This is a genomic window from Nonomuraea sp. NPDC052129 (genome assembly GCF_040680095.1).
In the GTDB taxonomy this organism is placed as follows: domain Bacteria; phylum Actinomycetota; class Actinomycetes; order Streptosporangiales; family Streptosporangiaceae; genus Nonomuraea.
The window spans coordinates 56,949-111,976 of sequence record NZ_JBFAVX010000023.1 but is presented as its reverse complement, the minus strand read 5'-3'; the positions used below and the strand labels follow the sequence as shown (position 1 = coordinate 111,976).

Annotated in this window: 60 protein-coding genes (2 of these 60 cut by a window edge); 34 read left to right on the top strand and 26 right to left on the bottom strand. The window is 69.0% G+C overall.

The genetic code is table 11. The features are described from left to right. Positions 1–251 carry the 5' portion of a SigE family RNA polymerase sigma factor gene (locus AB0L53_RS38410; protein WP_357944289.1) on the bottom strand. 235 nt of this gene lie to the left of the window's left edge, so the window shows 251 of its 486 coding nt (coding positions 1–251); its start codon is at positions 249–251; its stop codon lies off the left edge, out of view. 105 nt (positions 252–356) lie between these two features. Continuing rightward, positions 357–1,493: an Mrp/NBP35 family ATP-binding protein gene (locus tag AB0L53_RS38405; RefSeq protein ID WP_364005012.1), complete on the bottom strand. Its 1,137-nt coding sequence runs from the start codon at positions 1,491–1,493 to the stop codon at positions 357–359. 158 nt (positions 1,494–1,651) lie between these two features. Here AB0L53_RS38405 and AB0L53_RS38400 point away from each other — a divergent pair, with 158 nt between their 5' ends. Beyond that, a complete protein-coding gene (locus tag AB0L53_RS38400) occupies positions 1,652–2,155 on the top strand; it encodes a MarR family transcriptional regulator (RefSeq protein ID WP_364005009.1) in 504 nt (167 codons plus the stop codon). 13 nt (positions 2,156–2,168) lie between these two features. On the opposite strand, the gene AB0L53_RS38395 is transcribed toward AB0L53_RS38400, so the two are convergent. Together AB0L53_RS38395 and AB0L53_RS38390 are read right to left on the bottom strand one after the other, a co-directional pair. Then, the gene (locus AB0L53_RS38395) at positions 2,169–2,657 is read right to left on the bottom strand and encodes a DUF1003 domain-containing protein (protein WP_364005006.1); all 489 of its coding nucleotides are present in this window, start codon (positions 2,655–2,657) and stop codon (positions 2,169–2,171) included. Continuing rightward, positions 2,647–3,858: a CBS domain-containing protein gene (locus tag AB0L53_RS38390; protein ID WP_364005003.1), complete on the bottom strand. Its 1,212-nt coding sequence runs from the start codon at positions 3,856–3,858 to the stop codon at positions 2,647–2,649. Before AB0L53_RS38390 ends, AB0L53_RS38395 begins: the two co-directional genes overlap by 11 nt. Positions 3,859–3,929: 71 nt before the next feature. On the opposite strand from AB0L53_RS38390, the gene AB0L53_RS38385 reads away from it, so the two are divergent. Beyond that, positions 3,930–4,916, top strand: a complete 987-nt coding sequence (locus AB0L53_RS38385; protein ID WP_358179341.1) for an EamA family transporter — start codon at positions 3,930–3,932, stop codon at positions 4,914–4,916. Positions 4,917–4,942: 26 nt separating this feature from the next. On the opposite strand, the gene AB0L53_RS38380 is transcribed toward AB0L53_RS38385, so the two are convergent. Together AB0L53_RS38380 and AB0L53_RS38375 are read right to left on the bottom strand one after the other, a co-directional pair. Continuing rightward, positions 4,943–5,299, bottom strand: a complete 357-nt coding sequence (locus AB0L53_RS38380) for a hypothetical protein (protein WP_364005207.1) — start codon at positions 5,297–5,299, stop codon at positions 4,943–4,945. A gap of 29 nt (positions 5,300–5,328) precedes the next feature. Beyond that, positions 5,329–5,736 carry a RidA family protein gene (locus AB0L53_RS38375; RefSeq protein ID WP_364004998.1) on the bottom strand — a complete coding sequence of 136 codons (408 nt, stop codon included), beginning with the start codon at positions 5,734–5,736 and terminating at the stop codon, positions 5,329–5,331. A 271-nt stretch (positions 5,737–6,007) separates the two neighbouring features. On the opposite strand from AB0L53_RS38375, the gene AB0L53_RS38370 reads away from it, so the two are divergent. Further along, entirely contained in the window at positions 6,008–7,273 is a 1,266-nt protein-coding gene (locus tag AB0L53_RS38370; RefSeq protein ID WP_364004995.1) for an ATP-binding protein, read from the top strand. A 133-nt stretch (positions 7,274–7,406) separates the two neighbouring features. Here the strand turns inward: AB0L53_RS38370 and AB0L53_RS38365 are convergent, their stop codons facing one another. From AB0L53_RS38365 to AB0L53_RS38350, 4 genes are all read right to left on the bottom strand, one after another. Continuing rightward, positions 7,407–7,898 carry a hypothetical protein gene (locus AB0L53_RS38365; RefSeq protein WP_364004991.1) on the bottom strand — a complete coding sequence of 164 codons (492 nt, stop codon included), beginning with the start codon at positions 7,896–7,898 and terminating at the stop codon, positions 7,407–7,409. A 258-nt stretch (positions 7,899–8,156) separates the two neighbouring features. Then, positions 8,157–8,447 (bottom strand): DUF6247 family protein, encoded by a 291-nt coding sequence (locus AB0L53_RS38360; protein ID WP_364004988.1) that lies wholly within the window; start codon positions 8,445–8,447, stop codon positions 8,157–8,159. Continuing rightward, entirely contained in the window at positions 8,444–8,980 is a 537-nt protein-coding gene (locus tag AB0L53_RS38355) for an NUDIX hydrolase (protein WP_364004985.1), read from the bottom strand. The genes AB0L53_RS38360 and AB0L53_RS38355 overlap by 4 nt, the downstream gene beginning before the upstream one ends. Continuing rightward, a complete protein-coding gene (locus AB0L53_RS38350; RefSeq protein WP_364004982.1) occupies positions 8,977–10,413 on the bottom strand; it encodes a helix-turn-helix transcriptional regulator in 1,437 nt (478 codons plus the stop codon). The genes AB0L53_RS38355 and AB0L53_RS38350 overlap by 4 nt, the downstream gene beginning before the upstream one ends. 338 nt (positions 10,414–10,751) lie before the next feature. On the opposite strand from AB0L53_RS38350, the gene AB0L53_RS38345 reads away from it, so the two are divergent. The 3 genes from AB0L53_RS38345 to AB0L53_RS38335 all read left to right on the top strand — a co-directional run bounded on the left by AB0L53_RS38345 (position 10,752) and on the right by AB0L53_RS38335 (position 12,779). Next, positions 10,752–11,057, top strand: coding sequence for a hypothetical protein (locus AB0L53_RS38345; RefSeq protein WP_364004979.1), 306 nt, complete (start codon positions 10,752–10,754; stop codon positions 11,055–11,057). Further along, on the top strand, positions 11,054–11,656 hold the full coding sequence (locus AB0L53_RS38340) for a hypothetical protein (RefSeq protein WP_364004976.1): 603 nt from the start codon (positions 11,054–11,056) through the stop codon (positions 11,654–11,656). The genes AB0L53_RS38345 and AB0L53_RS38340 overlap by 4 nt, the downstream gene beginning before the upstream one ends. Before the next feature lie 184 nt (positions 11,657–11,840). Next, a complete protein-coding gene (locus tag AB0L53_RS38335) occupies positions 11,841–12,779 on the top strand; it encodes a CoA ester lyase (protein WP_364004973.1) in 939 nt (312 codons plus the stop codon). Positions 12,780–12,845: 66 nt separating this feature from the next. Here the strand turns inward: AB0L53_RS38335 and AB0L53_RS38330 are convergent, their stop codons facing one another. Next, positions 12,846–13,388, bottom strand: coding sequence for a DUF6529 family protein (locus AB0L53_RS38330; protein ID WP_364004970.1), 543 nt, complete (start codon positions 13,386–13,388; stop codon positions 12,846–12,848). After that, on the bottom strand, positions 13,385–14,116 hold the full coding sequence (locus AB0L53_RS38325) for a hypothetical protein (RefSeq protein ID WP_364004967.1): 732 nt from the start codon (positions 14,114–14,116) through the stop codon (positions 13,385–13,387). The genes AB0L53_RS38330 and AB0L53_RS38325 overlap by 4 nt, the downstream gene beginning before the upstream one ends. A 99-nt stretch (positions 14,117–14,215) precedes the next feature. Between AB0L53_RS38325 and AB0L53_RS38320 the strand changes: the two genes are divergently transcribed. The 4 genes from AB0L53_RS38320 to AB0L53_RS38305 all read left to right on the top strand — a co-directional run bounded on the left by AB0L53_RS38320 (position 14,216) and on the right by AB0L53_RS38305 (position 21,132). Further along, positions 14,216–15,217 (top strand): CPBP family intramembrane glutamic endopeptidase, encoded by a 1,002-nt coding sequence (locus AB0L53_RS38320; protein ID WP_364004964.1) that lies wholly within the window; start codon positions 14,216–14,218, stop codon positions 15,215–15,217. Between the two features lie 275 nt (positions 15,218–15,492). Next, positions 15,493–18,369: a hypothetical protein gene (locus tag AB0L53_RS38315; RefSeq protein WP_364004961.1), complete on the top strand. Its 2,877-nt coding sequence runs from the start codon at positions 15,493–15,495 to the stop codon at positions 18,367–18,369. A gap of 350 nt (positions 18,370–18,719) precedes the next feature. Further along, positions 18,720–20,042 (top strand): aspartyl protease family protein, encoded by a 1,323-nt coding sequence (locus AB0L53_RS38310; RefSeq protein WP_364004958.1) that lies wholly within the window; start codon positions 18,720–18,722, stop codon positions 20,040–20,042. 358 nt (positions 20,043–20,400) lie between these two features. Continuing rightward, entirely contained in the window at positions 20,401–21,132 is a 732-nt protein-coding gene (locus AB0L53_RS38305; RefSeq protein ID WP_364004955.1) for a class I SAM-dependent methyltransferase, read from the top strand. Positions 21,133–21,169: 37 nt separating this feature from the next. Here AB0L53_RS38305 and AB0L53_RS38300 read toward each other — a convergent pair whose 3' ends face one another. Further along, the gene (locus AB0L53_RS38300) at positions 21,170–22,012 is read right to left on the bottom strand and encodes an SMP-30/gluconolactonase/LRE family protein (RefSeq protein ID WP_364004952.1); all 843 of its coding nucleotides are present in this window, start codon (positions 22,010–22,012) and stop codon (positions 21,170–21,172) included. A gap of 333 nt (positions 22,013–22,345) precedes the next feature. Between AB0L53_RS38300 and AB0L53_RS38295 the strand changes: the two genes are divergently transcribed. Next, complete coding sequence (locus AB0L53_RS38295; RefSeq protein WP_364004949.1) at positions 22,346–22,861, top strand: GNAT family N-acetyltransferase; 516 nt, start codon at positions 22,346–22,348, stop codon at positions 22,859–22,861. A 198-nt stretch (positions 22,862–23,059) separates the two neighbouring features. Here the strand turns inward: AB0L53_RS38295 and AB0L53_RS38290 are convergent, their stop codons facing one another. After that, the gene (locus AB0L53_RS38290) at positions 23,060–23,461 is read right to left on the bottom strand and encodes a PPOX class F420-dependent oxidoreductase (protein ID WP_364004946.1); all 402 of its coding nucleotides are present in this window, start codon (positions 23,459–23,461) and stop codon (positions 23,060–23,062) included. Then, positions 23,458–24,858, bottom strand: coding sequence for an MFS transporter (locus AB0L53_RS38285; protein WP_364004943.1), 1,401 nt, complete (start codon positions 24,856–24,858; stop codon positions 23,458–23,460). Before AB0L53_RS38285 ends, AB0L53_RS38290 begins: the two co-directional genes overlap by 4 nt. Positions 24,859–24,923: 65 nt before the next feature. On the opposite strand from AB0L53_RS38285, the gene AB0L53_RS38280 reads away from it, so the two are divergent. Then, complete coding sequence (locus AB0L53_RS38280) at positions 24,924–25,349, top strand: MarR family transcriptional regulator (protein ID WP_364004940.1); 426 nt, start codon at positions 24,924–24,926, stop codon at positions 25,347–25,349. A gap of 110 nt (positions 25,350–25,459) precedes the next feature. On the opposite strand, the gene AB0L53_RS38275 is transcribed toward AB0L53_RS38280, so the two are convergent. Continuing rightward, entirely contained in the window at positions 25,460–25,972 is a 513-nt protein-coding gene (locus AB0L53_RS38275) for a GNAT family N-acetyltransferase (RefSeq protein ID WP_364004937.1), read from the bottom strand. Positions 25,973–26,097: 125 nt separating this feature from the next. On the opposite strand from AB0L53_RS38275, the gene AB0L53_RS38270 reads away from it, so the two are divergent. Together AB0L53_RS38270 and AB0L53_RS38265 are read left to right on the top strand one after the other, a co-directional pair. Next, positions 26,098–27,402, top strand: a complete 1,305-nt coding sequence (locus AB0L53_RS38270) for an MFS transporter (protein WP_364004934.1) — start codon at positions 26,098–26,100, stop codon at positions 27,400–27,402. Positions 27,403–27,558: 156 nt separating this feature from the next. Further along, positions 27,559–28,830, top strand: a complete 1,272-nt coding sequence (locus tag AB0L53_RS38265) for an ATP-binding protein (RefSeq protein WP_364004931.1) — start codon at positions 27,559–27,561, stop codon at positions 28,828–28,830. Here AB0L53_RS38265 and AB0L53_RS38260 read toward each other — a convergent pair. Beyond that, entirely contained in the window at positions 28,751–29,173 is a 423-nt protein-coding gene (locus AB0L53_RS38260; protein WP_364004928.1) for an NUDIX domain-containing protein, read from the bottom strand. The two genes, AB0L53_RS38265 and AB0L53_RS38260, sit on opposite strands and share 80 nt — an antisense overlap. 74 nt (positions 29,174–29,247) lie before the next feature. Between AB0L53_RS38260 and AB0L53_RS38255 the strand changes: the two genes are divergently transcribed. From AB0L53_RS38255 to pqqE, 9 genes are all read left to right on the top strand, one after another. After that, positions 29,248–29,871 carry a DUF6758 family protein gene (locus AB0L53_RS38255; protein WP_364004925.1) on the top strand — a complete coding sequence of 208 codons (624 nt, stop codon included), beginning with the start codon at positions 29,248–29,250 and terminating at the stop codon, positions 29,869–29,871. Between the two features lie 77 nt (positions 29,872–29,948). Then, positions 29,949–30,659: an MBL fold metallo-hydrolase gene (locus AB0L53_RS38250; protein WP_364004922.1), complete on the top strand. Its 711-nt coding sequence runs from the start codon at positions 29,949–29,951 to the stop codon at positions 30,657–30,659. Further along, positions 30,640–31,626: a PD-(D/E)XK nuclease family protein gene (locus tag AB0L53_RS38245; RefSeq protein ID WP_364004919.1), complete on the top strand. Its 987-nt coding sequence runs from the start codon at positions 30,640–30,642 to the stop codon at positions 31,624–31,626. The genes AB0L53_RS38250 and AB0L53_RS38245 overlap by 20 nt, the downstream gene beginning before the upstream one ends. Before the next feature lie 101 nt (positions 31,627–31,727). Continuing rightward, positions 31,728–32,885 carry an MFS transporter gene (locus AB0L53_RS38240; RefSeq protein ID WP_364004916.1) on the top strand — a complete coding sequence of 386 codons (1,158 nt, stop codon included), beginning with the start codon at positions 31,728–31,730 and terminating at the stop codon, positions 32,883–32,885. Positions 32,886–32,993: 108 nt separating this feature from the next. Beyond that, the gene (pqqA, locus tag AB0L53_RS38235) at positions 32,994–33,149 is read left to right on the top strand and encodes a pyrroloquinoline quinone precursor peptide PqqA (RefSeq protein ID WP_357651976.1); all 156 of its coding nucleotides are present in this window, start codon (positions 32,994–32,996) and stop codon (positions 33,147–33,149) included. Between the two features lie 12 nt (positions 33,150–33,161). Then, positions 33,162–33,962, top strand: coding sequence for an MBL fold metallo-hydrolase (locus AB0L53_RS38230; RefSeq protein WP_364004912.1), 801 nt, complete (start codon positions 33,162–33,164; stop codon positions 33,960–33,962). Continuing rightward, on the top strand, positions 33,959–34,630 hold the full coding sequence (pqqC, locus tag AB0L53_RS38225) for a pyrroloquinoline-quinone synthase PqqC (RefSeq protein WP_364004909.1): 672 nt from the start codon (positions 33,959–33,961) through the stop codon (positions 34,628–34,630). The genes AB0L53_RS38230 and pqqC overlap by 4 nt, the downstream gene beginning before the upstream one ends. After that, complete coding sequence (gene pqqD, locus AB0L53_RS38220; RefSeq protein WP_364004906.1) at positions 34,627–34,926, top strand: pyrroloquinoline quinone biosynthesis peptide chaperone PqqD; 300 nt, start codon at positions 34,627–34,629, stop codon at positions 34,924–34,926. Before pqqC ends, pqqD begins: the two co-directional genes overlap by 4 nt. Next, positions 34,923–36,002, top strand: a complete 1,080-nt coding sequence (pqqE, locus tag AB0L53_RS38215) for a pyrroloquinoline quinone biosynthesis protein PqqE (RefSeq protein ID WP_364004903.1) — start codon at positions 34,923–34,925, stop codon at positions 36,000–36,002. Before pqqD ends, pqqE begins: the two co-directional genes overlap by 4 nt. Here pqqE and AB0L53_RS38210 read toward each other — a convergent pair. The 3 genes from AB0L53_RS38210 to AB0L53_RS38200 form a co-directional block, all read right to left on the bottom strand. Then, the gene (locus AB0L53_RS38210) at positions 35,953–36,864 is read right to left on the bottom strand and encodes an oxygenase MpaB family protein (protein WP_357944371.1); all 912 of its coding nucleotides are present in this window, start codon (positions 36,862–36,864) and stop codon (positions 35,953–35,955) included. The genes pqqE and AB0L53_RS38210 overlap by 50 nt on opposite strands. A 13-nt stretch (positions 36,865–36,877) precedes the next feature. Next, positions 36,878–37,774 (bottom strand): alpha/beta hydrolase, encoded by an 897-nt coding sequence (locus AB0L53_RS38205; RefSeq protein ID WP_364004899.1) that lies wholly within the window; start codon positions 37,772–37,774, stop codon positions 36,878–36,880. A gap of 182 nt (positions 37,775–37,956) precedes the next feature. Further along, positions 37,957–39,954: a DEAD/DEAH box helicase gene (locus AB0L53_RS38200; protein WP_364004896.1), complete on the bottom strand. Its 1,998-nt coding sequence runs from the start codon at positions 39,952–39,954 to the stop codon at positions 37,957–37,959. Between the two features lie 337 nt (positions 39,955–40,291). Here AB0L53_RS38200 and AB0L53_RS38195 point away from each other — a divergent pair, with 337 nt between their 5' ends. Then, positions 40,292–40,936: a ferritin-like fold-containing protein gene (locus AB0L53_RS38195; RefSeq protein ID WP_364004895.1), complete on the top strand. Its 645-nt coding sequence runs from the start codon at positions 40,292–40,294 to the stop codon at positions 40,934–40,936. A 113-nt stretch (positions 40,937–41,049) separates the two neighbouring features. On the opposite strand, the gene AB0L53_RS38190 is transcribed toward AB0L53_RS38195, so the two are convergent. From AB0L53_RS38190 to ligD (AB0L53_RS38170), 5 genes are all read right to left on the bottom strand, one after another. Next, entirely contained in the window at positions 41,050–41,283 is a 234-nt protein-coding gene (locus AB0L53_RS38190) for a DUF3107 domain-containing protein (protein ID WP_357651993.1), read from the bottom strand. An 83-nt stretch (positions 41,284–41,366) separates the two neighbouring features. Beyond that, complete coding sequence (locus AB0L53_RS38185) at positions 41,367–41,987, bottom strand: TetR/AcrR family transcriptional regulator (RefSeq protein ID WP_225300629.1); 621 nt, start codon at positions 41,985–41,987, stop codon at positions 41,367–41,369. 78 nt (positions 41,988–42,065) lie between these two features. After that, the gene (locus AB0L53_RS38180) at positions 42,066–42,266 is read right to left on the bottom strand and encodes a hypothetical protein (RefSeq protein ID WP_358551579.1); all 201 of its coding nucleotides are present in this window, start codon (positions 42,264–42,266) and stop codon (positions 42,066–42,068) included. A 33-nt stretch (positions 42,267–42,299) separates the two neighbouring features. Further along, positions 42,300–43,181 carry a non-homologous end-joining DNA ligase gene (gene ligD / locus AB0L53_RS38175; RefSeq protein WP_358551577.1) on the bottom strand — a complete coding sequence of 294 codons (882 nt, stop codon included), beginning with the start codon at positions 43,179–43,181 and terminating at the stop codon, positions 42,300–42,302. Then, the gene (gene ligD, locus AB0L53_RS38170) at positions 43,178–44,080 is read right to left on the bottom strand and encodes a non-homologous end-joining DNA ligase (protein WP_364004892.1); all 903 of its coding nucleotides are present in this window, start codon (positions 44,078–44,080) and stop codon (positions 43,178–43,180) included. Before ligD (AB0L53_RS38170) ends, ligD (AB0L53_RS38175) begins: the two co-directional genes overlap by 4 nt. Before the next feature lie 60 nt (positions 44,081–44,140). Between ligD (AB0L53_RS38170) and AB0L53_RS38165 the strand changes: the two genes are divergently transcribed. Beyond that, the gene (locus AB0L53_RS38165; protein WP_364004889.1) at positions 44,141–45,028 is read left to right on the top strand and encodes a Ku protein; all 888 of its coding nucleotides are present in this window, start codon (positions 44,141–44,143) and stop codon (positions 45,026–45,028) included. A 287-nt stretch (positions 45,029–45,315) separates the two neighbouring features. Here the strand turns inward: AB0L53_RS38165 and AB0L53_RS38160 are convergent, their stop codons facing one another. Further along, positions 45,316–45,672, bottom strand: a complete 357-nt coding sequence (locus tag AB0L53_RS38160) for a hypothetical protein (RefSeq protein WP_357652003.1) — start codon at positions 45,670–45,672, stop codon at positions 45,316–45,318. A 405-nt stretch (positions 45,673–46,077) separates the two neighbouring features. On the opposite strand from AB0L53_RS38160, the gene AB0L53_RS38155 reads away from it, so the two are divergent. The 9 genes from AB0L53_RS38155 to AB0L53_RS38115 form a co-directional block, all read left to right on the top strand. Next, positions 46,078–46,977, top strand: coding sequence for an alpha/beta hydrolase (locus AB0L53_RS38155; protein ID WP_364004885.1), 900 nt, complete (start codon positions 46,078–46,080; stop codon positions 46,975–46,977). A 47-nt stretch (positions 46,978–47,024) separates the two neighbouring features. Beyond that, entirely contained in the window at positions 47,025–48,206 is a 1,182-nt protein-coding gene (gene moeZ, locus AB0L53_RS38150) for an adenylyltransferase/sulfurtransferase MoeZ (RefSeq protein ID WP_357944403.1), read from the top strand. 77 nt (positions 48,207–48,283) lie between these two features. Then, positions 48,284–49,003: a hypothetical protein gene (locus tag AB0L53_RS38145; RefSeq protein WP_364004882.1), complete on the top strand. Its 720-nt coding sequence runs from the start codon at positions 48,284–48,286 to the stop codon at positions 49,001–49,003. After that, complete coding sequence (locus tag AB0L53_RS38140) at positions 48,997–50,259, top strand: S8 family serine peptidase (RefSeq protein WP_364004879.1); 1,263 nt, start codon at positions 48,997–48,999, stop codon at positions 50,257–50,259. Before AB0L53_RS38145 ends, AB0L53_RS38140 begins: the two co-directional genes overlap by 7 nt. A gap of 155 nt (positions 50,260–50,414) precedes the next feature. Continuing rightward, entirely contained in the window at positions 50,415–51,215 is an 801-nt protein-coding gene (locus tag AB0L53_RS38135; protein ID WP_357944410.1) for a hypothetical protein, read from the top strand. After that, positions 51,209–52,366 (top strand): S8 family serine peptidase, encoded by a 1,158-nt coding sequence (locus AB0L53_RS38130; RefSeq protein WP_364004876.1) that lies wholly within the window; start codon positions 51,209–51,211, stop codon positions 52,364–52,366. The genes AB0L53_RS38135 and AB0L53_RS38130 overlap by 7 nt, the downstream gene beginning before the upstream one ends. A 22-nt stretch (positions 52,367–52,388) precedes the next feature. Continuing rightward, positions 52,389–52,748 carry a hypothetical protein gene (locus tag AB0L53_RS38125; RefSeq protein ID WP_364004874.1) on the top strand — a complete coding sequence of 120 codons (360 nt, stop codon included), beginning with the start codon at positions 52,389–52,391 and terminating at the stop codon, positions 52,746–52,748. Continuing rightward, positions 52,736–53,059, top strand: coding sequence for an MGMT family protein (locus tag AB0L53_RS38120; RefSeq protein WP_357944419.1), 324 nt, complete (start codon positions 52,736–52,738; stop codon positions 53,057–53,059). Before AB0L53_RS38125 ends, AB0L53_RS38120 begins: the two co-directional genes overlap by 13 nt. Before the next feature lie 95 nt (positions 53,060–53,154). Continuing rightward, positions 53,155–55,028: the 5' portion of a CDP-glycerol glycerophosphotransferase family protein gene (locus AB0L53_RS38115; protein ID WP_364004871.1), read on the top strand. It continues 979 nt past the right edge of the window; only the first 1,874 of its 2,853 coding nucleotides appear in the window; its start codon is at positions 53,155–53,157; the stop codon falls past the right edge of the window.

Below are 55,028 nucleotides of genomic sequence, written 5' to 3'. Positions count from 1 at the left end.
TGCTCGGGCGGCTCTCCGTAGGCGAATTCCCGTCGCCGCCGCCACGTGGACGCCACGTCCCTGTACAGGGTCGTACGCACGTAATTGACCGGGTCGGTATGTACTTTCGACCAGCGGCGCGCCAGTTTGATCAGGGCATCCTGGAGTACGTCCTCGGCCAGATGCCTGTCACCGCTGATGAGGATGGCGGCACGCAGCAGCCGCGGGTGCCAGGCGGCGACGAAGGCCTCGAACGCCTCGGAATCCGTCATATAGACAAGACGCCCGAGAGGGGATGAACGGTTGGGGCTTCTACGAAATCAGCAGTTGCTTGAAGGGGCCCACTCTGAGGAGCGGGCCCCTTCGGACGTTGGACGTCAGCGGTTGGGGGACAAGCCCAACTGGAGGCCCTTCAGACTGCTGGAACGCTTGCTCAGCCCGGCGGCGATCGTGCGGAGCTCGGCCGCGGCCGGAGAATCGGGGTCCGTCAGGACCAGCGGCTTGCCCTCGTCCCCGCCCTCGCGGAGGCGCAGGTCGATGGGTACCTGGCCCAGAAGGGGCACCCGAGTCCCCAGCGTCCGGGTCAGAGCGTCGGCCACCGTCTGGCCGCCACCCTCGCCGAAGACCGAGATGCGCTCGTCGCAGTGCGGGCACGGCAGCCAGGCCATGTTCTCGATGACGCCGGCGATCTGCTGGTGCGTCTGCGCGGCGATCGAGCCCGCCCGCTCGGCCACCTCGGCGGCGGCCATCTGCGGGGTGGTGACGACGAGAAGCTCGGCCGACGGCAGCCGCTGCGCCACCGAGATGGCGATGTCACCGGTGCCCGGCGGCAGGTCGAGCAGCAGGACGTCGAGGTCGCCCCAGTAGACGTCGGCGAGGAACTGGTGGAGCGCGCGGTCGAGCATCGGCCCGCGCCAGACCACCGCGCTGTTGCCCTCCGGCTTGAACATGCCCACCGAGATGACCTTGATGTCATGCGCCACCGGCGGCATGATCATGTCTTCGACCTTGGTGGGGCGGTCCGAGGCGCCGAGCATGCGCGGGACGCTGTGCCCGTAGATGTCGGCGTCGACGATGCCGACCTTGAGCCCATTGGCGGCCATGGAGGCGGCCAAGTTGACGGTGACGGACGACTTGCCGACCCCGCCCTTGCCGCTGGCCACCGCGAAGACGCGGGTCAGCGAGCCCGGCTGGTTGAAGGGGATCTCCTTCTCGGGGCCCCGATCGCCGCGCAACGTGGTCTGGAGCTTCTTGCGCTGCTCGGTGCTCATCACGTCGAGCTCGATCTCGACGCCCGTGACACCCTCGAGTTTGGTCACCGAAGTGGCGACGTCGCGGCGGATCGTGTCCTTCATCGGACATCCGGCCACGGTGAGGTAGACACCCACGCGAACGACACCGTCGGCACGGATGTCGATGCTCTTGACCATTCCGAGATCGGTGATCGGGCGACGGATCTCGGGGTCGATGACGGTGGCGAGAGCGGCCGTCACCAGTTCCTGTGTTGGTGCCATCTAAGTCTCGGCACGAGGGAGTGCCGTCCCTCCTTAGTCGTATATGTGTGACCTGGCGCTGCACGCCGGTGAGGATGCCCCTCCATCGTATGAACCAGGGACCCCGTGCGGATAATCCGCGCTGTTTAGGTGTCCGTGCAACGTTCTAAGGTTACTCCGTGACTCTTCTGCGCGACGAGGGCCTCACCACCGACCGCTCCACCGGCCCCACCGGCCCCACCGGCCTCACCGCCGAGGAGCTGGCGGTCTGGCGGATGCTGCAGCGAGCCCAGGTCCACATCACCCGCCATCTGGAGGCCGAGCTGCTCGTGGCCCACGGCTTGCCGCTGGCCTCCTATGACGTGCTGACGCAGCTGGCCGAGGCACCGGACCGGCGACTGCGGATGAACGACCTGGCCGGTCGGGTGCTGCTCTCCCGCAGCGGCCTGACCAGGCTCATCGACCGGCTCCAGCGTGACGGCCTGGTGGCGCGCGAGGCATGCGCGAGCGACGCGCGGGGGCTGTTCGCGGTGCTGACGGACCGCGGCGTGGCCCGGCTGACCGAGGCCACCCCCACTTACCTGCGCGGAATCAGATCCGAGTTCCTCGACCTGCTGGGGCCCGGCGAGATCCGCCTGGTCCGCGAGATGCTCGCCAAACTGCCCATCACCGCCGCTCCCTAAGCGCTGTCGATCCTTAGGCGCCGCCGCGCTCACTGCCGTTCCTTGAGTTGAGCTCCTCCGCCAGTCGCTGCAGCTCCGAGCGGAGATAGTCCCGGGTGGCCACCTCGCTGATCGCCAGCCGCAGCCCGGCGATCTCGCGGGTCAGATATTCGACGTCGGCCTGGTTGCGGTCGGCCGCCGCCCGGTCCTGCTCGTACTGGACGCGGTCCCTGTCGTCCTGCCGGTTCTGGGCCAGCAGGATCAGCGGCGCGGCGTACGACGCCTGCAGGGACAGGATGAGCGTGAGGAAGATGAACGGATAGGGGTCGAACCGTAGGTCGGCGGGCGCCAGGACGTTCCAGGTCACCCAGACCGCGACGAAGGCCGTCATGTAGACGAGGAACCTGGCCGTACCGAGGAAACGGGCGATCTGCTCCGACAGGCGGCCGAACGCCTCGGGGTCGTAGTGCGGGCGCAGCGAGCGGCGCAGCGCGCGTGGCTGGTCGAGGCGTTCAGTCGTCACGGTGTGCCCTCTCGCGCCAGTCCTTGGGAAGCATGTGGTCGAGTACGTCGTCGACCGTCACCGCGCCGACGAGCCTGCCCAGCTCATTCACGACCGGCGCCGCCAGCAGGTTGTAGTTCGCCAGGTAGGAGGCGACCTCGTGCACGGTCAGCTCCGGCCTGATCGGGTCGACCGAAGGGTCGATGGCCGAACCGAGCAGCGTGGAGGGCGGTTCGCGCAGCAGCCGCTGGAAGTGGGCCATCCCCAGGTAGGCGCCCGTCGGCGTCTCGGTGGGCGGCCTGGTCACGTAAACCTGCGCCGCGACGGCGGGCGCCAGATCCTTCTGCCGCATGTGGGCCAGCGCCTCGGCGACCGAGGCCGTGGGCGGCAGGATCACCGGCTCGCTGGTCATCATGCCGCCCGCGGTGTCGTCGGCGTAGGTGAGCAGCCGCCGTACGGGCGCCGCCTCCTGGGGCTCCATCAGCGCGAGCAGCTGGGTGGCCTGCTCGCTGGGCAGGTCGTGCAGCAGGTCGGCGGCGTCGTCGGGGTCCATCGCCTCCAGTACGTCGGCCGCCCGCTCCACCTCCAGTGACCGCAGGATGGCGATCTGGTCGTTGGGCGGCAGCTCCTGCAGGGTGTCGGCGAGCCGGTCGTCGTCCAGGGCGCGGGCGATCTCGATCCGGCGCTTGTCCGGCAGGTCGTGCAGGGCACTGGCCAGGTCGGCTGCCCGCATCGACTCGAAAGCGGCGATCAGCCCGGCGGCTCCCTGGTCCTTCTGCAGGGCACCGAACCCTGACACCTCGCTCCAGTCGACGATCCTCGTCTCCCGCCGCCGCCGGCCCCGGTAGACGGCCACCTTGGTGATCTGCCAGAACGACGGCTTGGTCTCCTCCATCGCCACGTCGTAGACGGTGACCGGCTCGCCGTCGAGCCGCACGGTGAGGTCGAGCATCTGGGCGATGACCAGCGTCTCGGTGTCGCGCTGCTCGAACCTGCGCATGTTCAGCCGGCCCGTGAAGACCACCGCGCCCGCTTCGATGCCGCGCACCCTGGTGATGGGCAGGAAGACCCGGCGCCGCGGCTGGATCTCGACCACCATGCCATGCACGCTCGGCGGATTGCCGTCGTGCGGCCCGACCACGACATCTCTGATGCGGCCGATCTGATCGCCCGCGGGGTCGAAGACCGGGGTCCCCGCCAGGCGGGCCACGAAGATCTTCACGTCAGCAGGCTAACAGTGCCCCTCCATTGCGCTCCGGACGCCTGACGTGTCAGTATCAAACCTATATTACGGTGATTACGAAGTTGGGGTTGATCGTGAAGTACCCAGGGCTCGCGCTGGCTTTCGTGTCCTCGTGCTGTTTCGCGTTCTCGGGCCCGATGGCCAAGTACCTGATCGCCGCCGGACTGGCCCCGATCGAGGCGGTCTGGACGCGCATGGCGGGCGCCGGCGTGCTCATGGTCGTCGTATTGGCCCTGGTCAAGCCGCGTGCCCTGCGGATCCCGCGGTCGCGGCTGCCGTTCTTCGCCATGTACGCGATCGTGGCGGTGGCCGCGGTTCAGTCACTGTACTTCGTGGCCATCACGCGGTTGCCGGTGGGGATCGCGTTGCTGCTGGAGTTCATGGCGCCGGTGATGGTGGTGCTCTGGGTACGTTTCGTCCGCCGGGTACGGCTGGCCCGCGCGGCCTTCGTCGGCGCCATAACCGCCGTGGCCGGCCTAGCGATCGTCGTGGAGGCCTGGCAGGGCCTGCGACTCGACGCCCTGGGCCTGCTCCTCGGCCTGCTCGCCGGAGCCTGCTGCGCGGGCTACTTCCTGATGAGCGACAGCTTCGGCGACGACGTCGACCCCCTCGGCCTGATCGGCTGGGGCCTGATCGGGTCGGCCGTGATCCTGGTGCCCTTCGCCCGCCCGTGGAACATCCCGTGGGACGCCTTCACCCGTACCGTCACCCCCTCGGCGGGCGCGCACACGTTGCCGGTGCTCGGGGCGTACCTGTGGATGGTCCTGATCGCCACGGTCGTCGCGTACATCCTGGGCGTGAACGCGGTCCGCCGACTGACGGCGGCGGTGGGCGCCACGGTGGCCTCACTGGAGGTCATCGGCGGCGCGGTGGTGGCGTGGGCGCTGGTGGGGGAGACGCTGGGCGTGTTCCAGATCGTGGGCGGCCTGATCGTCCTCACCGGCGCCCTCCTCGCCCAAACCGCCACCGAACAACGACCGGAACCGAGTACGAAGCCCAGCCCGGACGACCTTGAGCAGCCGGTCGGCGTGGTGTGAGCTTTGGTTTTAGTGCCGTGCGAGCGTTAGCGGCGGGTGAGCTTCAGTACGGTCGACTCGCGCGCCCAGCGGTCGGTCAGGTGCTCGCTGTCGGGCGCGTTGAGCCGCTCCTTGGCCAGCGCGGCGACGGCCTCGGGCTCCGCCGCCTGGTCCACCACCCGGATCTCGGCCTCGAAGTCGGCCAGTCTGGCGCCGTTGTCCTTGCTGCGCAGGATGACCTGGACGGTGTCGAGCCCCTCGATGCCCGGCAACTGCTGCTCGCCGCCGCCCGTGACGAGGTAGATGGCACCTTCGTGCCAGGCATGCCAGGCCAGGCGCGGGCGGTCGAGGGTGAGCCAGAGGACGCCGGACTTCTTCGCGCCCTCTTCGATGGCCGCTGACATGTCGCTCACGCCTCGACTGTACCGGGGGTTCAAGCGCCGAGGGCGGCGGTCAGGTCGAGTTCGACGAGTTGACCGGCGAAACCGAGCCGGGCAACCCCCAGCAGCGTGCTCGCGGTGGTGAAGGCGGCGGCGAGGGGTGAGTCGAGCAGACGCTGCCATACTCCGCCGAGCGCGGTGGTGTCCTGGCTCACCACCACATAGATGACCGAGCGGACCACCTGCTCCGGTCGTGCGTTCACGGCCGCGAGCGCGGTCATGGCGTTGGCGACGATCTGGTCCACCTGGGCGTCCAGATCTCCGTCGCCGACCAGGGCGCCGGTCTCATCCAGCGGACACTGTCCGGCCAGGAACGCTGTCCGCCCGGCCTCGACCACGGTGACGTGGCTGTAGCCGGGAGTCTTGTGCAGTCCGTCGGGGTTCATGCGGGTTATCGTCATGCGGAGATTGTGGCGGCTCCGGGGTCGGCGGATCATCTGGTTTGTCTCAGGCCTCGCGAAGGTCCCGAAGGGCACTCCCGCCTCCCGCCCGACTGGGGTTGAATGCCGGTGGGGCGAGCCGCCACCTCGCTCAGGGAGCCCACGGACCCTTCGGCAGAACGCCCACGCACTTGGCGGCAGAACGCCCACGTAACCTCCGGCAGAACGCCCACGCACTTGGCGGCAGAACGCCCACACAACCACATTCAACTGCGGTAACGTGCGTCACGTGATGGATCCGTCTCTGTTCCCGCGACGCGCCGAGGCCATGGCACTCGAAGCGTTGGCGGACACGCGAGTCGTCGTCGTGAACGGCGCTCGGCAAGTGGGCAAGAGCACGCTGGCGAGCTTGATCGCCGCGCGGGCGGACAATGCCCGCCAGCTCTACCTGGACGATCCAGCGATCCTGGCCGCAGCCGAGGAGGATCCCGTCGCCTTCATCCAGCACGACGGACTTCTGATGATCGACGAGATCCAGCGCACCCCGCAGCTACTCCTGCCGATCAAACACGCGGTCGATCGGCATCCACGTGCGGGCCGTTTTCTACTCACCGGTTCCGCGCGTCTACTGGGCCTACGTGATCTCCCGGACGCTCTGCCCGGTAGGACGGAGACCATCGAGTTGTGGCCACTGTCCCAAGGAGAGATCGACGGCGCTCCGGACGGATTCGTGGACCATGTCTTCACACATGGCGCCGACGTCGCCATGAACCCCTCCCCACTCCGAAAGCCTGACTACGTGGACCGGGCACTGCGCGGCGGCTACCCGGAGGCGGTCCGGCGGGATCCCGGACGCGGGCGCAACAGGTTCTTCGATTCCTACATCACTGACCTGGTCACCCGTGATGTGCGCCAGATCTCCGACATCAAACGTCCAGCGGAGATGCGCAGGCTGCTCAGCGCCATCGGGGCCCGGATGGGCGGGTTGGCCGTGGTCCAGTCGATCGCCGGCGACGTAGGGCTTCCCAGGGTGACGCTCTCGCGCTATCTGGATCTCTTGGAATTGATCTTTGTCATCAAGCGCATACCGGCCTGGTCGTCGAACCTCACCAGCCGGGCCATCGCTACGCCCAAACTGATCGTCACAGACAGCGGGCTCGGCGGCCGGCTCATCGGCATGTCGCCTGAGCGCGCCAGGGATGTCACGGCGCCCATTGGCCCGCTGCTTGAGAATTTCGCGATCGGCGAGGTAGCCCGTCAGCTCGCCTGGGCCAACGAATCAGTCCAGCTGTTCCACTACCGGAACCGCGACCAGGTCGAGGTGGACATGGTCCTGGAGCACGCTTCCGGCGAAGTGATCGGCCTGGAGGTCAAAGCTGCGGAAACCGTGCGCGGTGATGACTTCAGAGGACTGCGCCACTTGGCCGACCGGCTCGGAGCGCGGTTTCGGGCGGGATTCGTCCTGTACACCGGCGAACAGAGCTTGTCGTTCGGTGAGAGGCTGAGAGCCTTGCCTATGTCATCGCTGTGGATGCTCGGCAGCACAAGCCAATCGTGAGTGCTCAGCCTTCCGGCGTGTCGGCGCGGAAACATGGAACCCCTGACCGACTTCGGCGGCACCGAAGGAATTCCAGCAGGGTGCAGCTCTTGCTCGGCGGTGCACCAGAGTGATCAAGCGTTAGCGATTTGCGCTACGCGAAGTGGAACAGTGCGCCTTCGCCTCGTTCGGCGACCGCGAGGATGAACGTGCGGAAATCCTCGAAGTCCCTTTTGATGAACCCGTAGTCATCTGGTCCCTCGTAAACCTCCTCGAACCGAATGCTCCGCAGCCAGCCAGCCAACTCGAAGATGAGACCCGAATCGAGCTCCATGGCCCGGTCGCGATCCTCCTCCTCGTCTTCGTCGTCGTCTTCAAGGCCTTCGTCCTCGTCGTCCCAGCTCAGGTCGAGATAGTCCTCTCCTATGAACACGTTCACCGGAGCGTCCTCGATCAAGCTGTCCCACAGGTTCAATGAGAAATGCTCGATATAGAAGCTGCGGCGCTGGACGCTCAGCTTCGAGTCGAGCGGAGTCTCGTCGCCCTCTGGAACCTCGTCCAGGAGCTGCGCGGCGTATGACGCGTCCTGCCTGGCGCGGGCCATCTGCTGTTCAGTGACACTTCGGAAGGTTGCTGTAACACCCACGAGATGACCCCTTGTGGTATTTCAGTGGCGACGCGCGCTGGGGCAAGCAGAAGATCAACTGACCATACGGCACGCCGCTCGCGTCCCGCCATTCGCCGGAGACGCCTGAGATCAAGGTGTCGTCGCCCGCACGCCACACCTCCCTCATTCCGGGTGTTCACGCGCCCTTGCGCACCTCTGTGCGAGGGCTCGACTGCCTCGGCATGCTCCAGCAGAACGCCCACGCAATCCCCATTGGACCGCGGTTACATGCGTCCCTCACCGAGGGTCGGCCCAGCCCGGGAACGCCATGTCCATCGAAACGAACTCGTCGGTCCGTCCCTCACGCACCGCCCGTTCGGCGTGGTCGAAATCAGGGTTGGAGACCGCGATCGCATGCGACCGCCAGACACGCAGGAGCTCTTGAAGCTGCTTGAAGTGCCACATTTCGTGGGCCGCGTCCAAGGCAGTGCGATAGTCGCTGAGGAACTGCTCGTGCCACCTCTTCGGCAGGAGACGCAAGATCTCCGCAGGGTCATCCCCGATCTCGTGCAGCGGTTCAGTGGTCATGCCCGCAATGGGTTTCCGTTGTGGAGGTAGGCGGTTCGGCCGGTGTCGGCGGCGGCGATGGCTGCGTGTAGGCGTGCCCAGACGTAGGAGCGGAGCCGTTGTTGTGCCTGCTGTGGGGTGCAGAACTCGAATGCGCCGAGTTCGGTGTCGGCCAGGTGCAGGGCGGCGGTCTGCTGTGCGGTGAGGGTGCCGGCGTCGAAAATGAGCATGAGTGAGTCGTCCCAGGGGCCGTGTGGCGCGACCCAATCGAGGCACACCAACGCCATACCCTCGGGGAGTTGGAGGCCGAGTTCTTCGGCGAGTTCTCGCTGTAGCGCGTCTATCGGGGGTTCGTTGGCTTCGGCCATCCCGCCGGGCATATCCCAGTTGGGTTTGTATGTGGGGTCTACTAGCAGGACACGGCCGTGGTGGTCGCGGATGAGGGCGTCGACACCTACGCGCTTGCGGGCTTGCCGGGCATTGCCTTCGGCTAGGTGCGCCCGCCACGCGGCCGGGTCGCGCTGGTAGAGCGGCTGAGCAGTGGGATCAGTCATGGTGTCATCGGGCCGGTCCGGGGCTGCGTGTCGGTGGTCAGCCATTGATACAACCACAGCCGTTGCAGCAGCGCCTCGGCCAAGGACTCCAGAAAGTTCCGCGCCGGGGCGCTGGCCCGGTGCGGTTGGAGCAGGGCGCGGAGGTCGCGGAGCTGTTGAATCACCAAGTGTGAGCCTAGCGATTGCGTGGAGTGGAGGACATCGGCGGCGATGCTGCACCCCTGCTCTAGCTCGCCCCGTTCGATCATGATCGTGGCCAGGATGAGGTGCCCGAACGCTCGGCTGCGGGTGTGGCAAGTTGCCGGCCGGAGTTCGAGGATGCGTTGGGCGTGGTGTTGGGCTGCGGGAAGATCTCCGAGCTGCCGCATGCAGCGGGCAGCCTCGCTGGCCAGTGACCCCGCGTCAAACGGGCTCACCCACGCTGAGGGCTCCACGTCGTGGGTGCCCTGTAGGGCCTCCTCGGCGCGGTGCAGCAGGGTAAGCGTTTCACGCGGGTGCCCCAGGGTAGCGTGGCCTCGGGCCTGCATCGCCAGCACCCGCGCGGCCAACTCGGGATGACGCGGCGCGGACGCGAGCGCCCGTTGTCCTTCGTGGGCGTAGCCGATGGCCTCATCAGGTTGGGCCTGGTGGTGGGCCAGATGCGCGAGGCTTGCCAGCACGTGAACGCCCAAATGCCGGTCGTTTCCGACGCTGGACAGGTCCTGAGCCCGGCTGAAATGCCGCCGTGCCTGGTCGTCGTGTCCGGCGTCGTGGGCCATCCATCCCGCCATTTCAGTGAGCGCGGCGGCAGCGGTGAAAACCGCCGGGCCATCGCTGTCACGACCCCCGCCGAACAGCCGCGGGGCCATGTTGGCGTGCAAGTAAGCCGTCACGGTGGCGTAGAGGTGCGCGCCGCCGATCTGTGCATCCACCGCTCGCCACGCCTGCATCACCGCCGCATCACCACCGGCGCACCTGGTCGAGGGAATGGCGTCCATAGCGACCGGAACCGGAGGCGGTGGCGGCGCGGGGGCCGGGTGCGGTGGTGGGAGAGTGCGTTGCCGAGGCACCTGAAACCACAACAGGCCGGGTGGGATGTCGAGCAGTCGCGCCCACTGAATCAGCTTGCCGAGATCGCTCACGGCGGGGCCGTTTTCGATGCGGCTCAACTGGGGCTGGGTGACTCCCACCCACGCGCCGACGGCCTCCTGCCGTAGTGGGCGGCCGTGGTACGGGTGGTTGCGGTAGGCGGCGATCACGCGGCCCATGTGCCACTGGCCGAGCGCGGTGCGTATGTCGGGATGATCCCAGAATTCCGGCGGCACTTTCGGCGGCCCTCCGAGCGCACCGGCCGTGCCGCGCGCGCTGGCAGTGCAGGCCGCGCACCGGCCGCTGGTGTTGTCCCGCGCGAGTCGGGTTTCGCATACGCAATAGCGCGCGGGGGCATCCGCCATGTGGGCTCACCGTCACATCCGGGAGGGAGAATCCCTAGCTCGTCGAATGAAACCACGTGCTCACTCTCCGAATCCAGATATGCGCCGAGCGCATGCTGATATGCGTCATTGATCATGGCGGCACCATGGCATGCCAGTCACCGTGAGAGCACCCCACGGGAACAGTACGGAGGCGCTCAGTGACGGCACACCTTGAACCATCGGCACCGGTTATTGGCGGGGGGCGATCGGCGGCGGAGAGCCGCCCTCATGACGGGGCCGATCCAGTCCCCGATCCGGGAATGCCGCCCCGATCGGCTCTCCCAACCGTCCAGACGCGTCGGCTGGCAGTCGGGTACGTGCGGCTACTGCCCGACGCCTCCGGTGACGGCGGTGACCAACTCACCGCGCGCATGCGCGCATTCGCGCACCGGTCCGGCCTGGAACTGGTCAGCGTCTACACCGAGCCGCCGCATGTGTTCCGGCGGGCGGCGTTCGGTGCGCTGATAGAGGCACTGCGCCGCTCCGACATCTGCGCCGTCGTGGTGCCCGCGCCCAAGCACCTGTCGGAGTTCGATGGCATCTACCGGGCAATGCGCACGCTGATTGAGCTGGAAACCCGCTCTGAGGTGGTCATCATGTCCGAGGATGGGGCAACGTCATGAGCCCGAACCCCACGGCGCCGCGCGAGGTCCACAATCGGCAAGGCGTCGTGAGCAGCCGGTACGTGGCGGCCCTGTCTGACACAACACCCAGCACGGAGGTAACGTTGCTGGCGCTGCACACCGCGATCAGTATCGGTGCCCAAGTCGGTAGATTCACCGCCCGACACTGGGGCCTACTTGACCTAGAGGACACCGCCGAACAGGTCGGCACGCATCTGATCGCCCGCGCTGTGGAAACCACTGGCAATCCCGACCCGAATTTCCGCTACACCGATCTGGATCTCGCCACCGTGCGCGCGGTCGGCATCCGAGTCCACCGCCGGGCCGCCGCCTTGATCATCGACGTGTGGGACAGCGACCCCACTACACCACTACCCGCACCGGGCGGATCCCTCGACCACCATCTGGCGGCCGTACATGCTCTGGCGCGCCGGTGGCGCTGGTATCCCGCCCCCTGCGGCGGAAAAGTCATCTGGGCCGAACTTACCCCGCCAGATCACCATCAACCCGGCCAAGCGCCCTACCGCCTCGCCGGAGGTCTTCCCATCATCGAACTCCGTCACGAGCAGGCCGAAACGTGCGCCTGCCATGGGGCGTAACAGCTACTCCGCCCGGTGAACCCCACCAGCTTTGAGGAAGTCCTACGCGGCCTGACCGGACACGGCTTCGTGTTCATCGCCCAACGGGAAGTCTCTATGGTGGGGCGGGCAGCAGACGGTCAAGCCGGTAAATGGGTAACGGGCGGGTGCGATGAGGCGGAGGGGAGGGGACTAGCGTGTGCGCATGCGTTCACGTCGATCTGTTCTCGCCGTACCCGGTAGTAGCCCGAGGTTTCTGGAGAAGGCCCAGACTCTGCCGGTCGACGAGGTGTTCCTCGATCTGGAGGATTCTGTCGCGCCCCTGGTCAAGGATGAGGCTCGCAAGAACGTCGTGACCGCGTTGCGGGAGGGGGACTGGACGGGGAAGACGCGGGTCGTACGCGTTAATGATCTGTCGACGCAGTGGACCTACCGTGACGTGATCGAGGTGGTGGAGGGTGCGGGGGGCAATCTCGACTGCCTGATCCTGCCCAAGGTGCAGGACTCGACCGAGGTCGTCTGGCTCGACACGCTGCTCACCCAGATCGAGAAGACGATGGGGCTGGGGGTCGGGCGGATCGGGATCGAGGCGCAGATCGAGAACGCGCGCGGGCTGGTCAACGTGGACGCCATCGCGGGCGCATCCAGGCGGCTGGAGGCGCTGGTGTTCGGGCCGGCCGACTTCATGGCGTCGGTGAACATGCGCACGATGGTCGTGGGGGAGCAGCCGCCGGGTTATACCGAGGGCGATGCGTACCACTACATCCTGATGCGCCTGCTGATGGCCGCGCGGATGCACGATCTGCAGGTGGTCGACGGGCCGTACCTGCAGATCAGGGACGTCGAGGGGTTCAAGCGGGTGGCCAGGCGGGCCGCGGCGCTCGGGTTCGACGGGAAGTGGGTGCTCCATCCGTCGCAGGTGGAGGCGGCCAACGAGGTGTTCTCGCCGACGCAGGAGGACTACGACCACGCCGAGCTCATCCTGGAGGCGTACGACTACTACACGACCGTGGAGAAGCGGGGCGCGGTCATGCTGGGGGACGAGATGATCGACGAGGCCTCGCGCAAGATGGCGCTCGTCGTCGTGGCCAAGGGGCGGGCTGCCGGGCTGAGCCGTACGAAGACGTTCAGCCCGGAGAGCTAGGGCCCGTAAAAGCCGTCATGGCCTTTAAGCCGTCATGGCCTTTAAGCCATCATGGCCTTTAAGCCATCAGACCTTGAAGCCGATCGTGGTGAAGAACCAGAACGACGACGTGAGCCAGAGCCCGACCAGCGCGGTGAACGCGAGCCCGCCGATCACGGGCAGCGTCCAGCCTGGCGTGCCCCGCTTCGGCAGGGCCAGCATCTTGGCCGTGAACAGCCCGTAGAAGAAGCAGCCGAGCAGGGAGTGCGCGAGCACCCTGGGCACGTCGTACTGCAGCCCTAGGGCGTACAGGCAGTGGAAGGCGACGGGGATGGTCAGCAGGAAGGCCAGCCGGCCCGACCAGCGATGTACGGCCGGCGGAATGGAGACCCCGAGCTTGCCCCACATCGACAGGGCGGAGACGACCTGGACGGCGGCGAGCACGAACGCGCCCGTCGTCAGCCACGCCTTCATCGGCAGCGCGGCGGAGAAGCCGGCGGGGCCGACCGCGAAGCCGGTGGGGGCGTGGATGCGTCCGAAGACGCCGAGGGCGATCGCCACCATTCCGCCGATCAGCAGCGGAACTGACAGGGGGTTGAAGCTGGTCGGCCGGTGCGAGGTGACGCTCATTGCATCTCCTGAATGAAGCCGTCGACGTCCTTCGGGTAGAGGGTGGTGTCGTCGTCGAGCGGCACCGGCGCGGTCGGCTGGTAGGCGTTCAGTTGCGGGATCTGCAGCTGCTTCTCGTCCACGAACGCGGCGCCGACCTGCGTGAAGCCGCCTTGCGGGCGCTTCAGTACGATCCAGCCGGCTCGTAGCTTGGCGCCCCTTACCTGGGCGGTCGCCCGATAGAGGCCGGAGGGCTTGACGACGGTGTTCGCGGCGAAGGTCCACTTCTTGCCGCCGATCTTCAGCCAGCCGGTGGCCTTGCCACCGCCGAGCGTGCCGCCGACGGCCGCGGCGCCGAAGCCCCGCAGAGTGATCTTGCCGTCCTTCTCGTTGCCTTTGAACCAGGCCTCGGACTTGCCGTCACAGAAATAGCCGATGGTCTTGCCGTCGCGGGTGGAGATGGCGATCAAGCCGCCGTTGCCGCGTACGTAGCCTCCGTAGTCCGCTTTGTCGATGGTCTTCGGGGCGGCTTCGGCGGTTTCGGTGGGTTCGGGGGTAATGGTGGCGGCGGTGGCGGCGGGTTCCGCCGAAGGTTCAGCCGCGGCGGCGGTCTCGGTCGCGGGGGGTTCGTTGGAGGTGGCGGCAACCGTTGTGTTCGCCGCCGGTGTCGCGGTGATGCTGGCGACACCCAGCCCGACGGCGAGCGCGGCGCCCGCTGTCAGGGTGATGACAGGTCCCAGCCTTGACATGAACTGCTCCCAGGGTCGAAATGCTTACTCCACCGAGCATCCGCTCAAACTAACGGATCGTCTGTGAACTAATGCTCATCTCCCAGACAGAATGTAGAGATGCAGGAAAATCCTGGACCCCAGCTTCCGTACGGGACGCAGCCGCCGGGCCGGCCGGCCTACCCTTACCAGCCGCCGCCCATGCCCGTGCGAGAGCCGTGGTTCCGGCCGATGCCCAGGGGCGCGCGGTACGACTACCTGGCCCGAGTGGGTGACCGCGGTGCCTGGCGGGAGATCGTCGGGACGCTCCTGGTGGGCGTCGCGTTCTTCGTCATCGGTGCGGTGGTCATAGGCGTCGGCATGGTGCTGGCGACGATTCTCGGTATCAGCTCCTCGCTGACGGCCGGGGAGTTGTTCAGCGATCCGGTGTTCTCGCTGGTGGTGCTGCTGCTCTCGATCGCGGCCGTGCTCCCGGCGGTGTTCGGTACGGTCGCGCTCATCCAGCGGCGGCGGCCCGGGTCGCTCTCCTCGGTCGCCGGGCGGTTGCGGTGGGGGTGGCTGCTGCGCTGCCTGGGTGTGGCGGTCATATCTCTGGCGCTGGGGCAGGTCGCCCAGGTCGCCATGATGACGGTGACCAGGGAGCCGGTTACGGACCTGTTCGGCTGGGCCGGGTGGAGCGCGTTCCTTCCCGCGCTGATCGCGATCGTGCTGCTCGTGCCGTTCCAGGCCGCCACCGAGGAGTACATCTTCCGCGGCTGGGTCATGCAGGCGTTCGGAGCCCATCTGCGGAGCCCGATATGGGGGATCGTGCTGGGTTCGGCGCTGTTCGCGTCCCTGCACGGGTACTCGTGGATCGGGCTCATCGACGTCTTCAGCTTCGGTGCGCTCATGGCGTGGCTGGCGGTACGGACCGGAGGGCTGGAAGCCCCGATCGCCCTGCACGTGGCGAACAACATGCTGGCGTTCGGGATCAGCGCGGCTGCCGGGCATCTGGACAAGGCGCTGCAGCAGGGGAACGTGCCCTGGCAGGCGTTGGTGGGGACCGTGGTGCAGTTGGGGGCGTACGCGGTGGGGGTACTGTACCTGGCTAAAAAACGGTCAGTTAGCGATCTTTCGGGATAAATAGCTAGCTGGTGCCAGGAATCTCGCTAGAGAGGTCTCGCCATCCGGGCTCAGTCGTGTTGCTCTGGATCCAGTGGGTGGGCGAGGATTCCGGAGGTGATCATCTCGGCGAGGCAGGGTAACTAGCACTCATGTGCGATATTTCACGCCGCAGTGACATAAAAAAACGAAATAAGCGCATAAACGTGGACAGGCTGCCCTGGAACGATTCGGCATACCTCTCTCTACCGGGTCGTTCGCTCAGTTCGATCAGTACGTACTAGGAGGTGCGACGCGTGGCCTCCGGCCCCAGCGACCCGCCACGGCGACCGCCGGGTGATGACGACCCACGGCCCGAGGGAGCCGCCGACCCCCATGCCGCCAACGAGCCCCGGATCCGGCACTCTCCGCCGGGCCCCACCGATGATCGGGCTCGTGGCCTGCCTGCGGCCTCACCGTGGGGTATGCCGCCGTTCTCCTCCCCCGTCCCTGGGGACGAGCCTCCGGACCCGCCGAAGGGGCGCCGGCCGTACAGCTCCCCGACCGCGGAACCCGAGACGGAGCCGCGCCGCCGCCGGGTCGTGAACCACCCCGACAAGCTCGTGGCCGGCGGCCCACCCCGGACTGAGCCCGAGCCCCAGACCGAGGATGAGCCCGCCGAGCCCCGTTCCTGGTTCGAGACAGAGGACCAGCCGCAGGACGAGGATCAGCCCCAGTACGAGGCCCCGTACAGTACGCCGGACGACCCGGACGACGAACCCGAGGATGACGAGCCCGAGGTGCGGCGCGTCGGACGCCCGCCCGCCGGCCGCCCCACCAGACCGGACCGCCTCGTCGCGTCGGGCCCGCCGCGTCCCGGCGGCTCCAGCGGCAGGCACCACCGCGGCCCCGCCCCGTCGGCGGTCCGCCGGTCGAGTCCGGTACGGAGGCGCAGCCTGGCCGCGCCGACGGCCATACTCCTGGCGCTGGTGCTGCTCGTGGCGGGCGGCGTGCTCGTGTGGCAGTGGCGCTCCTCCGACAAGCCCGGACTGGCGCTGTCCGAGGGCACGGAACGTTCGGGCGACGAGCTGTTCACGGTGCCGTCAGCCGGTGACGGCTCCGATCAGAAGCTCAACGACATGACCTCGGTGGGCCGTGCGGTCGTGGCCGTCGGCAGCGACACGACGAGCCCGACGCCGCGGCCGCTGTTCCTGTTCTCGCCGGACAGCGGGAAGACGTGGCAGCTCGGCCAGGTCAACGGGTCGACCACGGCGACGGTCCAGCGGGTCGTGGGCGGCGACGGGCGCTGGCTGGCCAGCGGCGGCGACGGGGTGGGCGCCGAGCGCGGCCTGTGGACGAGCACCGACGGGTTCACCTGGGCTGCTGTGGAGCAGAGCGGTCTGTCCGCGTTCAGGAACGGTGACCTGATCTCCGGTATCGCCAGGACGTCGTCGGGATTCGTGGCGGTCGGCCGTACGACGCTCACCGGCGGCGCGACGGGACCCGCGGCCTGGCAGTCGCCGGACGGGCGCGCATGGGAGCGCGTGAACATGGGCGGGCTGGACGTACGCGAGCTCAAGGCGGTCGTGGCCAAGGGGAACACCGTCGTGGCCATCGCCGAGTCCGCCCCGGGCGACGGCTCAAGGGTCGTCCGGTCGAGCGACGGCGGCGCCACCTACCAGGCTACCGGGTTCCAGTTGCCCGAGGCGCGGACCGGGTCGTCGCTGGCCGTACTGCCCAAGCAGTTCGTCCTCGTCCCTACCAGGCAGCGAACGATCACCGGCGACGTACGCGTCTACTGCTCGCCGACGGGCGCGCAGTGGGCGCAGTGCGGCTCGATCCGCGGCCTGAGCGGTACGAGCCCCGGCATCGACTCGCTGATCAGCTACCCGTCGGGGATCGCCGCGGTCAGCCAGGCGGACCTCGGCAAGTACTCCATCCTGACCAGCGTCGACGGGCGCGGCTGGGCCAAGCGGACCGACCTCGGCAACCTGCCGGGCGCCACGCTGCGCGGCTTCACGATCTCCGACTCGGGCACCCTGTTCGCGGGCGGCGACCAGGCCACGGCGGACGTCGAGAACCAGCTCGTCCTCATGACCGCGCCCCCGCGCGGCGACGCGACGCGCGTACGGCTGACCGGCGTCGACGGCCTGTCACGGATCGCCCGCCAGACGAACCGCCTGGCCGGTTTCGACGGCCGGTACGTCGCGGTCGGCTCGGCCTCCGGCGACGCCGGCATCTGGACCAGCCTGAACTGGCAGTCCTGGACCTCCATGAGCCTCGGCGGCACGAACCAGCAGACCCTCGACGACGTCGCCCACGGCCGCCGCGGCTGGCTGGCCGTCGGCAGCACCCAGGCGGACACATCGGTCACCGACCCGCTCCTGGTGTCCTCCGAGGACGGCCGCACCTGGAAAAAGGTGACGGCCTCCGGTGATCTGGCCCGTCCCCAGGACCATCCGTACCTGGCCCTCCACGTCGTGGCCGCCGGCGAGTCGGGCTATGTGCTCGCCGGCGAGGACCGGAACGCGGCGGGCATTCCGGGCGCCGCGCTCTGGTTCACGCCAGACCTGCGCAAGTTCACCCGGTCGAAGAAGCTGCCGCAGGGGGGCTCCGGTGTGCGTGTGTACGACGTGGCCGCCACACAATCCGGATATGTCGCCATAGGCGGCTCGGGCAGCGGCGACCGGGAGAGCGCCGTGGTCTGGTTCTCGGAGGACGGCGTCAACTGGAAGTCCCGCGACCGCGTCTCGCCATCGGAGGCCGGCTCCGCCGGACTGCGGGAGGTGGTGGCGTACCAGGACAAGCTCATCGCCATCGGAACAGCCCAGACACCCGGCTCGCGCCGCGCCTTCGCCGCGGTCTCGGAAGACGACGGTACGACCTGGCGTACGGCCTGGCTGCCGGCCGACCAGGCGGCGGCCGTGTACGACCTCGCGGCGGCCGACCAGGGGCTGGTGGCGGTCGGCTGGCACGGCACACCAGGAGAGGGGGACAGCGCGGTCTGGCTGTCTGAGGATGGTTTGACGTGGAACCGGGTGGACCTGACGAAGGGGCGGCTGGCGGGGGCGGGGATGCAGTGGCTGGCGGCGGTGACGGTGATGGGATCGGAGGTGGTGGCGTTGGGCCGCTCTACGACCTACAACGCCGATCACATGATCCTGTGGACGTCTTCCCTTTCGTCTGACCGCTGACGCAGCAACAGAATCTGCAGCCGGGCCGAATGTGCCCGCGCTGTCTGCCGCATGTCTCGGTTTGCCGACGGCTGCCCCCGTCGGTTCCGGCCGTGACACGACCATGACACGGCGCGGACGAGGCGGGGACACGGCTGGCCGACAGTGGACGGGGTCGGCCGGCGGGCGAGCTACGGAGCGCGCTGCGAGGCGATCCGGCCGCCCGTACCGGGACGACGCTGTACGGCTCGGGCGGCCCCGGCACCACGGCGTCGCCCTCATCAAGCAGGGCGAGACGAACCGGCCGGAGGTGTCGTGCCCGTCCGTCGGACAGGAAGTCACGGCGAAGGTGATCATGAAAAGGGGCAGATGTGGCTGATAGCGGGAAATGGGACCGGCGTTCGCTGTTTCGGGGCGCCGCCGTGCTGGCCGGTGCCGCCGCGGCCGCGCCGCTGCTGGGCGGCGCGGCCACGGCGTTAGCCGGCAGCGGTGACGCGGACGCGCTGTTCAAAGCCGGCAAGTTCGAGCAGGCCGGCCGCGCGTACGAGGAGATCCTCAAGAAGGACCCCAAGAACCTGCACGCGGCCCGCCAGCGCGGCTATGTCGGGCTGCTGGCCAACAAGTTCCCCGACGCCGAGAAATACCTCAAGATGGCCTTCAATCTGGCGCCCGACGACAAGGAGACCAACCGTCTCCTGGGCGACTGCTACATCCGGCAGGACAAGTTCGCCCTGTCCGCACCACACTGGCAAGCGGCCGGCGAAGAAAGCTACGCCAAGTGGTTCGCGGCGGTCAGGGGCAAGGCGTATCAGATCCACGGCGAGACCGCGCGGGTGCCCTTCCAGCAGATGGACCCGATGCCGCTGGTGGAGGCCTCGGTCAACGGCGGACCGACGAAGCGCTTCATGTTCTACACCGGCGCCCCGAATCTGAACATGAGCGCCTCGGTGGCCAAGGAGGCCGGGCTGCGCCCCGTCGCCAGTCAGAAGACCGATTTCGAGGGCATCCCCATCTGGGCGTACTGGGGGATCCTGGACTCCTTCAAGCTGGGCGGCATCGAACTGCGCAACATCCCCGTGAGTTGGTCGGCGAGGGAGTCGGGCGAAGACGTCGACACTGACAGCGACGGCCTGATCGGCGCGTGGGTCTTCTACCACCTGCTGACCACCTTCGACTACGCGGGCCGGCAACTGATCCTGCGCCGCCGCACTCCCGAAACGGCCGCCAAGGCACGCGCCGACGCCTCACGGGCGGGCGCCGAACCCCTGCCGCTGTGGCTGGCCCGTGAGCAATACCTGCATAGCACGGGCAGCTTCACGGGCGTCGCCGGCTCCCGCACAGGGGTGGTGGGCGTGAACTTCGGCGGAATCGGCGAGATCGCCGCGGGCACGAGCGGGGGAACGGCCGAGCAGTTGGGGATCCGCGTCGACTACGACCGCCAGATCGGGACTTTCGCCCACAGCCACCCGGCCATCGCCTACCCCTGCTACCCGAAGGAGATCCGCCTCGGCGACGCCGTCGCCAAGGAGGTCTACTGCTACACGAACCCGAACCAGCCGATCAACGTGCCCTGGCCCTATGGGACAGGGTTCGACACGATGGGCTGGTTTGCCCACTGCTTCTGGAAGCCCTACAACATCACCATCGACACCACCGACATGAACCTCTACATCGCCCGCGGCAAAGCCACCTGATCACCGCGACCGCACGGGCGTCACGGGGGCTACCCGGAACTGCCGACTCCTGAGGTACGGCGTGTGACCGACAAGGGCACCTCGCCGGCGGTCTCTGCGAAGAAATTCGACTGCTGCCATAGAACGGGGCTTGGAGTGACGCTCAGAAGCCCTATGGGCGCCTCTGACGCGGGCGTTGCCGGGCAAGGACAGCCCTCCCCAAGGGAGAGTCGCGGCGGGCTCCCCGCGTCGCTCTGTCGCCCTTTGAGGCGCTGCTGGATGATCTCGAAAACGGCCTCTGACGTGGGCAAATACGGCCCATGCGGCTAAAATTCAAGGACCCGGTCGCATGGGCGGCCGGGGTCTGAGGAGGCCGTGAGTGAACCGGGATATTCGTACGGTGGAAGACGTCCTGTCCATGTTGGACCGCCTTTTCGCCGCGGATGCCGACCGATGGACGCCGAACGCCTCCTCCTGGTGGGACGAGTTCTACTCCGACCGCTCCACGCCCATCCCCTTCTTCGTCGACAAGCCGGACGAGAGCCTGGTGTCCTACCTCGATCGCGGCCTGCTCGCCCCGGGACGAGCCCTGGACCTCGGCTGCGGGCCAGGGCGCAACGCCGTTCACCTCGCCTCGCTCGGGTTCGAGGTGGACGCCGTCGATCTCTCTCCGGCCGCCGTGTCCTGGGGTCAGGAGCGGGCTCGCGAGGCGGGGGTCGAGGTCCGCTTCCACTGCGGCGACATCTTCTCCGTCGACCTGCCGCCCGGGCACTATGACCTGGTCTATGACTCCGGCTGCCTCCACCATCTGCCGCCGCACCGCAGGGTGAGTTATCTGAGCCTGCTGGACCGTCTGCTCGCCCCCGGCGGTCATCTTGGCCTCACCTGTTTCGCCGCCGGTGTCATGGGCTCCGAGTTGCCGGACGAGGAGTTCTATCGCCAGGGTCGCCTGCACGGAGGGCTGGCCTATACGCCTGAGGCGCTGCGCTGGATCTTCTCGGACTACACCGAGATCGAGTCGCGGCTCATGGTCGAGCAGGCGCCCGACGCGCCCGTCTTCGGCGTCCCCTTCCTGCTGGCCGCCCTGTTCCGGCGGCCGGCAGGTAATTGAGGGAGTGCGCGACGGCGATCCAGCGCCGGACCCTGCTCTACGGCCAGCCGGCGCCGGGGACCTCGACCTCGGTGGAGAGGACCTGGCCGGTTCCGGGTGGCACCATCTCGGGCATGCCGCGCCACTCCGCCGCCACGATGAAGAGCGTCGAGCGGTTCGCGCCGCCGAGTTCGCAGGCGAAGGCGCCGCGGTCGAGCTGGATGGTCCGCACCTTCTCTCCGCCTTCGCGGACGCGTACGCACTGCCGGTTGGGCACGTCGGCGTACCAGACGGCGTGCTCGGCGTCGACGCAGATCCCGTCGGGGACGCTGTCACCGAGGTCGGCCCACACCCGGCCGTTCGCGAGGCTGCCGTCGGGTCCGATGTCGTACCCCATGAGCCTTTTGCCGTACGAGTCGGCGACGATCAGTGTTGAGTTGTCCGGCGTCACGGCCAGACCATTGGGGAACGAGATGCCGTCGGCCACGTCACGTGCCAAGCCGTCGGGACCGACGTGTGTGACCGCCCCGGGAGCGAACTGTGCACCGCTGAGCATGTCGAAGCCCGCGCGGTCGACGTAGATGTTGCCGCGGCCGTCGATGACGATGTCGTTCCAGCCCTGCCCGATGCCGCTCAGGTCGGCGTGGGTCACCAGCGAACCGTCGGGTTCCATGCGCAGCAGCAGGGCCCGCGCCGAGTCGACGATCATCAGCCGCCCATCAGGCTGCCAGGCCGTGCAGAGGGGTATCGACTCCACCCGGGCCACGACCTCGTGCTTGCCGTCGAGGTCCAGCGCGATCATCTCGTGCGCGGTCCAGTCGGAGAAGTACAGGCGGCCGTCGTGCCAACGCGGCGCCTCGAGCAGTCCGAGGCCGGTGAGCCAGGTACGCAGTTCAGACATCGAAGTCTCCCTTCGCGACGTCTTCGAGCGTGACGCCTATGAGGACGAGGAGCACATATGGAGAGCGAAAGCTCATCACGACCTCCATATGTCAGGGACGTCGAGGCCGAGCGACCCGGTTCGACATCGTGAGCGGACGAATTCTGGCGAAACAACGATTTGCCCGGCCCATCGACCCGTCGATAGCATCGCGCCGGCGCGAGAGACGCGTGATCGCCGTGTGACGAGGGAGGTTGATGAATATGGCTGCCAGCAGCCCTCATCAGCATGCCCTTGTCCGGCCCGCGCGAAGCTAGCGCGGTCCGGGTCGTACGAAACGACCAGGAGTCACACGTGTCATCTTCCCCTTCACCGACCCACCCCGATCTGACCACTGCCCGCCTCATCCTGCGGGCATGGACCGACGGCGAGGCCGCCGCCGTCCTGAACGGCACCCGGCAGGCGCACTGGGCGGCGGATTTCCCAGCCGAGGGCGACAGCGTCATCGTCGGCCTCTTCGCCGAACATCCCGCCTGGCTGGGCGAATACGGCCACCGGCAGGTCATCGAGCGCGAAAGCGGCCTGGTGGTCGGCTCGATCGGCCTGTTCTGGCCGCCCGGCGACGGCACCCTTGAGCTCGGGTACGGCATCGTGGCCTCCCGTCGCGGCCGCGGCTACGCCCCCGAGGCCACCCGGGCCATGACGGCGCACGCCCTCACCGCACCAGGTGTGCACACCGTGTTCGCCAATGTGGAGCTGTCGAACCCGCCCTCGATCCGGGTGCTGGAGAAGGCCGGTTTCCAGCGGTGGAGCACTGAGGAGCGGACAGCCCGGTTCGGTGCCACGATGCCGGACCTGTCCCAGCGCTGACAGAGGGCCGGCGCGGGCTGTGACGGCGTAGCCGGCTGGTGGCCCCTTGGACTGCGCCGGGGGCCACAGTTCAAATATCCGCGGTGACGATCAGGGCCGTTCCCCGGCGACCAGTTCACTGGCGCCGGGGGCGGTCTCGCGGATGAATGTCCCAGAAGGGCCGGATGATCCCGACGCCTTCCTCAAATCGGATGGTAGTCAGGCGTCGCGGGCGCGGTAGGTGTCCTCGATCGTCCGGCCGTCTTCCAGGCCCCAACTGACGACGCGCGCCGGGTACAACAGGATCCGCGCCTGGGCACCCGAGATCGCCTCGGCGCGCCCTCGTACCTCTACTCCGCGTGGTCGCCAAGGCGGCAGGACATCGTCGACGACCAGCGCCGCACGGCCGGTGCGCACCACGTCCCGGAACTTCTTGGACCGGCCGAAATTACGCCCGCCGATCTCGATGACCGTGCCGGTGTCGTCCAGGGACCAGCCGACCGGCACGACGTGCGGCATGCCGTCGGGGCCGACGGTGGCCAGCCGTCCCAGCCGCCGTTCGCCGCGCAGGCCTTGCAGGTCTCGCAGGTAGACGAGTTCGAGTTCGCTGAAGATGCTCATGCGAGAACCGGGGTGCGCCGAACGGCGAGAGGAGAGATCGCGACCCCGATGACCGCTGCCGCGGCACCCAGCCAGAACAGGGTGGTGAACGCGGAATCGGGCACTCCTGCGGCGCTGCCGGAGGTGCTGGAGGCGATCAACGCGGCGGCGAGCTGGCTGCCGATGACGCCGCCGACGGTGCGGGCGATGTTGTTGATGCCGTTGGCGGTGCCGGTCCGGGTCAGCGGCACGATGTCGGCGATCAACTTGGGCAGCGAGCCCATGACGAGCCCGGAGCCCGCCCCGATGACCGCGTAGAACACCAGGTGCTGCCACTCGGCGGTGTGGCCGAAGGCGAGCAGCGCCGACCCCGCGACGAACAGGAGGAACCCGCCCGCCAGCGGCCAGCGCGGCCCGAGCGCCGCCGACATCCGGCCGATGGCCATGCCTGCCGGGATGATGGCCAGCATGCCCGGCAGCATCAGCAGCCCGGCGACGGTGATGGACGCACCGAAGCCGACCCCGCCCCGCTGCTGGGCGAACAGCGGCATCGCCAGATAGAAGAAGTACGACCCCGCGCCGAACAGCAGCGCGGCGAGATGCGTCGCGAGCATCGGCCGGTCGGCCAGCTCGCCGACGTCGACGAGCGCGTCGCTCCTCGCCCGTTCGACGGCCAGGAGCGCGGCCAGCAGCAGCGCGCCGAGCGCGAACAAGCCGAGCACTCGCACCGAGGTCCAGCCCCATGCGGGCCCTTGGGTGAGGCCGAGCAGTACCGCGACCAGGCTGGAGCCGAGCAGTGCCGCACCGGGCAGGTCGAGGCGGCCGGTCGCCCTGTGTCGGCTTTCCGGCACCCACCGCGACACCATCAGCAGGCTCGTCAGCGCCAGCAGCGCGCCCAGGACGAACAGGTAACGCCAGGACAGATGGTCGGCCAGCAGCCCGCCGACGACCAAGCCCGCACCCGCGCCGGCGCCGACGATCCCGGAGACCAGCCCCATCGCGAACGGCAGTCGTTCGCGGGCCAGCGTTTCCCGCAGGATCGCCATCGACAGCGGCACCACCGCCAGCGCCGAGCCCTGAACGACGCGGGCGGCGATGAGCTGCCCGATGTCCTGAGCCAGCGCCGCCCCGGCCATTCCGATCGCGTACGCGACGAGTACGCCGATCATCACCCGCCGCTTGCCGTACAGGTCGCCGAGACGGCCCAGCAGTGGGGTCAGGACGGCGCTGGACAGCAGGAACGCGCTGAGAATCCAGGCCGACCACGTCCGGGTCGTGCCCAGTTCCCGGGTCAGCAGCCCTAGGGCGGGGACCACCACCGTCTGCATCAGGGAATAGCCGAAGACGGTCGTGGCGAGCGCGACCAGGACTCCGTTGGGATTCGGGGCGGCCATGAAGAAGCCTTTCAGTTCGTACAACGAATTATTGGTAGTACGAACTAAATTAGTTGGGAGTACGAACCTTCGTCAACTACACTCGACCCATGGCCACCACGACGGATCTGGGGTTCGCCGCCGCGCTGGTGCGCATGTCGCATCTGGTGCAGCACGAATTCGCCGACGTCAGCCGCGAGTATGACCTCACTCCGCAGCAGGCCCAGCTGTTGTGCATGCTGATCGACGGTCCGGTCGGCATGACGGAGCTCAGCAAGCTCCTCCACCTGGAGAAGTCCAGCCTCACGGGGCTCGTGGACCGGGTGGAGCGGCGCGGACTGGTCATCAGGATCGCCGCTCCTCGCGACCGCCGTGCCTGTCAGATCGAGCTGACCGCTCAGGGTGCGCGGCTGGCCAACGACTCGCATGGGGAGATCACCAGGAGGCTCGACGCGGCGGCCGAGGCGTTGTCGCAGGACGACCGGCAGCGGCTTCCCGTGGTCATTGCGCAGCTTCTGGAGCAGCGCGGCCGCTGAGATTCGGAGCCTCAGGGACACGACGCCAGGGCCCAGCCATCCGCTGGGCCACGGCTCGGTCGGCAACTTCTATCGAGTGGTACGACTTCGGCGTCTACGGATTCCCGTGGTCAGCCTGCGACAGCGTCACCTCTGGCGGGCAGCTTCTTCGCCATCACCAGCTCCCTCAGTCCGTTCGGCAGCTCGTCACCGATTTGCGAAGTGTCCTCGAACCCGTGCCGCCGATACAGTGCGATCGCCTTCTCATTGAACGGCGCGACCGCCAGCTCCAGCACCTCGGCCCCCACCTCCACGGCCCACGCCGCTACGGCGCGTATCAGGTGATCGCCGACCCCACGCCCCCGCGCCTCGGGAACGACCCACATCGAGATCAGTTCGGTCAGACCGTCCCGTTCGCCCGGAATGCCGCTGGCCATCCCCGCGGGCTTGCCGTCGAGCAGGGCGATCAGGTTCCGCGAGCCTGGGATGCTCAGACGGTCCCGCCACCGCTCCTCCCGGTCGCCGTCGCCCTGCCATTCCGCGAGCGGGACTCCGAACGCGTACGGCGCCTCCTCCAGCGCGACGAGCCGAAGCTCCCGCCAGCGGGTCCAGTCATCGACCGACAGCTCCTGCAATTCGATCATCCGGGCAGCCTGTCGCCCCGAACGTCCTGATCGCAACCGCTTTAGGCGGCCCGCTGAAGGTAATTGACACACCTATAGGCATCTATGAAGCTTGTCGTCATACCGGACAGCCGAAAGGGCACCACATGACGGCGACGGCCCCCGACCCCCAGCACACCGACCCCGCCCGCTCCCGCCGGGCCCTGATCGCCGGCTCGGTCGGCAACTTCATCGAGTGGTACGAGTTCGGCGTCTACGGCTATTTCGCCACCATCATCGCCGCCAACTTCTTCACTCCCGACGGCGCGAGCGACATGGAGGCGCTGGTCAAGACGTACGCCTCCTTCGCCCTGGCGTTCTTCTTCCGCCCGCTCGGCGCCGCGCTCTTCGGGCGCCTCGGTGACCGGGTCGGCCGTAAGCCCCTGCTCATCCTGGTCGTCCTGCTCATGTCTGGCGCCACGACGCTCATCGGCGTACTCCCGACTTACGCCACGATCGGCGCGGCGGCCCCGTGGCTGCTGACGCTCGTCCGAATCGTGCAGGGGCTGTCGGCCGGCGGGGAGTTCGGTGGGGCGGTTTCGGTCATGACGGAATTCGCGCCGCATGGCAGGCGCGGGCTGTACGGGTCGTGGCAGTCGTTCACCGTGGCGCTGGGGCTGCTCGGGGGAGCCGGCGCGGCGGCCGTGCTCGCGACCGCGCTGCCCGAGCAGGACCTGGCGGCCTGGGGATGGCGAGTGCCGTTCCTGCTGGCCCTCCCGCTCGGTCTCGTGGCGCTCTGGCTACGGCTGCGGCTTGAGGAGACGCCGTCGTTCGAGCGGGCGCGTACGGCGGGACCGCTCACGAAGCCGAGCGCCGGTGAGGTGACCAAGGCGATCGTGCTGGGTATCGGGCGGCTCATGGGCTGGTCGGCCGCCGGGTACACGTTCCTGGTCGTGATGCCCTCCTACCTCCAGACCACGCTGAACGCCACCTTCCAGCAGGCGCTGGTCGCCACGGTGCTGGCCAACCTGGGCTTCGCGCTGGCGATCATCCCGGCGGGCGTGCTGAGCGACCGGATCGGAAGGCGGCCGGTCATGCTGGCGGGGGCGATCTCGGTCATCGTGCTCGCCTTCCCCCTGCTGAACCTGCTCCAGGACCCCGGCGCTCCCAGCTGGGCCAAGGGGCTGGCCGTCCTGGTGGCCGGGGTGGCGGTCGGCCTGATGGCGGGGCCGGGGCCCGCGATGCTGGCGGAGATGTTCCCGACCACGGTCCGCTACACGGGGTTGGGGCTGGCGTACTCACTGTCGAACGCGGTCTTCTCCGGGTCTGCGGGACTGATCATCACCGAGCTGATCAAGACGACCAAGGACGTCGACATCCCGGCCTACTACGTCGTGGCGGCCTGTGTCGTCAGCGCCGTGGCACTGGTTGGCCTGCGCGGGAGCGACCACCGAGAGGAACTGCGCGGCTGACGGGGCAGGGGACAGATCCCGCATGAAACCGGGGACAGATCGCGCATAAAAGTGGGGACGATCCTGATATAAAACAAGGGACAATCCAGAGTTATGCCAGGTCGGGAGGGTAGATCGATGGATCCGGACGCCCTCGTAGAAAGACATCTGAAGGAGGTGATCTGTCGGCGGGTTGCCAGTCGGCCCGTCGTCGTACTGACAGGGCCGCGCACCGTCGGAAAGAGCACGCTGCTGATCGCCTGCGCGCGCCTGCAAGACGTCCCGGTCATCGATCTCGACGACGTCTCGGTCAGGCGTGCCGCGGACGCCGACCCAGGTCATTTCGCGACCATCCCGCTCGAACCGGTATGCATCGACGAGTTCCAGCATGTGCCCGAGATCCTTTCGGCGATCAAGGCTGAGCTCAACCGCGACTTGCGACCGGGCCGGTTCATCCTCACGGGCTCCACGCGCTATAGCGCGCTACCCCGTCTCGGGCAGGCGTTGACGGGTCGCGCGCATGTCATGACCATCTGGCCGCTGTCCCAAGGCGAGCTCAGCGGTCATCGGGAGACCTTCTTGGATGCCGTGCTCACCGATCCGGAGAGCCTCCTGACGTCTGTGCCGTCGCGTACGTCGCGCGCCGAGTACGAGGCCGCGATGCTCGCCGGTGGTTTCCCGGTCGCCTTGGGTATGCCGGAAAGCGAACGCGGATCCTGGTTCCGCGACTTCCTCTCGATGGTGATCGAGCGGGACGTGCTGGAGATCCGCAAGGTACGGCAGCGCCACGTGCTGCCCGTCATCCTGCGCCAGTTGGCCGCCCGTACCTCCAGCACCGTGAACATGGCAGACATCGCTGCAGTCGTCGGGCTTGAACAACGGCTCGTGGGTGACTATGTCGCGCTGCTCGAAGCGGTCTTCCTCACCCACCGGCTGGAGGCGTTCGGCCGTACGCTCGCCAGCAAGGTCGCCAGGACACCGAAGATCCACCTGATCGACAGCGGCTTGGCCGCGCACCTCCTGGGCATCACGCGCAGGAAGCTGGACCGGCGCGAGCCTGCCACCCTCACTGAGTTCGGCCGAGTCGTGGAGACCTTCGCCGTGAACGAGTTGATGAAGCAGGCGGGCTGGTCGGAGGAACTGGTCGAGTTCAGCCACTTCCGCACGCGGGATCAGCGGGAGGTCGATCTCGTCATCGAGTCGCAGGAGGGATCAGTCGTCGGCGTGGAGGTGAAGGCCAAGTCGTCGATCGAGGAGAAGGACTTCCAGGGGCTGCGACTGCTCAGGGAGCGGCTCGGGTCGAGCTTCGTCGCGGGAGTGCTGCTCAATCTCGGCCGGCAGTCGTTCCGCCACGACGACCGGCTCTACGTCATGCCGATGGATCGGCTCTGGACGCCTGTCCCGGCAGCGCGTCCCAGGACGTCAGCGCCTCCAGCAGGCCGTCCGTGAGCGGCAGTCGTACCAGGTCCTCCCGTGAGCACCAGCGGGCGTCGGCGGCGTCGTCGCCCGCCATGAGCGTGCCGTCCGTGACCGTGGCGCGGTAGTCGCGGATCTCGTACGTCACGCCGCCCGGCCCCGGACGGTCCACGGTGCCCACGAGAGGGCCGACCGTGACGACCAGACCGGTCTCCTCCAGGACCTCGCGGCGCAGGGCGGCGGCGTCCGTCTCTGCGGCCTCCACCCGGCCGCCCGGGATCGACCACAGGCCCACGCCCGGCGGGTGACCGCGCTTGATCAGCAGGAGCCGGCCCGAGGCGTCGCCGATGATGGCGCCCACGCAATTTACGCGCACATGGTCAAGATTACGGCTGGACAACAGCATGCGGCCTTGACGGGGCGGTGCCCTAGGACGCAGCGTAAATAGCTGTGAGAGCGGTACCAACCTGCCCACGGTGTTTTGGTTCACTTCACGGGCCAAGTGCGTGGTCGAGCGCCTGGCGATGTGACGCGCACGGTGATGTCCTGCCCTACCAGCCACCTTGGCCCCCGTCCGCCAGGGCGGTCGAGACGATGCGGAAGAGCTCGATGGTGCCCGTCTGGCTGCCATGGCCTCTGCCGCCCGGCTGGCTCGTCACCGGGTTCGCGGAGGCGGGCGACGAGCGTACGGGGGGCCGGGCCAGCGTGGTCGCGCTGTGCGGCCCTTCGCTGACGCGGGGGCCCGCCGACCTGCTGATCATCGCGGAGGAGCCCGGCGTCGGGCTGGGGGCCGCGTTCGCGGGACTGGACGGGCCCGATCCCGGCGAGGGGTTCGACTCCGGGCCGCCGAACGCGAAGATCGTGGTGCTCGGGCATCCGACCGCGCTGTGGTGCGTCGGCGCGGGCGCCGACCGGGCCGTCTACGCCGGCGAGGCGATGGGAAACTGGCTGTGGACGATCGCCTGGCCCGCCGAGGCCGGATGCCTCATCGCGCTGGCCGAGCTGAGCCTTCACGACCTGCGTGACCTTGAGCTCGACCTGCCTTTCGGCGCCTTCTCGCCGAGGTTGGAGTAGTCCGTACGGACGCCTCTCGACCGCGGCACGGTCAACGAGATTCGCTCTGTCACTCAGACGGACTAGAGTGCGGAGGCGTGACAGCGCGTATCGAGCGAGTGGTGAGCGAGGGTGTCGTCGACGTCGACGGCACCGAGCACAAGGTCGAGAACAACATCTGGATCGTCGGCGACGACGACGAGGTGATCGTGATCGACCCGGCGCGTGACGCCGACAAGATCCTGGAGAAGGTCGGCGAGCGAGAGGTGCTCGCCGTGATCTGCACCCACGGTCTGCCTGACCACGTCGGCGCGGCCATCGAGGTGGCCAGCAGGGACGAGGCGGTGATCGCCCTCCACCCCAAGGACAAGCCGCTCTGGCGGGAGACCTGGTCGCAGACCTGGCCCGACATCGACATGGAGGACGACGGCATCTTCGAGGTGGCCGACGTCCGGCTCGACGTCATGGATACGCCCGGCGTCACGCCCGGCGGGGTCTCGCTCTACTGCGAGGCGCTCGGGGTGGTGTTCAGCGGCGAGACGCTGCAGGCCGACGGGCCCGGCAAGATCGGCGGCGAATACCCCGACCTCAACTTCCAGCTCAACGCGATCGGGGCGCGGTTGTTCACGTTGCCTCCCGAGACGCGGGTGCTGGCCGCACACGGCGACGAGGTGACAGTCGGCGACCTGGAGCCGCACTTCGGCGAGTGGCGCATCAGCGAGTCGGACGACGCGGACGAAGGCCCGCTGACGGACGGCACGAAGGCCGCCGGGATCAGGCTCGATCCGGATGACGACCGGGGTGTATGACCAGCTGCCGCTGGAAGGGATGCCGCGACGGCTCTATTCGTGTACGCCGTCGCGGCTGAACGCCTGGCTCGACTGCCGCCGCCGCTACCGGTTCACCTACCTCGACCGGCCGCAGCCGTCCAAGGGGCCGGGGTGGGCGCACAACAGCGTCGGAGCCAGCGTGCACAACGCGCTGGCGGCCTGGTGGCGCGAGCCCTATGAGCGGCGGACGCCGCTGACGGCGGCCATCCTGCTGAGCAACGGGTGGATCACCGAGGGGTTCAGGGACGCCGACCAGTCGGCGCAGTGGCTCGGGCGCGCCCGCGACCTCGTATCCGGATATGTCGGGACGCTGGATCCGTCGGATGATCCGGTCGGTGTCGAGCGTACGGTGGCCACGCGCACCAAGGTCATCGCCGTGTCCGGCCGCATCGACCGGCTCGACCGGCGGGGCGACGAGCTGGTCGTGGTCGACTACAAGACCGGGCGGCGGCCCCTCACCCAGGACGACGCGCGGTCCTCACTCGCGCTGGCCATCTACGCGATCGCGGCCTCCAGAATGATGCGCACCCCGTGCCACTCGGTCGAGCTGCACCACCTGCCGACCGGCGAGATCGTCGAATGGCGCCACACGGACGAGTCCCTCGGCCGTCACCTGGGGCGGGCGGAGGAGGTCGCGGTCGAGGCCGCCACCGCCGACGAACGCTACCGCGAGGTGATGGGCGCACCGGGCCCGGTACGCCCCCGCTCCTCCCGTGCCGCGTCCGCTGATACGGCTGATGGCAAGAGTGGCGGGACCGTCCCGGAGGCGGCGAGTGGTCCCAAGGAGCGGCCGCACGTCGGGCCTCCGGCGGTGTCGTCCGAGCTGGACACGATGTTCGCCCCCAGCCCCGGCCCGATCTGCGGCTGGTGCGACTTCCGGCGCCACTGCCCCGAAGGCTTGGCCGCCGCACCCGAGCACCGCCCCTGGGACGGCCTGGCCGAATAACACCTGCAACCTGCCACTCGGTCGGTGGTTGTACGACGCCTCCGGCCGGGTGGCCAGGTGACCATGGTGAGACATCCGGTTATGGTCGGATAGTGGGTCGGGTGGGGCGTTTGCCGGTGGCGGTGGCGCTCGGTGCCCTGTTCAACCCCCTGAACTCCTCCATGATCGCCATAGCCCTGGCCCGCATCGAGACGGAGTTCCGCGTCGGCGTCGTCGCCGTCACCTGGCTGGCCGCGGGCTTCTACCTGACCGCCGTCGCCGTGCCGCCCCTGATGGGCGCGCTGGCCGATCGGTTCGGTCCCCGGCGGGTGTTCTGCGGCGGGCTGGTCATGGTGGGCCTGACCGGCGCCCTGGCCGCCTTGGCCCCCTCCTATCCCGTTCTGGTGGTGGCCCGGCTGCTGCAGGCGTTCGGGAGTTGCGCGACGCTCCCGGCCGGGATGGCGATCATCACGGCGACGGCGGAGAAGGGGCGGCCGGCGCCCCGCGTCATCGCGCTGATCTCGATGGTGCTGACGGCCAGCGCCGCCGCCGGGCCGGTGCTGGCGGGGTTCCTGGTCAGCCTGTGGGGGTGGCGGGCGATCTTCCTGGTCAACGTCCCGCTCGCGGCGGTGGCGCTCGTACCGGCGCTGCGCTGGCTGCCCAAGGTGGCCCCCGTACGGCGGCGGCAGGCGTGGCTGCCCAGGCCGAAGCCGGCGTTGATGGCCACCTACGGGGTGTTCGCGATGGTCAACGTGGTGTTCTATCTGGCGTTCCTCATGGTGCCGCTCTGGGCGCAGCGCTCGGCGGGGCTGCCGCCGCACCTCGCGGGATTGCTGGTCCTGCCCATGGCCGTGTCGGCGGTCCTCATGACGCCGGTGGCGGTGGCGGTGGCCGCGCGCGTGGGGATGCGGGCCGTGCTGCTGGTGAGCGCGGGGCTGCTGTTGGCGGGGTCCTGCGTCATGTTCTTTGTCGGGCCCATCGGGGTGGTGCTGGTGACCACGTCGCTGATCGGCCTGGCGTCCGCGTTCAGCCAGTTCGGCCTGAACTCGCTGGTGTTCGTACACGCCGACCGGAACGAGACCGGCCTGGCCGTGGGCCTCTTCCAGGCGTCGCGGTACATCGGAGCCGCCACCGCCGCCTCGATCACGGGCGTGCTGTACGCCCCCGAGACCATGGCTCCCAGCGGCTGGGTCATGGTCACGGCCTCGACGCTCATCCTGCTCGCCGGATTTATCATTCCCGTCGAGACATCGGATGAAGAATCTCGTCAAAAGAGCTAAAAACCAGCAATAGGGAGAAATCCCATGGCATAGCTCCGATCTCAGCCATTGACGCCAAGCTTCCAGAGCGGTCATATCGGGTGTAACCCCTATGGAAGGCAGGTGCGCATGTCCCAGCCGAAGGAACAGGGCAAGACGCGACCACGCAGGATCCATGAGAAGAAGGTCAGGGCCCGCGGCGAGGAGATGACCTGGCACAAGCCCGACTACCAGGTCGTCGAGGCGTCGATGGAAATGACCGCGTACTTCCTGGCCACCAGGTAACCGGGCACCGCCATGCGACTGCAGGTGCTCGGCACCGCGGCCGGTGGCGGCGTGCCCCAGTGGAACTGCGCGTGCCCTGGCTGCTCCGGGGCACGCGCTCATCCGGGCCGCCGCAGACGCCACGCCAGCCTGGCCGTACAACAGGACGACGGGTGTTACGTCGTCAACGCCACGCCCGACATCGCCGAGCAGATCGAGGCGTGCGCGTGGCTGCGGCCGGGGCCGGGGCCGCGCGAGTCGCCGCTGAAGGGCGTGATCCTCACAGACGCCGAGCTCGACCACACGATCGGCCTGCTCAGGCTCAGGGAGGCGGACGAGCTGGAGGTCCGCTGCACCCCGGTGGTACGGCAGGCGCTGCGGCCCCTCGCCGACATCCTCCGCCCGTATGTGCGGATCTCCTGGGCCGACGCCGACCTCATCCCGATATCGGCGAAGCGACCCCGGTACGCCGACTCCCCGGAGGCTCCGGACTGGGTCTCCGCCCTGCGCCTCATGGGAGGAGCCGTGGTGTACGCGCCCGCCATGGGCGTGTGGCCCGAAGCGCTGGACGAGGCCGAGTGCGTCATCATCGACGGCACATTCTGGGACGACGAGGAGCCCCGCCGCACCGGGATCTCGGCGAAGACCGCCACCCAGATGGGCCACCTCCCGATAGAGGCGACCATGGAGCGCCTGTCCCGGTTGCCGGGCCGTCGCTTGTACACCCACCTCAACAACACCAACCCCCTCGTGGACCCGGCGGCCGAGCAGCACAAGGTGCTCGCCGAGCTGGGGATCGAGGTGGCCGCCGACGGGATGGTGATCGACCTGTGAACGGCTTCGAGGCCGAGCTGCGTGCCGTACCGGAGAAGCGCTACCACCACCTGCACCCCTTCAACCAGCGCATGCACGCCGGCGAGCTGACCCGTGACGAGCTGCGGGGCTGGATACTCAACCGTTTCCACTACCAGCGGCACATCCCGATCAAGGACGCGTTCATCCTCGCCAAGCTGGCCACGCCCGAGCTGCGCAGGACGTGGCTGCGCCGGATCCAGGACCACGACGGCACCGTGCCGGACGAGGGCGGCATCGAGCGGTGGCTGCGGCTCGGCGAGGCGGCCGGACTGGACCGGGCCCTGCTGCTGTCGGGCGAGGGCGTGCTGCCGGGCGTATGGCTGGCCGTCGACGGCTACGTGAACCTGTGCCGCCACGGCTCCGCGCTCGAAGCCGTGGCCGCCTCGTTGACTGAGCTGTTCGCGCCGGACCTGATGCGCACCCGGATCGCCGCCTTCGAGCGGCACTACCCGTGGATCGACCCCGAGGGGCTGCGTTACTTCCGCGTACGCGTCTCTCAGGGCCGCCAGGACAGCGGCGAAGCGCTGGCCCTGGTCCTGGAGTGGGCGCGGACCCGTACGGCCCAGGAGAGGGCCATTGCGGCGCTCGGCTACAAGTGCGACGTGCTGTGGGCGCTGCTCGACGCGGTGGACGGGGCCTACCGATGACCGAGCCGACGACCGGGCCGGCGACGGGCTCGACGGCCGAGCCGACGACAGCGGCGGCCACCTGGCGCCCCGTGCTGTCCCGCGCGGCCATGCTGCGCCACGATCCGGTACGGCAGGCCGACCTGCTGATCGTGCCCGAGCGGATCGTCGTGCTGAACGAGGAGGCGGCGGCCATCGTCGGCCTCTGCGACGGCGAGCGGACCGTGGCCGACATCGTCGCCGAGCTTCCCGAGGGCGCGGAGGCCGACGTGGTGGAGTTCCTCGACCGGGTGCGCGCCGAGGGGTGGGTGCGATGAGCGCGCCTTGGGCCATGCTGGCCGAGCTCACGCACGCGTGCCCGCTGCGCTGCCCGTACTGCTCCAACCCGACCGAGCTGGCGGCCAGGTCGAGTGAGCTGAGCACCGGCGAGTGGCAGCGGGTGTTCGCCGAGTCGGCGGCGCTCGGCGTCGTGCACGCCCATCTGTCCGGTGGCGAGCCGCTGCTCAGGCCGGATCTGGCGGCGATCGTGGCGGCGGCTGCGGGGGAGGGGGTCTACACCCAGCTCGTCACCAGCGGCGTCGGGCTCACGGAACGACGGCTCGGCGAACTCGCCGCGGCGGGGCTGCGCAGCGTGCAGCTCTCGGTTCAGTCGGCGACGAGCGCGGAGTCGGATCGGATCGCCGGAGTCGCCTCGTTCGCGTGGAAGGAGCGGGCCGCCGACGCCGTGGCGGCGAGCGGGCTGCCGTTCGGGCTCAACGTGGTGCTGCACCGGGAGAATCTCGACGCCGTCGGCGAGATCATCGAGCTCGGGCTGTCGTGGGGCGTGGAGCGTATCGAGCTGGCCAACACCCAGTTCTACGGGTGGGGGCTGCTCAACAGGACCGCGCTGCTGCCCACCAGGGAGCAACTCGCCCGCGCCGAGGCCACAGTCACGAAATATCGGGAAAAGACGGATGTTGAGCTGATCTGGGTGGTCCCCGATTACTTCGACGGCGTGCCGAAGCCCTGCATGGGCGGCTGGGGCGCGATCTCGATCACCGTCGCGCCCGACGGCCGGGTGCTGCCCTGCCCGGCGGCCTACGCCCTGCCCCTGGAGCCGCCGAACGCCCGTGACCACTCGATCGGCTGGATCTGGGAGCACTCGCCCGCCTTCAACGTCTACCGGGGCACCGACTGGATGGGCGAGCCCTGCGCGAGCTGCCCGCGCAAGGAGCTCGACTTCGGCGGCTGCCGCTGCCAGGCGTACGCGCTCACCGGCGACGCGAGCCGCACCGACCCGGCCTGCCGCCTGTCACCCGACCACCATCTCCTCGACGACCTGGCGAGCGGCGGCCCGTGGACCTTCAGGCGGCCAGCGCCTTCGGCCGGCGGCGTGGATCGGTCAGTCCCCTGAGGCCCTTGCCGGTGTCGTAGCCGGCGGCGGCGAGCCGCTCGCGGGCGGCCCGCAGCATCTCCCTGGTCGCCGGCATGAACGCGTGGTCGTGCAGCGGCTCGGGCAGCGAGTTCATGGCCAGCCGGAACGCTCTCAGCCCGGCCGTCACCGTGGCCCGCGGCACCGCCGGCAGTACCCCGTACATCCGCCTGGCCCACTCCGGCAGCGAGTAGTAGCACAACGCACCGAATGGGAAATAGGCGGGTTTACCGGGCGTGAGCGCCCGCAACTCCTGCGGCAGCCTCGGCCACAGCAGGAACCGCACGGTCGCGGCGGCCTCCTCGGTGACGCGCAGCGCGGGACGTACCCGCTTGAAGTAGGCGTCCATCTCCGCGCACGAGCCCGGCACGTCCTCGGGGTGCAGGCCGACGTAGGAGGCGCTCTTTCGCTGCTCTCGCAGGTAGGCGTCGGCCTGGCGCTCGGTGAGCCCCAGCCCGCCGCGCCTGGCCACCTCCAGGTACGACGAGACCTCCGCGCAGTGCACCCAGAGCAGCAGCTCGGGATCGTCCACCCGGTGCGTCCGGCCGGTGTCGGGGTCGCTGATGCGCAGGCTCTTGTGGATGCCGCGCACCCGCCGGCCGATCTCGTCGGCCTCGGCCGGACTGCCGAACGTCACGCGGCCCACGAAGTCGGCGGTGCGGCGCAGGCGGCCGAACGGGTCCTCCTGGAAGTTGGAGTTCTGCCAGACGCCCCGCATCGCGAGGGGATGCAGCGCCTGGAGCATCAAGCCGCGCACGCCGCCGACCCACATGGCGCGGTCGAGGTGCACCAGCCAGGTCACGCTGTGCGGCGGCTGGACGACGATATCTTCGATGCTCGTCATAGTAAGTACATGGTTACAGATCATTGGATCGAATGTCCAATTGCTGATGCTCCGCGGCGTTCCAGAACCGGACCAGCGCCGTGGCCGTGGTCTCTGGAGCCTCCACGGCCGGCGAGTGGGCCGCGCCGGGCAGCACCACGCACTCCGCCTCCAGCCGGGCCGCCATCTCCGACTGCAACTCGGCCGGCCAGCCGTCGTCGCGCTCGCCGTAGAGGACCAGGGTGGGCACCTCGATCTGCCTGAGCTCGTCGGTACGGTCGGGTGCGGCCAGCACCTGCTCGGCCATGCGTGACAGCGCGGTGGGGGAGTTGGCCAGCAGGCGCTTGTGCAGGAAGGCGATGATCTCGTCGGGCACGCCGTTGGCCAGCGCCTCGGGCTCGAACCTGGTGGACCAGAGGTGTTCGAGCCCCAGGGTGGGGAGCTCCTTCATGATCGTCTTGCCGCTGCGCGCCCGCTCGCCCACGATGCCGGACGGCCCCGAGCTCATCAGCGTGAACGAGGCGAACTTCGTCCGGCCGTCGATGACCGCCTCGCGCGCGACCAGGCCGCCGAAGGAGTGCCCGACCAGGTGCATCGGCTCGCCGCCTGCGCCGCTGAGCGTCTGGGCCAGCAGGTCGACGTCGGCGCCGAGCGCGGCGAACGAGTAGGCGGCCGGGTCGTCGGGACCGGGCGTCTCATACTGCCCGCGCAGGTCGACGGCCACCACCCGGCGGCCCGACTGGGCCAGGGTCTGCAGGATCGCGATGAAGTCTTCCTTGCTCCCGGTCAGACCGGGAACCAGGAGCGCGGGCCAGCGCTCCACCACACCACTGACCGGAAGCGCCTCAAGGGCCGCGAAGGTGCCCTGGGACGTTTCTATCTTTTGTGGTGCAACGCCAGGAGGCAGGTCGAGGAAGCGCGGCGTACTCACGTGAGGCAACAATACCCAGAGGTCAGCGCCTCGACACCGGCATACTCCCCACGCTGGTGCGAAACGGCGCAGGCGCGCACCGCGGGATGCGGTGCGCGCCTGCGTCTATCAGGTGCCTGCGTCTGCCAGGGTTCTGGCCGACGTGCTTGCGTCGGTCAGAGATCCAGCGGTCTGCCAGAGGTCTAGCCGGCGCGACGGCGGTTGCCACCGCCGCCGTTGTTGCCGCCGCCACGCGGCTGGCGGCGCTGCTGCTTGCGCTCGGTGGCCGCGGACGGGGCGATGTCGTCGTCGTCCGTGGCCAGGTCGGGTGACTGGAAGATCACCATGAACGGGCTGGCCGGCACGATGCGCTCCGGCTCCTGGCGCGCCGCGGGCTGCGGCGTGGACAGGAAGCTCGTCTCGGCGATCGGTGCACGCTCCATGACCCGCTCCTCCACGACCTGCTCCTCCACAATCCGCTCCACCGTGGGAGCCTGTTCGACGACCTGACCGCGCTCGGCGGCGGGCTTGCGCGTACGGGCCGGCCTGCGCTCGCTGACCTGAGCCTGCTCAGCGGCCTGCTCAGCGGCCTGCTCAGCGACCGGCTCACGGGTCGACGCACGGGCCGATCTGCGGGCCGGCTTCTGCTCGGTGACCGGCTCGCGCTCGGTGAGCGGGGCCTCCGGGGCGTCGGCGAGGGCGTTCTCGATGGCGGCCGACGCGGCCCCCCTGCGAGTGCGACCGCGCCGTGGCTCGGCGGCCGCCTCGATCTCGTCCGCTGAGATGATGGCGGGTGTCTCCTCCGTCTTTCGGGCGCTCGCCTTGCTGGAGCGACTGGGCACAGGCTCGACCTCCGGCGTCTCGACGGGTGCGGTGCCCTCTTCCGTGGGCATGCCGCCGCGGGTGCGGCGGCGCTGGCGCGGCGTGCGCGCCGGACGCTCCTCCCGCTCGTCACGGCGACCCTCCCGCTCGTCGCGGCGACCCTCCCGCTCGTCACGGCGACGGCCGCCGTTGCGCGTGCGGGTCCTGCCGGTCTCGCCGAGGTCCTCGATGCGCTCCGCCGACAGGCCCGCCCGCGAACGGCTGGCGTGCGGCAGGACGCCCTTGGTGCCCTCAGGGATGTTGAGCTCGGTGAAGACGTGCGGCGAGGTGGAGTAGGTCTCCTCGGGTTCGGCGAAGTCGAGCCCGAGCATCTGGTTGATCATCTTCCAGCGGGTCAGCTCCTCCCACTCCACGAACGTGACCGCGATGCCCGTGCGTCCGGCCCGGCCGGTGCGGCCGGTGCGGTGCACGTACGTCTTGTCCTCGGTGGGGCAGTCGTAGTTGACCACGTGGGTGACGTCGTCGATGTCGATGCCGCGCGCCGCCACGTCGGTGGCGACCAGCACGTCGATCTTGCCACTGCGGAACGCGCGCAGGGCCTGCTCGCGCTGGCCCTGGCCGAGGTCGCCGTGGACGGCCGCGACCGCGAAGCCGCGCGTCTCGAGCTGCTCCGCGACCATGTCGCAGGCCCGCTTGGTCTCACAGAAGACCATGGTGAGCCCGCGGCCCTCGGCCTGGAGCAGCCGGGCGACGATCTCGATCTTGTCCATCCGGTGGACGCGCCAGACGATCTGGCGTACCTGCGGGTGCGGGATGCCCTCGCCGCCCTCGCCGTTCTCATGCTCGGCCCGTACGTGCGTGGGCCGGTTGAGGTATTTGCGGGACAGCGCGACGATCTCACCGGGCATGGTCGCCGAGAACAGCATGGTCTGCCGCTCTTCGGGGATCAGCTTGAAGATCCGCTCGATGTCGGGCAAGAAGCCCAGGTCGAGCATGCGGTCGGCCTCGTCGAGCACCAGCGAGGTGATCTGGCTGAGGTCGAGGTGCTTCTGCTTGACCAGGTCGAGCAGGCGGCCGGGGGTGCCGACGATGACGTCGACGCCGGCCTTGAGCGCTTCGACCTGCGGCTCGTACGCCCGGCCGCCGTAGACGGTCAGGACCCGCGAGCCGAGCTTGCCGGCCGCGGTGACCAGGTCTTCGCTGACCTGTACGGCCAGCTCGCGGGTGGGCACGACGACCAGCCCGCGTGGCTTCTTACGGTTCTTACGCGGTTTGCCGATGCCCTGGAGCATCGCGATGCCGAACGCGTAGGTCTTTCCCGTGCCTGTGCGTGCCTGACCGATCAGGTCCTGGCCGCTCAGCGCGAGCGGGAGTGCCATCTCTTGGATGGGGAACGGTGTGGTGATGCCCTCGGTCTCGAGGGCATCAGCGATCTCTGGTGTGACTCCGAGGTCTCGGAAAGTCGTCAGCGTGGCCTGCCTCAGTCTCAAATGAAGGCGGGCCTGCCGGGACCGACGGGCGGAAAACAAACCCCGTGCCTGGGTCCTCGCGGTAGAGCCAGCCCTCTCGCGTCATCGCGACCGCAGACCCGGAAGCGGGGGGTTAACGGGGAATTCCCCCGAATTAACACAGTGCGGTCGCACTTTCACAGAGCAGTGTACTCGATACCACAACGTTGGCCGAGTTTCCGAATGTTCCCGAAGTACGCTGCCTTCCATGAACGAGTCTCCAGGAGTCGTCGATCTGCTCGGTGTGCTGGCCTATGCCGAGCTCAGCGCCTTCGCGCGGATGACCGAGGACGCGGCCTCCCTGGCCCCCTCCTTGGCCGATCAGGCCGCGCTCAGCGAGCTGGCCGTAGCCGAATATGCCCACTTCGGTCTCCTGCGCGACAGGCTGACGGAACTTGGCGCCGATCCCGAGCAGTCGATGTCGCCGTTCGTCGAGGCGCTGGACGCCTGGCACACCCAGACGGCCCCGGCCGACTGGCTGCAGGCGTTGGTCAAGGCGTACGTGGGCGTGGGCATCGCGCTCGACTTCTACCGGGAGGCGGCCAGGCACCTCGAGCCGTCGATCGCGAAGCTGGTCGACGAGGTGCTCGTGGACGAGGGCCGCTCGGAGTTCGCGGTGGAGCGGGTCAGGGCCGGGGTCGCGGCCGACCCGGCGGTGAGCGGCCGGCTGGCGCTGTGGGCGCGCCGGCTCGTCGGCGAGGCGCTCAGCCAGGGGCAGCAGGTCGCGGCGGCCCGCCCGGAGCTGGCGCTGCTGGTGGTCGGCCCGGCGGTCGACGACCCTACGCAGATCTCCCGCCTGTTCGCCAAGCTGACCGAGGAGCACGGCAAGCGGATGGCCGCCCTCGGCCTCTGAACCGCTCCCGCGCCCTGCGCGTCGCTCCAAGCGAGGGTACGGCGTGTGCCGCCGCACCCTCGCTCAAGCCGCTGGGGGTGTCGCCGTACCCCGCTTGAACCGCTGGGGAGTCGCTAGAGAGTGCCGCCGAAGCCGACGGGCCTCGACTCGTCCTCGCCGATCTCGATGAAGCCGATCGACGCGACCGGCACGATCACGCGCCGCCCCTTCGCGTCGGTGATGGAGAAGACGCCGCGATCGGCGGCGAGCGCCTTTCTGATCTCCTCTTCGACCTGCTCGGAGGACAGCTCGGTCTCGACAACGAGTTCGCGGTGTACGGAGCGTACGCCGATCTTGACTTCCATCATGCTCCCTTTCGACGGGGCTGGCTCCTCCCATCGTCGCCGCTGGTGGGCCAGGAAACGCCGATGATCGCGCCCAGCGAACGGGTTTAAGCCGTACGCGGAAAACCGCTGATGCCGCGCCAGGCCAGCCGGGCCATGAGCTGCTCGGCGGCGTCCTTCGGGATGGAGCCCTGCGTGGTCACCCAGTAGCGGGCGCTCACCTCGGCCATGCCGACCAGTCCGACGCCGAGCAGGTGGGCCTCGTCGCTGGTGCAGCCGGTGTCCTCCTGGATCACCGCGCTGACCATCTCGGCGCATTCGCGCAGTGAGCGCTCCACCCGCTGGCGCACCGGCGCCACGTTGCGCAGGTCGGACTCGAAGACGAGCCGGAACGCCTCGCCCTGGGTGGAGACGAAGGAGTAGAACGCGCTGAATGTGGCCTGGACACGGAGTTTGTTCTCGTGCGTGGAGGCCAGCGCCTCACGGCAGCGGTTGACCATGTCGTCCACGTGCAGGTCGAGCAGCGCGAGGTAAAGCTCCAGCTTGCCGGGGAAGTGCTGGTACAGGACGGGTTTGCTGACTCCGGCCCGATCGGCGATCTCGTCCATGGCGGCCGCGTGATAGCCGTTCTCCACGAACACTTCCTGCGCGGCGCTGAGCAGCTGCCGGCGGCGGGCTAGTCGGGGCAGCCGAGTGCCCCGGGGCTTGGCGTCCGGGGTTGCGGTCACGCTGGTCTCCATGGGGCTCCGAGTCGGCTGTTCGGACATCCTACGTGCGACTCAACGACTCATCAGCGATAGTCGTCATCAGCGATAGTCGTCGTCATCGAGGTCCACCTCGCGATACTGCTCGGCGGCGTCGGCCGGATCGACCTCCAGCGGGGTCTCGCCCTCCGCGTCGCGCACGTCACGGTGCTGCTCGGCGGCGTCGGCCTCGGGGGCCTCGATCGACAGCTCTTCCATTTCGTCGAAGGGGAGGTCGTCCCCACGTACGTCCATCTCCGACATTGCAGTCCCCTTCTAGGTGCGGACGGAACCAGACTACGCCTGACCGAAAAGGTCGCCGTGCTCCTCGACTCTGGCCAGTACGGCGTGTGTCGTGAACACCAGTTCCTCCGGGTGCTCACAGCCCTCGACCTCCTTCCACAGCAGCGGCGTCGAGACCGTGGGCTGTGGCCCGGCGCGCAGTGAATAGGGGGCCACGGTGGTCTTGGCCGGGTTGTTCTGGCTCCAGTCGATGAACACCTTGCCGGGGCGCGCCTTCTTGGCCATCACGCTGACCACCTGGTCGCGGTGGGCCTTCTCCAGCACCTGGGCCAGCCTCTTGGCGTACGCCGAGGGCTCCTCGCGGCCGTCCCACTCCGCGTACAGCTGCATGCCCTTGTTCCCGCTCGTCTTCGGGCGGGCGGTGAGACCGTCGGCGCGCAGCACCTCGCGCAGCATGAGGGCCACCCGGCAGCACTCGACGATGGTCGCCGGAGCTCCGGGGTCGAGGTCGAACACGAGCGTGTCGGGCGGCAGCGCCGCGCCGTCGTCGGACACCCGCCACTGGGGCACGTGCAGTTCCAGGGCCGCCAGGTTGGCGTAGTAGACGAGCGACGGCAGGCCGTCGATCACGGCGAAGTCGATCTCGTCGCGGTTCTTGGTGCTGCCCGGCACCGGCAGGGTGGCCCTCCTGACCCAGTCCGGGGTGTGGTCGGGGGCGTTCTTCTCGAAGAAGGACTGGCCGGTCACGCCGTTCGGGTAGCGCTTGACGGTGAGCGGCCGGCCTTCCAGGTGCGGCAGGAGCGCGGGGGCGACGCGGCTGTAGTAGTCGATCACCTCGGCCTTGGTGAAGCCGACCTCGGGATAGAGCACCTTGTCCAGGTTGGTCAGCACCAGCTGCCGCCCGTCGACCCGCACCGGGACCTTCGCTGGGCTCACAGCGTCACCTCCGAAGGGAGCTTGTCCGGGCGCAGCCCGCGCCACACCGGGTGGCGCAGCCGCAGATCGTCGGTCCACATCGTGTAGGCCACCTCCCCGACGAGCTCGGGTCTAACCCAGCGGTTGCGCCACGGGACGACGTTCTGGAAGGGGCTGCGGGGGATCTCCAGCGGGCTCAGGAACGCCTGGAGCTGGTCGAGCACGGCCTCGGTGAAGCCGGTGCCGACGTGACCGACGTACGTCAGGCCCTGCTCCGTGAACACGCCCATGATCAGCGAGCCGATCCCGCCCGACCTGCGGCCTTTGCCGGGCTTCCACCCGCCGATCACGACGTCCCTCGTGCTGAGGTGCTTCACCTTGATCCACGACGGCGAGCGCGTGCCCGGCCGGTACGGCGAGTCGAGCCGCTTGGCGACGACGCCTTCGAGGCCCTGCTCCTGGGTGGCGGCGAGCAGGTCGGAATCTCCCGGGAAGTACGGCGGCGCGCCGATGTCCAGCTCGTCGAGGAGACTGCGCCGGTCGCGGTACGGCAGGTCCATCAGTGTGATGCGGTTGAGGTAGAGCAGGTCGAACGGCAGGTACGTGACCGGGTACAGCTCCAGCATCACCTCTTCCGGGTCGGTGAGGTGCATGCGGTGCTGCAGCCGGACGAAACTGGGCCGCCCGCGCGGATCGAGCGCGACCACCTCGCCATCGATCACCGCATTCTTCACCCCGAACCCCGAAATTTCGGGATACCGGCGGGTGTACTCGACTCCGTGCCTTCCCGTCACCTTCAGTTCACGGTCCAGGTGGAGGATGGCGCGGATGCCGTCCCACTTGACCTCCAAGCCATACCGCTCACGATCTTCCGGTAGTTGTCCGGGTACGGCGAGCATTGGTTCGATGGGGTATGGCATTGGTTGCACCATGACGGGTATGTGCCCATAGGGCGAGCCCGCTAGAGCTGAGGAGTGCCCATGCGCAGCATCTGGAAAGGGGCGATCTCCTTCGGCCTCGTCACGATCCCGGTGAAGCTCTACTCCGCGACCGAGCAGAAGGACGTGACCTTCCACCAGGTACACCGCGAGGACGGCGGCAGGATCCGCTACAAGCGCGTGTGCACGGTCGACGGCGAAGAGGTCCCCTACTCCGACATCGCCAAGGGCTACGAGCTGGCCACCGGAGAGATCGTGGTGCTGACGGACGAGGACTTCGAGGATCTGCCGCTCAGCACCTCGCGCAGGATCGACGTTCTCCAGTTCACGCCGGCCGACCAGATCGACCCGATCTACTTCGCCAAGTCGTACTACCTGGAACCGGACGGCCAGGGCGACAAGCCGTACGTGCTGCTGCGCAACGCCCTGGAGAGCTCGGGGCAGGTCGCCGTCGTCAAGGTGGCGCTGCGGCAGCGGGAGTCGCTGGCCACGCTCAGGGTGCGTGACGGGGTGTTCGTGCTGGAGACCATGTACTGGCCGGACGAGATCCGGGTGCCCGACTTCGGGTTCCTCGAAGAGGACATCGAGGTACGGGCCCAGGAGCTCAAGATGGCCGAGTCGCTCATCACCACGATGAAGGCGGACTTCGACGCGACCGAGCACCACGACGCCTACCGCGAGGCACTGCAGCAGGTGATCGAGGCCAAGGTGGAGGGCAAGGAGGTCATCGCGCCGCCGGAGGGCGAGGAGGAGGCGGGTCCCGCCGTCGACCTCATGGCCGCGCTGCGGGCGAGCGTCGACGCGGCCAAGCGCGAGCGTTCCGGCGAGGCCGCCAAGCCCAAGCGGGCCACCAAGGCGTCGAAGGACGCAGGGGACAAGGACGCGGGGGAGAAGGCCGCCCCCAAACGCAAGGCCCGCAAGTCCGCCTGATCCGGCACCGCAAATGCAAAGGCGCCTTCGGCATCAAATGCCGAAGGCGCCCCGCATTTATCGGAGGGGGAGGCTTGGCCGGAGGAATTCCGCTTCACTGCTCCCCCGAAATGCCATGGGAATTAATTCCCGCCGAGTCCGGACGCGTTGGCGTGGCGACTTTTCCCGAGTGCCTGTGTCCTTTATCGAGAACACAGGCACTCGGTGGTGCGTCCGGAGCTCACCTCAACCGTGTAACCGGTTGCATGGCTATCTCCTCGACGACCGGATCGGCCGTCTGCGAGTTGTTACTGGAGCGCCTCGCGACGAGCGCGCTCCTCTTCCTCACGCTCGAAGTTGAACGAGCGAGCGTTGGCGTCGGCGTCAGAGTCCGTGCGCACGGTGTTCTGGTTGTTGTTGTGCAGGTGGATGTGGACCTTGACCCGGCCACTGCGGCCGTGGTTGCGACGGCCCCAGCCGCCCCAGCCGCCCCAGCCGCCGCAGCGGCGGCCACAGCCCCACGAGAAGGTGGAGGCGCTGGTGCTCGCGGAGGCGGTCGTGGCGCTGGCGGAGGTGGCGGTGGTCAGGGCGCCGAGGCTGATGAGGCCGCCGGACATACCCGTGCTGATCACAAGCCCTGCGATGACACTCTTGAACTTGGGCATTGAATTCCCCCCTAAAGGATCGGTTGCCCTGTTCCAGATATTTGCCGGAGTGAACGGTAAATATCTTGGATGACATTGAATGCGCCATCCGTGCTGATTTATTTCCGACGTTCCGGCGGGATAAACGGCCGTAGTTGTGTTTTGCTATACGCTAACTCTCTCATTGCTCTCATTAAGCATTTATGAAATGAAATGAAATGATTTGTCCGTTTTATGGGGGCAGGTGGTCCGCGATGCGGTCGCCCCGATTCCGGCTCGCGGCGACTGCCCGGAAGTGGGGCGTCGCCGAGAAATCCGGCTAAAGGCCGCGAATCGCGTACCGATAAATGCCAATAAAGGAGCATTTATCCGAAATGTAGGCTGGAGGGCGACGGCGGTTATCGTTGGGGGAGGCGAGGAGGACGCATGACAGCAGCACCGATCCCGCACTGGCCAGGACGGATGTTCGGGTCGGTGCACGTGAGGAAGACCCCCGACGGCGCCCCCGAGAAGGCGGTCTTCGTGCACGGCCTGGCCGGCGCGGCCACCAATTGGACCGACCTGATGGACGAGCTGAAAGACCTCGTCACCGGCTACGCCATAGACCTGCCCGGCGCGGGATTCTCGCCCGAACCCGCGAACGGCGACTACACCATCGCCGCGCACGCCCGCGCGGTGATCGGCCTGCTGGAGGAGACCGGTCCCGCCCACCTGTTCGGCAACTCGATGGGCGGCGCGGTCGCCGTCAGGGTGGCCGCCACCCGCCCCGACCTGGTGCGCTCGCTCGTCCTCATCTCGCCGGCGCTGCCCGACCTCCTGCCCAGGTACGGCCCTATGCGCATCGCCGCCGCGTCGCTGCCCCGGCTGGGCGAGTGGGTGGCGGGCAAGCTCCGGCTGATCCCCGCCGAGCAGCGGATCAGGTCCTCCTTCGCCATGGTCTGGGCGGATGTCGCCGCGGTCCATCCACTACGGCTGCGCGACGCGATCGAGGAGCAGCGCAGGCGCGACGGGCTGCCCCACGCCGGCGCCGCCATGATCGGCTCGGCCCGGGGCATCGTGGCCGAGTACTTCCGCCGCGGCGAGGCGAACCTGTGGCGCCAGGCCGCCCTGATCGAGGCGCCCACCCTGATCATCCACGGCAGGCACGACCGCCTGGTGCGCCCCGCCATGGCCGCCAAGGCGGCCCGTACGTTCCGGCAGGTCAGGCTGGTACTCCTGCCGCGCGCGGGGCACGTGGCGATGATGGAGACGCCCCGCGTGGTCGCCGCGGAGGCCCGCCGTCTGATCGGTGAGACACGCTTGGGGAATGCCCCACTCGCCAACTAGGTTTCACAGGTGGATGGGATAGTCCCCCTCGAACGGGAGCGTAGAAAGTGTCGTTGCCACCGCTGGTCGAGCCGGCCGCAGAGCTGACCGTCGACGAAGTGCGCCGCTACTCGCGCCACCTGATCATTCCCGACGTGGGGATGGCCGGGCAGAAGCGGCTGAAGAACGCCAAGGTGCTCTGTGTGGGCGCCGGTGGCCTGGGCTCGCCCGCGCTGATGTATCTGGCGGCGGCGGGCGTGGGCACGCTGGGGGTCATCGACTTCGACGTCGTCGACGAGTCCAACCTGCAGCGCCAGATCATCCACGGCCAGTCCGACGTGGGCCGTCCGAAGGCCGAGAGCGCCGCGGCCACGGTCCGCGAGATCAACCCGCTGGTCAACGTCGTCGTCCACAACACGGCGCTGACCAACGACAACGTGATGGAGATCTTCTCCGGCTACGACCTCATCGTCGACGGCACCGACAACTTCGCCACGCGCTACATGGTGAACGACGCCGCGGTGCTGCTCGGCAAGCCGTACGTCTGGGGCTCGATCTACCGCTTCGACGGCCAGGCCAGCGTGTTCTGGGCCGAGCACGGCCCCTGCTACCGCTGCCTCTACCCCGAGCCCCCGCCTCCCGGCATGGTGCCCTCGTGCGCCGAGGGCGGCGTGCTGGGTGTGCTGTGCGCCTCGATCGGCTCCATCCAGGTCAACGAGGCCATCAAGCTGCTCACCGGCATTGGCGACCCGCTGGTCGGACGGCTGATGATCTATGACGCCCTGGAGATGAAGTACCGCGACGTCAAGGTCCGCAAGGACCCCGAGTGCGTGCTGTGCGGCAAGAACCCGACGGTCACCGAGCTGCTCGACGACTACGAGGCGTTCTGCGGCGCGATCTCCGACGAGGCCGCCGAGGCCGCGACGGGCTCGACGATCACCGCCCGCGAGCTCAAGGCCATGCAGGACAACGGCGACGACATCTTCCTCGTCGACGTCCGCGAGATCAACGAGTACGAGATCGTCTCCATCCCCGGCGCCACGCTGATCCCCAAGGGCGAGTTCCTCAACGGCTCGGCCCTGGAGAAGCTGCCGCAGGACAAGCGCATCGTGCTCCACTGCAAGTCGGGCGCGCGCTCGGCGGAGGCGCTGGCGATCGTCAAGAACGCCGGGTTCTCCGACGCGGTGCACGTCGGCGGCGGGGTGCTCAGCTGGGTCGCGACCGTCGACCCCAGCCTGCCCTCCTACTGATGCCCCTTTCTTAAGTCCGTCCACCGGGGTCTGGTTTCTGCGGATGGCGCCCGGTCGCCCGCATTAAGGTCGATGCCGTGGACGACGCTCGCCCCTGGCCCGCTCTCGTGGCGGCCTCCGTGCTGACCATGGTCTGCGCGGTCGCCGCCGGGGTCGCGGCCAGTGCGGCGGGCGCGGAGCTGTCCCGCGGCCCGAGCCCGGCCGAACTCCACTCGGCGGCCAGGCGCGAGGTCGCCGAGCGGTGGCGCACCTGGGCGAGCGGGCGCATCTTCCCCGCCAGCCTGCCCTACTCCGCCGAGCAGGGCGGCCGCGAACGTGCCAGCCGGATCGGCATCTCACCGGCCGTCACCTGCGCCGACTCCGTCGACGCCAAAGCCGCCAAGGCTCTGCGCAAGGCGGGCTGCCTCGGGGTGCTGCGCGCCACCTACATCGACGCCCTGCGGGGCGTGCTCGTCACCGTCGGCGTCGTGGCCCTGCCCGACGAGCCCATGGCCGTACGCGCCAAGTCCGCCTTCTCCGCCGCCGGCGCTCCCGTACCCGGCCTGCGGCCCGTGGCCTTCCGGGACACGGTCTCCGACCGTTTCACCCCTTCCGTACGCCAGGCCGGCTCGGTACGCCAGGCCGGCCCGTACCTCGTGCTGACCACGGCGGGCCAGGTCGACGGCCGGCCGGCGCGCACGGTCGGTGAGCAGCGGCCGGCCATCTTCGCCTTCGCCGGCGAGATCTCCGAGCGGATCCTGGCCGACCTGAGCACGCCGCGGATGCCCGACTGCACCTCCCAGGAGTGGCGGTGCTGACCCGCGCGGCCGTGCTCATCACGGCGACGCTCCTCTTCAGCGCCGGGTCCGCTCTCGGGGCCTTGAGCGCCGGGCCCACGCCGGGGCTCTTCAACGCCGCGCCCGCGCTGGCGGACGACGTACGCGGCGGTCAGGAGCCGGTGATCAGCACGCTGGAGCTGAAGAAGGCGTGGCGGATCAGCAAGGGCGCGGGCGTCACCGTGGCCGTGCTCGACTCGGGCGTCGATCCCGGCCACCGCGACCTGGCCGGCTCCGTGACCGTGGGCAAGGACTTCACCGAGGGCGCCAACCCGCCGGACGTGCCGCCGCGTCGCCTGCACGGCACGTACATGGCCTCGCTGATCGCCGGGCATGGCCACGGACACAGGGGCAAGCTCGGCGTGATCGGCGTGGCTCCGAAGGCACGGCTGCTGTCGGTCCGGGTGATACTGGAAGACGAGGAGCCGGGGTTCAGGGAGTTCAACACCGCCGTGCGCTTCGAGAACGTGGTGGCCAGGGGCATTCGCTACGCGGTCGATCGGGGGGCGCGCGTGATCAACATGTCGATCTCCAAGGATCTGGCGACCGAGGAGGAGCGGGCGGCCGTGCGTTACGCGATCTCCAAGGGCGTCGTGCTGGTGGCCGCCGCGGGCAATGACGGCGCGGGCAAGCCCGATGAGACGGGATTCGCCCCCTTTTCCTATCCGGCCGCCTTCCCCGGCGTCGTGTCCGTGGGCGCGACGGACCGGCGGCTGCGGCGGGCGACGTTCTCCAACTGGAACTCATCGGTGCTGGTGGCCGCGCCCGGCGTCGACATCATGGGCGCGGGCCCCGACGACGAGTACTGGGTCGGGAGGGGCACCTCGCAGGCCACCGCGCTGGTGTCCGGAGTGGCCGCCCTCATCAAGGCCAAATATCCGGCGATGTCGCCGCCGCTGGTCGCGCAGGCCATGACGGCGAGCGCGACCGACCGGCCACCGGGCGGCTACGACACCGGCACCGGCTTCGGCGTGGTCAACGCCGCCAAGGCGCTCGACGAGGCGGCCCGGCTCGCCAAGCACACCGAGACGGCCGCGGGGGCGCAGGCGCAGGACCCCGCCCGGCCGCTCGCCGGCGGATCGGCGGGCCGGATCGAGGTCGTCAACAGGGACCAAGCGCGCGTAAAGGTCTATGGGGCGATCGCTTTGGCGGCCGCCCTCGGCGCGCTCTCCTCCATGTGGGCGATATTCGCCCTGGTCAGACGCGTGCGTCGCGCTCAGAATGGGCAAGACGCATGATCCGCCCGCTAAGGGGGACGAAATAGACACGAACCGAGCCTGGGAACGAGGCGGTGGTGAAGGCACGTAGGTCCACCTCAGGGTTGCCGCGCGCCGGGGGAGCCACATCGGGACGAAGGAACCCGCTCGGTGCTCCAGCCGGCCGCCGTTCTCGCGTGCGCTCCTGGCCGGCCGCCACCGGCCGCGACAGGCTGGCGAGCAAGGAGCGGGTGGAGCAGGCCGTGCTCCGGCAGGGTGTGCGCTTCCGCCGCCTGTTCGTGACGCTGGTCGGCACCATCGTGGTCGCCTCGGCCGTCCTCGTGCTGCTCGGCACGATCGGACTGCTCGAGGAGACCCGGTCCCGCCCGCTGACCGCCGCCGAGCAGAACCAGTACAAACAAGAGGAGATCGCCAGGCGCTGGCAGGCGTGGCCCGCCACCGACGTCTTCCCCGAAGAGGTCAAGTACGTCGGGCTCGACAAGGCCCAGCAGTACGCCCGGCGCGTCGGCATCGCCCCCGAGACCGAATGCGGCAAGGGCGTCGACCCGTCCGTGGCGGGCGTCCTCGACGACAACGGATGCGTGACCATGCTCCGCGCCACCTACGTGGATCAGACGGCCATGTTCGTCTTCACGGTCGGTGTGGCCGTACTCAAGGACGAGGACTCCAGGCTCTCGGCGACGGAGCAGCTCACCCAGGACGACCGGGTCGGCGTGCTGCCCGTGGCCTTCCCCGGCACGGTGACCGAGCGGTTCGGGGCCGACCAGCGCCAGCGTACGGGCTGGGTGGGCGCCGGTCCGTACATCGTGTTCTCGACGGCGGGCTACACCGACGGCAGGACCCGGGCGGCCATCCCGCCCGAGGAGATACTCCACAGTGAGCTGTGGCCGGCGGGCAAGTCGATCGGCAACCAGATCGCCTACTTCCTGGCGGACCCGCCGAAGGTTCCGCCCTGCACTCAGGGGAACGTGTGCTGACCGTCGTACGCGCGCTGACCGCCGCCCTGGTCATGCTCCACGCCCCGGCGGCCGCCCCCGTCCGGGACCAGCAGCAGTGGGTGCTCGACGCGCTCAACGTCGAGCAGGCGTGGACGGTCACCAAGGGCAAGGGCGTCACCGTGGCAGTGGTCGACAGCGGCGTCGACGGCAAGCTCAAGGAGCTGCGCGGCCGCGTGACCGCCGGTCCCGACATGACCGAGGCCACCGTCCAGCGCCAGGCCAAGCCCGGCAAGCACGGCACCGCGATGGCCGCCCTCATCGCCGGGTCCGGGGCCGACGACGGGCTGATCGGCGTGGCGCCCGAGTCGGGCATCCTCTCCCTGGCCCTGGCCGTCGACGAGGACCCCGGCGTCGGCACCATCGACCCCCAGCAGGAGGAGCAGAGCGCGCTGGAGAGCCCGCTGGCCCGTGCCATCCGCTACGCGGCCAACCACGGCGCCAAGGTCATCAGCATGTCGATCGGCTCCTACGGGCCGCTCAAGTCCGAACGCGAGGCCGTCTCCTACGCGCTCGGCAAGGGTGTCGTGCTGGTCGCCGCCGTCGGCAACGACGGGCAGACCAAGTACGCCAAGGACAACGGCACCTCGTTCTGGAGCTTCCCCGCGGGCTATTCGGGCGTCATCGGCGTGGCGGCCGTCGACAAGCAGGGCAAGAAGGCGACGTTCAGCAGCGACAACCTGTCCGTCCTCGTCTCCGCGCCGGGGGTGGGCGTGCCCGTCGTCAAGCGCAAGGGCGGTTACGAGTTGTCGGAGGGCACCAGCTCGGCCAGCGCGCTCGTGGCCGGGGTGGCCGCGCTGGTCAAGTCGCGCTATCCCGCCATAGCGCCCGAGCAGGTCGCGCAGGCTCTGGCCGCGAGCGCGCGCGGACGGCCCGCCGCCGGTTATGACGACAAGACCGGGTTCGGGGTGGTCGACGCCGGTGCCGCGCTCAACGCGGCCGAACGGCTGGCCGGGGAGCAGCGCGAGGTCGCCGTGCCTGACGACCGGCACTTCGGCGTCGGCGAGGACTCGCCCGGGCCGTCGCGTCCGGGGCCCGATCCGTGGCGGCTGTGGCTCTATGGAGGGGGCGTGCTGCTGGCGCTGGTGATGTTCTGCGGGGCCATCATCGTGCTCAATCAGCGTAGAGAGTAAAGATCCGCTATGGTCGCGCGTCATGGGATACGAGCTGCGCGTGGTTCGTGAGGCGCCCCTGGCGTTTTCCGAGCTCGCGAAGGCGATCGCGCCGGCCGGTTTCGGGCTGCGCGGGTCGGACGAGATCGTCACCGGACACGCCGGTGACACGCACGTCGTGGGGCACTGGCGCGATCAGGTGATCGGCGAGCCGGGCTCCGACTGGCAAGTGGCGCAGCTCGTCCTGCTGGCGGCCGCCCTCGGCGCCAGGCTCGTCGGCGAAGACGGCGAGAGCTACACGCTGCGCGACGGCATCGTGGAGCTGGTGGCCGGCGGTTCGGTGGTCGAGATCGGCAAGTTCCACGAGATGATCGAGGCGGGGCCCAACGCATGGACTCCGTGAACCCGTTCGCCGAACGGGTCCTCGAGGTAGTGGAGTCCATACCGCCGGGCATGGTGATGTCCTACGGCGACATCGCCGAATATCTCGGCGAGGGCGGACCGCGTCAGGTCGGGCAGGTCATGTCGACCTGGGGCGGTGGCGTGCCGTGGTGGCGCGTGGTGCACTCCGACGGCACCGGCGCGGCCCCTGACCACGTGCGACGCTGTCTGGAGCACTGGCGCGAAGAGGGCACCCCCCTCCGCGGTGAGCGCGTCGACATGCGCCAGGCGCGCTGGGACGGTCGTTCAGCCGATTCTCAGAAACGAGTTTGACCAGCGGATTCGCTCGTTGGGCGAATCCGCCGCACGTGACTCCCCTTACGATGGCTAGAACCAGTGATGGCGGTTCGAAAGGCGGTGCCTTACCGATGGCAACCGGCGTCACAGCCCTGAGTCAGGGCGGCGATCTGATCGCCGATCGCCTGAAGGCTGTCCAGGATCTCTGTGACCGGGGTGAGCCGCTCGACGCGGTCATGCGGGCCGTCGGACCGGGCGGCCGCGACTCGGCGTTCGACACCGAGGCGCTCAGCGGACCGCTGGGCGCGCGGATGGACTTGGCCGTCAAGCGTGGCGCGGCGCGCAGGCGTGAGCTCATCACGTTGCTGCGCCCCTACCTGGCGGCCGTGGACGCGGGCGTCAAGCGCGACCTGCCGGTCGCGCGGCGCCTGATCTGCCACCTCATCGAGCATCGCCCGGACGACGAGCTCGTCGACGGCGACACGCTCACCAAGGTCGTGGCGGCGGCGGCCGAGCCGTCCAAGCGGATCCGCGCGGGTCTGCGCTGGTACGCCGACCTGCCCTTCCGCGAGGAGCTCCCCGCCGACCTCTACCGGCTGCGGCGCGCCGACCTGGTGCCCGTGACCCACATCGACGACATCGTGTGGGTCAACGGCAAGCTGCGCGTCACCGGCTTCGCCTACCTGGCGGGCCTGTCGGTGCGCAGCCGCCGGTTCAACTGGGCGACCGTGGTGCTGCGCGGGCCGCGCTGGCTGCCTCCGGTGCGCCTGCGCACGCGCCGGGTGCTGGCCCCCGAGGCCACGCACGGCGCGCGCGAGCCCGGCTGCAACTACGACTGGTCCGGGTTCACCGCCGACCTCAGCCCATGGTCCCTGCGCTGGCGTGGAGCCGTACGCGGCCTGGTGCACGCCGTACGCAGGCGGATGCGCCACCGGCCCGCCGTCCACGACACCACGACGTGGCGGGCCGAGATCGTCTTCTACAGCCGCGGCGCGCGGGCGACGGGCCTGCTGCGTGGCGCGTCCCCCGGTCGCACCGAGCGTCCCGCCGGGCTCAAGCTGCGGCCGGGCTGGTGGGCCAGGCCGGTGTGGACCTCCGATCGGGCGCTGCAGGTCGTGCTCCAGCCCAACCGCGCCGAGCTCGCCGGGGTCTCCGTCGAGGGCGACCGGCTGGAGCTGAAGATCTTCCTGGCCGGCCGTACGGTGACCAAGGGCCACGCCCGGCTGGGCGGCCACCGCATGGCCGCCGAGTTCACGCCGGTGGCCAACGGCACCGAGGTGCTGGTCAGCCAGGCCGTGTCCGCCCTGTTGCAGGAGAAGGACGGGCGGCGGCTCTGGGTCGAGCCGAAGGGCGATCCCGCCGCGTCGGTCATGCTCGCCGACCTGGTGGAGACCAGGATGCCTTCCGGCGACCGCGAGATCACCGTGCTGGGCGACCGGCGCGACCGCGTGCTCGTCTCCGCGCACCGCATCCGCCCGGTGATCACCTCGGCGGTGTGGGAGGGGCTCACGCTGGTGCTGCGTGGCGACTATCCCGACGCGGCCGGGCCGCGCGTGCTGACGCTGCGCCACCGGTCGGGACTGTCCTACCACATGCCGATGGAGCGTACGGGCGATCAGTTCTCCGTACGCCTCGAGCCCGCGTCGATGGACCGCTTCGGCGAGGTGGTGCCGCTGTCGTCCGGCACCTGGAACATGTCGCTCCGGCACCCGTCCGGGGAGATCGTCCCCGTCCGCATGGACCACGCGGCGCTGCCCGGCCTCGACGAGGAGCCGCGCGTGTCCGAGGGGCGGTCCTTCCGGATGCTCTCGACGCGCTTCGACGTGCCGGTGGTGGCCGTGGAAGAGGAGCGGCCGGCCGACGAGAAGGGCGTCGCGGGCACTCACGTGCTGCGGCGGGTCTTCTATCCGGCCCAGCGCACCGAGCCGCTGACCGATGCGACCGTCTACGTGGTCAACGACGGCCGCCTCTACGCCGACAGCGTCCGGGCGATCTACGAGGAGCG

Coding starts and splice junctions, on each gene's coding strand:
- AB0L53_RS38405 (WP_364005012.1), bottom strand. CDS start 1,493: ATGGCACCAACACAGGAACTGGTGACGGCCGCTCTCGCCACCGTCATC.
- AB0L53_RS38380 (WP_364005207.1), bottom strand. CDS start 5,299: ATGTCAGCGGCCATCGAAGAGGGCGCGAAGAAGTCCGGCGTCCTCTGG.
- AB0L53_RS38375 (WP_364004998.1), bottom strand. CDS start 5,736: ATGACGATAACCCGCATGAACCCCGACGGACTGCACAAGACTCCCGGC.
- AB0L53_RS38370 (WP_364004995.1), top strand. CDS start 6,008: ATGGATCCGTCTCTGTTCCCGCGACGCGCCGAGGCCATGGCACTCGAA.
- AB0L53_RS38360 (WP_364004988.1), bottom strand. CDS start 8,447: ATGACCACTGAACCGCTGCACGAGATCGGGGATGACCCTGCGGAGATC.
- AB0L53_RS38355 (WP_364004985.1), bottom strand. CDS start 8,980: ATGACTGATCCCACTGCTCAGCCGCTCTACCAGCGCGACCCGGCCGCG.
- AB0L53_RS38350 (WP_364004982.1), bottom strand. CDS start 10,413: ATGGCGGATGCCCCCGCGCGCTATTGCGTATGCGAAACCCGACTCGCG.
- AB0L53_RS38340 (WP_364004976.1), top strand. CDS start 11,054: ATGAGCCCGAACCCCACGGCGCCGCGCGAGGTCCACAATCGGCAAGGC.
- AB0L53_RS38335 (WP_364004973.1), top strand. CDS start 11,841: ATGCGTTCACGTCGATCTGTTCTCGCCGTACCCGGTAGTAGCCCGAGG.
- AB0L53_RS38330 (WP_364004970.1), bottom strand. CDS start 13,388: ATGAGCGTCACCTCGCACCGGCCGACCAGCTTCAACCCCCTGTCAGTT.
- AB0L53_RS38325 (WP_364004967.1), bottom strand. CDS start 14,116: ATGTCAAGGCTGGGACCTGTCATCACCCTGACAGCGGGCGCCGCGCTC.
- AB0L53_RS38320 (WP_364004964.1), top strand. CDS start 14,216: ATGCAGGAAAATCCTGGACCCCAGCTTCCGTACGGGACGCAGCCGCCG.
- AB0L53_RS38300 (WP_364004952.1), bottom strand. CDS start 22,012: ATGTCTGAACTGCGTACCTGGCTCACCGGCCTCGGACTGCTCGAGGCG.
- AB0L53_RS38290 (WP_364004946.1), bottom strand. CDS start 23,461: ATGAGCATCTTCAGCGAACTCGAACTCGTCTACCTGCGAGACCTGCAA.
- AB0L53_RS38280 (WP_364004940.1), top strand. CDS start 24,924: ATGGCCACCACGACGGATCTGGGGTTCGCCGCCGCGCTGGTGCGCATG.
- AB0L53_RS38275 (WP_364004937.1), bottom strand. CDS start 25,972: ATGATCGAATTGCAGGAGCTGTCGGTCGATGACTGGACCCGCTGGCGG.
- AB0L53_RS38270 (WP_364004934.1), top strand. CDS start 26,098: ATGACGGCGACGGCCCCCGACCCCCAGCACACCGACCCCGCCCGCTCC.
- AB0L53_RS38245 (WP_364004919.1), top strand. CDS start 30,640: ATGACGACCGGGGTGTATGACCAGCTGCCGCTGGAAGGGATGCCGCGA.
- pqqA (WP_357651976.1), top strand. CDS start 32,994: ATGTCCCAGCCGAAGGAACAGGGCAAGACGCGACCACGCAGGATCCAT.
- AB0L53_RS38230 (WP_364004912.1), top strand. CDS start 33,162: ATGCGACTGCAGGTGCTCGGCACCGCGGCCGGTGGCGGCGTGCCCCAG.
- pqqD (WP_364004906.1), top strand. CDS start 34,627: ATGACCGAGCCGACGACCGGGCCGGCGACGGGCTCGACGGCCGAGCCG.
- pqqE (WP_364004903.1), top strand. CDS start 34,923: ATGAGCGCGCCTTGGGCCATGCTGGCCGAGCTCACGCACGCGTGCCCG.
- AB0L53_RS38210 (WP_357944371.1), bottom strand. CDS start 36,864: ATGACGAGCATCGAAGATATCGTCGTCCAGCCGCCGCACAGCGTGACC.
- AB0L53_RS38200 (WP_364004896.1), bottom strand. CDS start 39,954: ATGGCACTCCCGCTCGCGCTGAGCGGCCAGGACCTGATCGGTCAGGCA.
- AB0L53_RS38195 (WP_364004895.1), top strand. CDS start 40,292: ATGAACGAGTCTCCAGGAGTCGTCGATCTGCTCGGTGTGCTGGCCTAT.
- AB0L53_RS38190 (WP_357651993.1), bottom strand. CDS start 41,283: ATGATGGAAGTCAAGATCGGCGTACGCTCCGTACACCGCGAACTCGTT.
- AB0L53_RS38180 (WP_358551579.1), bottom strand. CDS start 42,266: ATGTCGGAGATGGACGTACGTGGGGACGACCTCCCCTTCGACGAAATG.
- ligD (WP_364004892.1), bottom strand. CDS start 44,080: ATGCCATACCCCATCGAACCAATGCTCGCCGTACCCGGACAACTACCG.
- AB0L53_RS38165 (WP_364004889.1), top strand. CDS start 44,141: ATGCGCAGCATCTGGAAAGGGGCGATCTCCTTCGGCCTCGTCACGATC.
- AB0L53_RS38160 (WP_357652003.1), bottom strand. CDS start 45,672: ATGCCCAAGTTCAAGAGTGTCATCGCAGGGCTTGTGATCAGCACGGGT.
- AB0L53_RS38155 (WP_364004885.1), top strand. CDS start 46,078: ATGACAGCAGCACCGATCCCGCACTGGCCAGGACGGATGTTCGGGTCG.
- AB0L53_RS38125 (WP_364004874.1), top strand. CDS start 52,389: ATGGGATACGAGCTGCGCGTGGTTCGTGAGGCGCCCCTGGCGTTTTCC.
- AB0L53_RS38120 (WP_357944419.1), top strand. CDS start 52,736: ATGGACTCCGTGAACCCGTTCGCCGAACGGGTCCTCGAGGTAGTGGAG.